The organism is Streptomyces sp. NPDC046203, from assembly GCF_040646255.1.
Classification (GTDB): domain Bacteria; phylum Actinomycetota; class Actinomycetes; order Streptomycetales; family Streptomycetaceae; genus Streptomyces.
Genome location: NZ_JBEYZX010000017.1, coordinates 1 through 56931, shown reverse-complemented (window position 1 = coordinate 56931; position 56931 = coordinate 1). Strand labels below are relative to the sequence as shown.

Sequence of the window (56931 nt, the reverse complement as noted above, 5' to 3'; positions counted from 1 at the left end):
TCGGTGTGCAGCCGCCAGCGCTCGCTGCCGTCGTGGGCGTCGAGCGCGTAGAGCGTGGGGCCGTCGGAGGCGTGGATACGGCCCTGGGCCACCGCCATCGACCAGGCGACGTCCCGGGTCTTGAACTGGCGCCGGCCGCTGGCCGTGTCGAGCGCGTGGACCTCGAAGGAGGTGACGTAGAGCAGGTCGCCGTCGACGACGGGGGTCCCCCACACGTCGTTGGACATGCGGAAACGCCAGGGCCGCCAGGGGGCGGGGCCCTGCGGCGCGGCCGTGGCCCCGGGCGCGGGCGCGGCGCTCGCACCCGGTCCCGTACCGAGTCCCGCACCCGGTCCCGTACCGGGCAGGGGGCGGGCGCCGGGCGGCGGGCCCGGTTCGGCACCGGGGCCGGGGCCGGTGCCGATGCCTGCGCCGCCGCCGGGAGCGGCGCCGTGCGTGGTGCCGCCCGGCGGGCGGATCCAGCCGGTGGCGGTGCCCGCGGCGGCGCCGGGGCCGAGGGAGAGCGCGGCGCGGGTGTCGGCCACCCGGGGGCCGGGGCCGATCGGGACGGCGGCGCCCGCGAGCCGTACCGGACCGGGGTCGGCCACGGCGGCGGCGGAAGCGGAAGCGGACACGGGGGCCGATACGGGCGCGGGACCAGGCCCCGGTACGACCGGCGGCGCGGCCACGGCGGCGGACACGGGCCCCGCCCCGGACATCTGGGCGGGAGCGGGAACGGGAGCGGGGTGCGCGGGGCCGGCGTGGCGGCCACCCGCCGGGCGGTCGGCCGTACGCGGATCGCCGCCGTCCCACGCGGCCGGCGGTCGCGGCGGGCGCGGCGGCATCGGCGGGGCGGCGGGACGCTGCGGGGGATTCGGCCGGCCACCCCGGCGGGCCTCGATCAGCTCGGTGGCGGACGCGGGCAGCCAGGCCGCCGCCGTACCGCTGTCGTCGCCGGCCGCGCCGGAGTCGAACAGGTGCGGGGCCAGCATCGCCTGGAGGTCGGCCGGGCTGGGCCGCTGGCCGACCTCCATCCGCATGCACGCGTCGATGAGCGGCCGCAGCTCCTCCGGCAGACCCTCCAGGTCCGGGCCCTCGCGCAGCAGCATGAACACCGTCTCGACCGGGTTGGCGCCGTGGAAGGGGGCGTGTCCGGTGGCGGCGAAGACGAGCATCGAACCGAGCGAGAAGACATCGCTGGCGCCGGTGACCCCGCGCGAGTCGCGGGCCTGCTCGGGAGACATGTAGGCGGGGGTGCCGACGGCGACGTTGGTCATGGTCAGACGCGTGTTGGAGACGCCGGACGCGATACCGAAGTCGATCACCCGCGGGCCGTCCTCGACGACGAGGACGTTCGACGGCTTGAGGTCGCGGTGGACGAGACCGGCGCCGTGGATCGACTGCAGGGCCTCGGCGACGCCGGCCGCGAGCCAGCGCACCGCCTGAGCCGGCAGCGGCCCGCACTCGTTCACTATCTCTTCGAGGGAGGGAGCGGGGACGTACGCGGTGGCGAGCCACGGCACCGCGGCGCGCGGATCGGCGTCGACGACGGCGGCCGTGTAGAAGCCGGAGACCGCCCGCGCGGCCTCGACCTCGCGGGTGAAGCGGACCCGGAACAGCTGGTCCTCGGCGAGTTCCGTCCGCACGGTCTTGATCGCCACGCGCCGCCCGGACGCCGAGCGCGCGAGATAGACGAGGCCCATGCCGCCCGCGCCGAGCCGGCCCAGCACCTCGAAGGGCCCGATCCTCCTCGGGTCGTGCTGCGTCAGCTGCTCCACTTGCCTGCCACCTCCCCGTCGGGCCATGACAGTACGGCCCGTGGACCCTGATTGTTCCTGCCCGGGGCGGTGGTTGCGAATCCGGGGGCGGAACGGGGGTGTCCCCGGGATGTCCCTGGGATGTTCCCCGGTTGTCCCCCCGGGCCGTGTCCGAAAGTTTCCGTCCGTGGCGGGGGCGGTACGGGGGCGGTACGGAGCCGTGACGGGACCGCCTCGGGACCGCCTCGGGACCGTCTCGGGACCGTCTCGGGATCGGCGTCGGGGGCGCCGAACCCCCGGCGGACCGCGCGCCCCACGCCCCCACGCCCCACCCACTACGAGGGGGCGCGGCGGGGCGCGGCGGGCGCCGCCCTCAGGCCATCGTGGGAGCGAACCGGTGCATCTCGTCCTCGCCGGGCTGGACCACGCCGTAGCTGTTCTCCGGCACCTCGACCCACGCTTCGGGCAGATCACCGACGGGCTCGGAGACCACGAGGCGGGTGTCGTCGGAGATCTCCTTCAGGAAGGCGTTGTCGGGGTGGAGCTTGCGCAGGGCGTCCGGCTGGGCGCTGTAGAACAGCGAACGCGAGGCCTGCGCGGTGGAGTAGCGGAAGGCCCAGACGCGGGTGCCGTCGGTGAGGGCGATCGTCATCTGGAGCGGGAACTCCACCCCGTGCTCACGGCCGATCCGCTCCACGGCGCCCGCCATCGCCGCGATGGCGGCGGGCGGGTCCCGGTCGAGGCCGTAGGTGAGGGCCAGATAGAACATCACCTCGGAGTCCGTCGTGCCCTCCATGTCGGAGTAGAGCGCGGGGTCGACCAGCATGGTGAGGTCGCGGCGCATGAGCGGGAACCCGGCGATGGCACCGTTGTGCATGAACATCCAGCGGCCGTGCCGGAACGGGTGGCAGTTCGACTGCTGGACGGCCGACCCCGTCGACGCCCGGATGTGGGCGAAGAACAGCGGGGAGCGGACATGGTCCGACAGCTCCCGGAGATTGCGGTTGTTCCACGCCGGGCCGACGTCCCTGAGCAGCGCCGGGACACTGCTCTCCGGCGAGTACCAGCCGACGCCGAACCCGTCGCCGTTGGTGGTCTCCACGCCGAGTTTGGAGTGCAGGCTCTGGTCGATCAGGGAGTGGGACGGTTTGTACAGGATGTCTTCGAGCAGTACCGGCGTTCCCCAGTACGCGAGCCACCGACACATGGGCGATCACCTGGTTCCCTGCCGGACCCTCGGGTGTCGCACGCACTCGTACGCGCCGTCCGGCCTCTCCCATGGTCGCCGCCCTCCCGGCGGCGCGCCACACCAGCGCCGGACCAGCGCCGTGTAGCCGTCGTACCGCCGCCGTACCCGCACCGGACCGACCGGTCCCCGACTGGTCACCGCCCCGTCGGCCCCCCTGAAGCAGCCGTGCCGGCTGTCAGAGCGTGCCGGCTGTCAGCACCGGCCGGAGGACGGTGTCCCGCGCTCGCGCGACGACCGGGTGAGGATCGCGAAGCGCGCGCCCTGGTCGTCGTCGAGGACGGCGGTACGGCCGTGGGGGGTGTCGCGCGGCGCGAGGACGATACGGCCGCCGAGGCGCGCGGCCGTATCGCAGGTCTTGTCGCAGTCGCGGGCGGCGAAGTGGACCAGGAGGTGCCCCGGGAACGCGGCGGGTACGGCGGCGGGCATCACCGCCCGGCCGCCGAAGGCGGTGGCCGTGTCGGGGCTGCGGGTGCCGGGCGGGGACCACAGCCGGTAGTCGGCCGCCGCCGGCCCGGGCTCGCTCTGGTGGTGGCCGAGCCAGCCGAAGACGGCGGCGTAGAAGGTGTCGACCGCGTCGGGGGCCCGGGTGTGGACCTCCACCCAGCAGAAGGAGCCGGGTTCGCCGGTGACGGCGAACCCGTTCTCGTCGCCCGCCTGCCGTACGCCGAAGACGGCGCCGCCGGGGTCGGCGGCGAGGGCGCGGACGCCGAACGGGCCGACGGGGTACGGCTCCATCACCATCCGCCCGCCGGCGTCCTTGATGCGGGCGGCGACGGTACCGGCGTCGCTCGCGGCCAGGTAGAGGGTCCAGGTGGTGGGCATCCGGCCGTCCCGCTTCGGGATGATCCCGGCGACGCGCCGTCCGTCGAGCAGGGCCTCACGGCGGTCGTCGTCGAAACTCCAGCCGAAGAGCCCGCCGTAGAAGCGTCTGCCGGCCTCCAGGTCGGGCAGCTGTGCCTCCACCCAGCTCGGGGTCCCCTGTGCGTGTGCGCCCATGGCCTCAGAATGGGTGGCTGCGCACAGGCTCCGCCCGCGCTCCCTCACACCGAAAACCGAACATACGCGCCCATAGTGAGTGCGGAGACCTTGTCCCCCTTGAGTTGTCCACCGAACTTGTCCACAGGCTGTTGATAAGACTATTGGGGTGGCGCGCCGGTGGTACGGGCGCGCGGCGAGGTACGGCACCGCGACGAGACCGCGACGAGACCGCGACGGAACAATGCCGAACCGGCGGCGAACCGGCGGCGCGGCGCGGGGTCGCAGCCACGGGGTGACAACCGCCCGGGAACGGTACCCGGAGCGGTTCGGCACACGGACAGGGGGCGCGGCCAGAGGCGCGGGCGCGAGAAGCGACGGTACGCGGGAGCCGGAGCGGCCCGGACCAGGCTCGGACCGGGCTCGGACCGGGCTCGGACCGGGCTCGGAAGGGGCTCGGAAGGGGGCGCTGACCGGTCCTGGACAGGCTCCGACGGCGGCCCCGAGGGCAGGGGTGCCCCCCATTTGCAGTCGGCCGAATCGCGCGCGGATCACCCGTCGGTAAGCTGACGGCATGACAGGACAAGTGCGCACCGTCGACGGCCGCGTGGCCGGACGACGCGGTCAGGCTACGCGGCAGAAACTGCTCGACTGCCTCGGCGAGATGCTCAGCTCCTCGCCCTACCGGGACGTCAAGGTCATCGACGTGGCCCGCAAGGCGGGAACCTCACCCGCGACGTTCTATCAGTACTTCCCCGATGTCGAGGGCGCTGTCCTCGAAATCGCGGAAGAAATGGCCAAGGAAGGCGCAGGATTGACCGAACTGGTCTCCGGCCGCTCCTGGGTCGGCAAGGCCGGCTGGCAGACCGCCGAGGATCTCGTCGACGGGTTCCTGGACTTCTGGCGCAAGAACGACGCGATCCTGCGGGTGGTGGACCTCGGGGCCGCGGAGGGCGACAAGCGGTTCTACAAGATCCGCATGAAGATCCTGAACTCGGTCACCAACTCCCTCACGGACGCGGTGAAGGAGCTCCAGGCCAAGGGCAAGGTCGACAAGGACGTCAGCCCCGCGGCGATGGCGGGCTCGCTGGTGGCGATGCTGGCGGCGGTCGCCGGCCACCAGAAGGGCTTCACGTCCTGGGGCGTGAAGCAGGCCGAACTCAAGCCGAACCTGGCCCTGTTGGTGCACCTGGGAATCACGGGCAAGAAGCCGACGAGGTAACCCGCCCCTGTCCCGGGGAGCGCCCCGCTCCCTTCACCCGTCCTGTCGCGCCGGCGGCGGTACGGCCCCCTGCCTTCCGCACGGGGCCGGACCGCCGCCGGCGTTCGTTATGCCCTGACGACTCCACTCCCCTGCGTGTCACGCCCCCGCCGGCGGGGGTCCCGATGCAGGCGAGGGCGCCTGCACCGATACCGGTGTCCGGGTCAGCCGGAACAACCGGATCTCCCGCTCGATCCGGGCCTGGTACGTGGCGTACGGCGGCCAGAACACCAGCGCCGCCCGCCATGCCTCGGCCCGCTCCTCCCCCGTCAGCAGCCGCGCCCGTACGGTGACGTTCTCCCCGTGCCAGCTGACTTCGGCGTCCGGGTGCGCGAGGAGGTTGCCCGTCCAGGCCGGATGACCCGGCCGGCCGAAGTTGGAGCCCACCAGGAGCCAGGTCCCGGCCGGTTCCGGTACGCAGGCGAGCGGGGTCACCCTCGGCAGACCGCTTCTCGCGCCCCGGGCGGTCAGCACGACCCCCGGCAGCATCCGCGCGCTCAGCAGCACCTTTCCCCTGGTCAGCCGGTGTACGGCCCGATCCAGGGCGGGTATGACGTGCGGCGCCGTCCGGGCGAAGAGGCGAGTGGAGGAGACCTTCCGCATCACCTGCACACCGAACGGTGTCCCGCTCATCGCGCACCCCCGGCCAGTCCGTCCCGCTCGGCGGCGCGGGCGCGCAGCCGGGAGGCGGGGCCGAAGAGCAGTTCGTCGGCGGTGGCCCGCTTGAAGTAGAGGTGGGCGTCGTGTTCCCAGGTGACGCCGATGCCTCCGTGCAGTTGGACCGTCTCGGCCGCCGCCGCGCGCTGCGCGTCCAGGGCCTGCGCGAGGGCGAGCCCGGCGGCCACGGCCCCTTCCGGCCCGCCGCCGCCCCCGCCGCCCCCGTCGGCCCCGCCCTCACCCCTCCCGTCCGCCACCGCGGCGGCGTATCCCGTCAGGGAGCGGGCCGACTCGATCGCGACGAGCACATCGGCGAGCCGGTGTTTGACCGCCTGGAAGGAGCCGATGGGGCGGCCGAACTGCTCGCGGGTGGTGACGTGTTCGACGGTACGGTCGAGCGCGCCGCGCGCGGCCCCCACCGCCTCGGCGGCCAGGGCGACGGCGGCGGTACGGCCGACAGCGTCCAACGCCCCCGGCAGCCCGACCCCGTCATCGCTCTCGCCCAGCAACTCGGCCGGAACCTGCCGGAATTGGAGGGTGGCCTGGGTACGGGTCAGGTCCAGGGTCGTCTCCCGTCGCCGGACAAGCCCCGACGCTCGGGACGACTCCTCCTCCTCCGGCCGCACCAGGAAGAGAAGGGTGCGGCCGCGCGGGAAGCCTCCGGTGTGCGCGGCGACGAGGAGCAGCCCGGCACTGTGCCCGTCGAGAACGTGCCCGGCCTCCCCGTACAGCGACCAGTGGGTGCCGTCCGGACGGGTGGCCTGGATGCCGCCGGAACGGCCGTCGCCCGACCAGGGCAGGGAGGTGTTGTCGCCGGTGAGCCCGAGGGCGAACGGCAGCGGACCACCGACCCCGGGCCCGGCTCCGGTCCCGCCCCCACCGCCACCCCCTGGAAGCACGAGCGCGCAGGTCAGAGCGCCCGCGGCTATTCGGGGCAGCAGCTCGGCGCGCTGCCGCTCGCTGCCGAGGGCGGCGATCAGCGGGGCGGCGAGGACGGCCGTGGCGAGGAACGGCGAGGGGGTCAGGGTGCGGCCGATCTCCTCGCAGACGAGGGCGAGTTCGGCGAGGCCGCAGCCGGCGCCGCCGTACCGCTCGGGCAGGGTGAGGCCGGGCAGTCCGAGGGTGCCGGCGAGGGCGGTCCACAGCCCGGCGTCGTACCCCTCGGCGGTGGCGACGGCGGCGCGGCTTCCGGCGGGCCCGGCCGGCCCGGCGCGCCGGGCGAGCAGATCGCGCAGTGTGCGGCGCATCTCCCGCCGTTCTTCGGTGGCGGTCGCGCCGACCGCGACGGCATCAACCTCGACCTCGACCTCGACGGCATGCATGGGTCCGGCCTCCATGGGCTTCCCCTCCGCGGGCTTCCCCGGTATCTGACGGGCCGTCATGCTAGGTGCGTCCTCGCGAGAAGCACAGACCCGATACCCCTGGCGATCCAAGAAAACTGATGTACCGTCAGATTCATGTCTCCCCTCTCCCGCACACGCGCTCACGGGGACCAGCACCGCCGCCGCGTCGCCGTCGTCGGCGTGGCCCTGGCCGACTGCGGCCGGGTCGACGGGCCCACCCCCTACGCCCTGCACGCCCAGGCCGCCCGCCGCGCCCTCGCGGACAGCGGGCTCGACCGCTCGGTGATCGACGGCCTCGCCTCCGCCGGGCTCGGCACCCTCGCCCCGGTCGAGGTCGCCGAGTATCTGGGCCTGCGCCCGCGCTGGACCGACTCCACCAGCGTCGGCGGCGCCACCTGGGAGGTCATGGCCGCGCACGCCGCCGACGCCATCGCCGCCGGCCATGCCGGCGCGGTTCTGCTCGTCTACGGTTCGACCGCCCGCGCCGACGTCCGGGCCCGCCGCCGCACCGGCAACCTCTCCTTCGGCGCGCGAGGCCCGCTCCAGTACGAAGTCCCGTACGGACACAGCCTGATCGCCAAGTACGCGATGGCCGCGCGCCGCCACATGCACGAGTACGGCACCACCCTCGACCAGCTCGCCGAGGTCGCCGTCCAGGCGCGGGCGAACGCCGCCCGCAACCCGGAGGCGATGTACCGCACCCCGCTCACCACCGACGACGTCCTCGGCGGCCCGATGATCGCCGACCCCTTCACCAAGCTGCACTGCTGCGTCCGCAGCGACGGCGGCTGCGCGGTCCTGCTGGCCGCCGAGGAGTACGTACCGGACACCGTGAAGGCGCCCGTGTGGATCCTCGGCACCGGCGCGTACGTCTCGCACGCCGCCATGTCGCAGTGGGAGGACTTCACCCTCTCCCCGGCCGCCGTCAGCGGCGCGCTCGCCTTCGAACGGGCCGGCGTCACCCCCGCCGACATCGAACTCGCCGAGATCTACGACGCGTTCACCTATATGACCCTGGTGACCCTGGAGGACCTCGGCTTCTGCGCGAAGGGCGAGGGCGGCGCGTACTTCGGCGACAAGGACCGGCTGCCGGTGAACACCGACGGCGGCGGACTGTCCGCCTGCCACCCCGGGATGCGCGGACTGTTCCTGCTCGTCGAGGCGGTCCGGCAGCTGCGCGGCGAGGCCCCCGGGCTCCAGGTACGGCGGCCCGACGGCTCGCTCCCCGAGCTGGCGGTGGCCTCCGGCACCGGGGGCTGGTTCTGCTCCTCGGGCACGGTGGTCCTCGGCCGCGGCTGACACCGTCAGGCACTACCCGCACCCGGCCGGCCTATCCGCGACGGACGGCCCCCGGCGCGGCAAACCACGCGCACGCATGATGGAGCCCATGGACGCCAAGGACCCCAAAGCCAACGACAGCGACAGCGACAGCAGCACCGCCGAGGGCAAGAGCAGCGGCAACGGCGACGGCGACGGCGACCGCAGGGACGCCGAACGCCGCTTCCACGAGGCCCTGCGGACCCTGCGGGTCTGGGACACCCTGCTGCCCGGCTTCGACCCGGCCGACGCGCCGGACGACCCGGTCGCGCTCTTCCACACCTGGTTCACCGGCGCGGTCGACGCCGGGGCCGTCGAACCGCACACCCTGTCCCTGGCCACCGTCGACCAGGACGGCCGCCCCGACATCCGTACGGTGATGCTGCACGGCGCCGACGCCCGCGGCTGGCACTTCGCCTCGCACGCCGGCAGCGCCAAGGGCCGCCAGCTCGCCGACCGCCCCGAAGCGGCCCTCGGCTTCTACTGGCCGGCGCAGGGCCGCCAGGTGCGGGTCCGGGGGCCGGTGACGACCGGGTCGCGCGAGGACGCGTACGCCGACCTGCACGCCCGTACCCCCGGCGCCCTCGCCTCCGCCCTCGTCGGCCACCAGAGCGAGATCCTCGGCTCCCTCGACACCCTCGCCTGGGCGAGCGCGGCGGCCTGGGACCGCGCCCTGCGCGAACCCGAGGCGCACGCGGAGAGCTGGACGCTGTACGTGGTCGAGCCGACCGAGGTGGAGTTCTTCCAGGGCGACGAGCGGCGCCGCCACGTCCGTCTCCGCTACCGCCGCGCGGACGGGGGCGATGAAGGGAACGGGGGCGGCTGGGTCCGCGAACTGCTCTGGCCCTGAGGCCGTACGCGGACCCCGCCCCGTACCCGTATCCGTACCCGGCCCCGGACCCGGACCGGACCCGGACCCGGACCCACCCGCACAACGCACCGTGCCCCGGACCGATCGAATCGGTCCGGGGCACGGTGCGTATGTGCGTATGTGCGTATGTGCGAGATGCGTGCGCGCGGGGCGCGTCAGGCGGCGACCGCGACCTTCGGCTCGGCCTCCGGCGCCACGCTCACCGTCTCGTCGATCGGGGAGCCCGACGCCGTCGCGTACGCGGTATGGTCCAGGATCTTCTCCCGGGCCGCGACGATCACCGGGATCAGCGCCTGACCGGCGACGTTCGTGGCGGTGCGCATCATGTCCAGGATCGGGTCGATCGCCATCAGCAGACCGACGCCCTCCAGCGGCAGGCCCAGGGCGGACAGGGTCAGCGTCAGCATGACCGTGGCGCCGGTGAGGCCGGCGGTGGCCGCCGAGCCGATGACCGAGACGAACGCGATGAGCAGGTAGTCCCGGATGCCGAGCTGGACGTCGAAGATCTGCGCGATGAAGATCGCGGAGAGCGCCGGGTAGATCGCGGCGCAGCCGTCCATCTTCGTCGTGGCGCCGAACGGCACGGCGAAGGACGCGTACTCCTTCGGGACGCCGAGGCGCTCGGTGACCTTCTGGGTGACCGGCATGGTGCCGACGGAGGAGCGGGAGACGAAGGCCAGCTGGATGGCGGGCCAGGCGCCCTTGAAGAACTGCAGCGGGTTCAGCTTGGCGACGGTCGCGAGCAGCAGCGGGTAGACGCCGAAGAGGACGAGCGCGCAGCCGATGTAGATGTCGGCGGTGAAGGTGGCGTACTTGCCGATCAGGTCCCAGCCGTAGTTCACGATGGCGCGGCCGATGAGGCCGGCGGTGCCGATCGGGGCCAGCCGGATGACCCACCACAGGGCCTTCTGGAGCAGCTCCAGGACCGACTCGGAGAGGGAGAGCAGCGGCTGCGCCTTCGGGCCGATCTTGAGCGCGGCGATACCGGCGACGGCGGCCATGAAGACGATCTGGAGGACGTTCAGCTCGGTGAACGGCGTGATGACGTCCGTCGGGATGATGCCGGTGAGGAAGTCGATCCAGCTGCCCTGGTGCTCGGGCAGCTTGCCGTCCTTCGGCGTGAGGCCGGTGCCCGAGCCCGGGTTGGTCAGCAGGCCGATCGCGAGACCGATGCCGACGGCGATCAGCGAGGTGATCATGAACCAGATCAGGGTCTGGGCGGCCAGCCGGGCCGCGTTGTTGACCTTGCGCAGGTTGCTGATCGAGACCAGGATCGCGAAGAAGACGAGCGGGGCGACGGCCAGCTTCAGGAGCTGGACGAAGATGCCGCCGACCTGGGCCAGGGTCTCCTTGAGCCAGCCGATGTCCTGGCTGCGGGCGAGCCAGCCGAGCAGGACACCGAGCGCGAGACCGGCGACGATCTGGGCCCAGAACGGGATCTTCGGTATGCGGGACTTCGCCACCGGCGCCGAAGAGGGCGCGGACGAGGACGCGGACACGGACACACTCCAGTGGTGCGTATCGGGGAAATACGGGGACGGGGGTGCGGCAGTCACACGCGCTCAGCGCGCGGGCCGCTGCATGATGACGCCGGGATCGAAGGACCGGGGACCGGTTCCGGGTCGGGGACCCGGGGGCGTGGTCGGCGGTCGAAGATCAGAGCACGCGGCAACAGACCGCGGACATACAGCGGCACAGGTCGACGTGCAGGCGCGCGACGAGCGGGTCGCTCGCGGCATCGGGGAGGCGCACTGCTGTCTTCATGCTCAGTACGTTAACACTTGAACTTTGAGATCCTCAAAGCCCTTCTTTGAGTACGAGCGGACTCACCCGCCCCTCGCGAAGGGTGCGGGGAGGGCGCGGAAGCGCGCGGAAGTCGCCGCCGAGCGACGGAAAACCCTAATAAAGCGCATCAAAACGCCCGCAAGGGCGGCGGAAAACGCAGAACACCCCGGACGGAAGCCCTTGGGGCCCGTCCGGGGTGTGACTGTGTGATTGTGAGGAAACTTACGCGCCTCTTACGCCGTTTCCAGCAGGCGCGGCGCGCGCCCGGCACGTACTTCCCAGGCGGCTAGGCGGCGTCCTCGGCGGAACGGTTCGACTCCAGGCGGGTCTTCGCCCGGTCGACCTTCCGCACGATCTCGACACTCATGTCGTCGCGCTGCTTGCGCAGCAGGATGAAGCTGAGCGGAGCGGAGACGACCACCGACAGCACGAGGACCCACAGCAGGTTGGAATCGCCGAGGCCGCGCGGCAGCACACGGGCGTAGACCAGGCCCCACAGCACGGCGAAGCTGCCGGCGAAGATGCCGAGGCGCATCAGGGTGTAGCGGAGCATGCGAGTTCCTCCCATACCGGACGAGCGTCCTTCCAGTGAAACACGCGCGGGCGCGAAGCCCGGGAGCGGGGCCCTTGAGCGGCCGATCCGTAAGGGATACGGTCCATCCATGACCCTTACCTTCACGCTCGACCCCGCCGTCGACCCCGCCCTGCGCGACGGCATCCTCGACCTCTGGGCGGACGTCTCCAACGCGGGTGGCGCCGTCGGCTTCGTCCCGCCCGTGACGCCGGAGGAGATCCGCCCGGCGCTGCTGCGGCAGATGCTGACGATGGAGGAGGGCCGCACCCGGCTGCTCGTGGGCCACGACGAGGACGGCCGGGTGGCCGCCACCGCCTTCCTCGCCTTCAACACGGACGACCTTCAGGCGCACTGGATCTGGCTGTACACGGTGATGGTGCACCCCGGCCACCAGGGCAAGGGGTACGGACGCGCACTGATGGACGCGGTCGAGCGGACGGCCCGGACCGCCGAGGGCTTCGAACGCGTCGAGGCGATCCGGCTGAGCTGCCGCGGCGGCCTCGGCCTGGAGGACTTCTATACGCGGGCCGGCTACAAGGAGGTCGGCCGCGTCCCGGGCGCCGTCCGGGTGGCCCCGGGTGACGACCGCGACGACATCATGATGCTGCTGCCGCTGGGCTGACCCGTACGGGGAGATCCGTACGGGGAAGTCCGTACGGGCGTGGGGCCGGCGCCGTACAGGAACCGGACCGGCACCGGACCGGCACCGGGTCGAGCCGGACCGCGCCACCCACCACGCGCAGCACGAGGGCGCCGCACCCGTGCCCCGTACGGATTCCCCCGTACGGGCACCGGCCCGGCGCCCTGTCACGTCGCGTCGTACCTCGTAGTCAGACCCGCATCGGCTGCGGCGACTCGCGGCGGCCCGCGTCCGGGCCCGGGTACTCGCGGATGATCTCGTAGCGCGTGTTCCGCTCCACCGGCCGGAAGCCGGCGTCCTGGATCAGCTCCAGGAGGTCGTCGCGGGTCAGCTTGTTCGGGGTGCCGTAGTTGTCGGCGTCGTGCGTGATCTTGTACTCGACGACCGAGCCGTCCATGTCGTCGGCGCCGTGCTGGAGCGCCAGCTGGGCGGTCTGGACGCCGTGCATCACCCAGAACACCTTGACGTGCGGAACGTTGTCGAACAGCAGCCGCGAGACGGCGAACGTCTTCAGGGCCTCGGCGCCGGTGGCCATGGTGGTGCGGGCCTGGAGCCGGTTGCGGATCTTGCCGTCCTTCATGTCCACGAAGTCGTGCTGGTAGCGCAGCGGGATGAAGACCTGGAAGCCGCCGGTCTCGTCCTGGAGCTCACGCAGCCGCAGCACGTGGTCGACGCGGTGGCGCGGCTCCTCGATGTGCCCGTAGAGCATCGTGGCCGGGGTCTTGAGCCCCTTCTCGTGCGCGAGCCGGTGGATCCGGGACCAGTCCTCCCAGTGGGTGGAGTGGTCCACGATGTGCTGCCGGACCTCCCAGTCGAAGATCTCGGCGCCGCCACCGGTCAGCGACTCCAGGCCGGCCTCGATCAGCTCGTCGAGGATCTCCGAGGCCGACAGGCCGGAGATGGTCTCGAAGTGGTGGATCTCGGTGGCGGTGAACGCCTTGAGGGAGACGTTCGGGAGCGCCTTCTTCAGCTCGGAGAGCGAGCGCGGGTAGTAGCGCCAGGGCAGGTTGGGGTGCAGCCCGTTGACGATGTGCAGCTCGGTGAGGTTCTCGCCCTCCATCGCCTTCGCGAGGCGCACGGCCTCTTCGATGCGCATGGTGTAGGCGTCCTTCTCGCCGGGCTTGCGCTGGAAGGAGCAGTAGGCGCAGGAGGCGGTGCAGACGTTGGTCATGTTCAGATGCCGGTTGACATTGAAGTGCACCACGTCGCCGTTCTTGCGGGTCCGGACCTCGTGGGCCAGTCCGCCGAGCCAGGCGAGGTCGTCCGACTCGTACAGGGCGATGCCGTCCTCACGGCTCAGCCGCTCTCCGGCGAGGACCTTCTGCTCCAGCTCACGCTTGAGCCCCGCGTCCATACGGCCGCCTCCCACTCTCTGCTACGTACTGCACGAACCCGCTCGTGCCGCTGCTACTCGTATCCATACCTGCTACCGCTGCCCGCACGAGGGCGCCCGAAGGGCTCCCCCACGGTACTCCCACCCCACCGGGCTCCCCGGCCCGGACCTCGTCGGTTCGGGTGGCGTGGCCCCGGATCCCGTCGGCTCGGACCGCTCGGACCGCTCAGACCGCTCAGACCTCTTCGGGCAGCTCGCCGACGCGGTTCTCCCACTTGGTGGAGAGCACGATGGTCGTACGGGTGCGGGAGACGCCCTTCGTGCCGGACAGCCGGCGGATCGTCTTCTCCAGTCCGTCGACGTCGCTGGCGCGGACCTTGAGCATGAAGGAGTCGTCGCCGGCGATGAACCAGCAGTCCTCGATCTCCGCCAGGTCCTTCAGCCGGCGGGCCACGTCCTCGTGGTCGGCGGCGTCGGACAGCGAGATGCCGATGAGCGCCGTGACGCCGAGGCCGAGGGAGGCCGCGTCGACGGTGGCGCGGTAGCCGGTGATGACACCGGCGGCTTCGAGACGGTTGATGCGGTCGGTGACGGAGGGGCCGGAGAGCCCGACGAGACGGCCCAGCTCGGCGTACGAGGCCCGGCCGTTCTCACGCAAAGCCTGGATGAGCTGCCTGTCCACGGCGTCCATAGGAAAAAACCTTCCATTGTCCAGCGATACCGCGAGTATAGGTGTAGAATCTAAGGCATACAGGGGGGACACCCTGTGAATTCATTAGTGGATCAACAACGAACTTTCAGGAGTGGTGATCACCGTGTACACGATCGAGATGGCCTACGCCCGCATGCGCGAGCTGCAGGACCTGGCCAACCGCTCGCGTGCCCACCAGCCGTCCCAGCGGAAGCGCGGCCCGAAGGCGAAGACTGCCGCGAAGAAGCGCTGATCAGAGCGCTGCCGACGACGTTTCTTACCCCGACGTCGGCTCCCGCGCTCACCCAAGCGTCGACCGCGGTGCTCACCGAAGCACCGCCGGACGCGCTGACCGGCCCGGTGGCCGGCCCCCCACGACGGGCCGGCCACCGGGCCGCGGTGTAGGCCCCTACGGGTTCGGCCCCCTCGGGGGAAGCCCCTACGGGTTCGGCCCTTGGGGGCTCGGCCCTTACGGGTTCGACCCCGAGGGGTTCGGTCCCCAGGGGTTCAGCCCTTACGGGTTCAGTCCTTACGGGAAGCGGCTCCACCCAGCTCTCCTTCCCACCGGCGGTACAGCGTGTGCGGCACGCCCGCCGCGTCGAGCACCCGCCCCGCGACGAAGTCCACCAGGTCCTGGATGTGTGTCGCGCCCGCGTAGAACGCCGGGGAGGCCGGCAGCACCACGGCGCCCGCCTCGTCCAGCGCCACCATGTGCTTCAGCGTCTGCCCGTTGAGCGGGGTCTCCCGTACGGCGACGACCAGCGGCCGCCGCTCCTTGAGCGTCACGCTCGCGACCCGCTGGAGCAGATCCTTCGACAGCCCGAGCGCGACCCCCGCCACCGAGGCGGTCGACGCCGGCACGATCAGCATCCCCTTCGCCGGGTACGACCCCGAGGACGGCCCGGCGGCCAGATCCCCGGCCGGCCAGTACCGCACATCGGCGAGCGCATCGCCGTAGGCGTCGAGATCGACATCGAAGGTGTGCGGCTTCCCGTCGGCGCCGCGCGCCAGCCACGCCGCCAGATCCTCGCGCCAGTGCGCGTCCCGGAAGGCGATGCCCGTCTCGTCGAGCAGGGTCAGCCGCGACGCCCGCGACACCACCAGGTCGACGCTCTCTCCCGCCGCGAGCAGCCCTCGCAGTACGGCGGCGGCGTACGGCGTCCCGGACGCTCCCGACACCCCCACGACCCACGGACGACGCTGCTGTTTGTTCACCGGCTCCACGCCGACGAGCCTATCCGGCCCTGATCGGGGCCGACGCGTCAGGCTTTCGGGGCGACGGGGAGGGGGACCGTGTCGATGTGGAGCTTGCCGAACCTCGTGTCGACGGGGACCGTGTCGCCGTACGGGAAGGTGTCCCGGCCGAGGTAGCCGTCGGGGCCCGGGTACCGCAGGGCCACACAGTGCCCCTGGTACGGATCGAAGACCAGATAGTCACGGATGCCGCGCCGGGCGTACGCCCGGTTCTTGACCTCGTAGTCGTTGCGGATACTGCTCGGCGAGACGACCTCGATCACCAGCTCGATCAGCTCCGGTGAGTAGGCGCTCAGATTCCGGTCCGCCGCCGCAGCCGGGATCACCGCCAGGTCGGGGCAGAACTCGTTGTCGTCGTCGAAGGGGACGACGACGTCGCTGATGAAGCCCCACTCGCCGGGCAGCTGCGTGTCCAGGGCCGCCCACAGCATCCAGACGGTGGTGTTGTCGTGCGGCCGGAGCGGGCACAGCACAAGGGATCCCTCGACGATCTCCGCCCGGTGGCCCGGGAACGCGTCCTCGTACCGGGCCAGCCGCGCGTACGGCCCGCCGGGCTCGACGTACGACCCGCCGGACTCCGTGCCCGGTCCGCCGGGCTCGACGTACCTCATGCCGGCCTCCCTGTCTCCGTCTCCGCGCGCGCGACGTACGGACGGAGACAGGCCGACGTAACTACACGCCCAACCCCCGCGCCACGAGATCGAGCAGCGCGCACACGAACAGGGCAATGCCGATGAAGCCGTTGACCGTGAAGAACGCCCGGTTCAGCCGGGACAGGTCGTGCGGCCGTACGATCGCGTGCTCGTAGCAGAACGCGGCCGCCACGATCAGCAGACCGCCCCAGAAGAACGCGCCCGCGTCCGTGACCAGCGCGTACCAGACGAGCAGGGCCGTGGTGACGACGGCGGTGACCCGCGCGCCCCACAGCGCCGCCGGGATGCCGAAGCGGGCCGGGACGGACTTCACGCCGTGCGCGCGATCCGCCTGGACGTCCTGACAGGCGAAGATCAGGTCGAAGCCGCCGATCCAGACGCCGACCGCGACACCGAGGATCGCCGCGTCCCAGGACCACTCCCCCGTCACCGCGAGCCATGCGCCGACCGGGCCGATGGACTGGGCGAGGCCGAGGATGGCGTGCGGGAAGTTCGTGAACCGCTTGCCGTACGGATAGATCACCATCGGCACGACCGCGAGCGGCGCGAGCGCGAGGCAGAGCGGGTTGAGCAGCGCCGCCGAGCCGAGGAACACGGCGAGGGCGACGCCGGCGCCGGTCCACGCCGAGCGCACGGACACCGCGCCGGTCACCAGCTCGCGGTTGGCGGTGCGCGGGTTACGCGCGTCAATCTCGCGGTCGATGATCCGGTTGCAGGCCATGGCGAAGGTCCGCAGACCCACCATGCAGACGGTGACCAGGAGCAGCGTCCACCAGTGGACCGACTGGTCCAGCTGGTACATGGCGGTGAGCGCGGCGATGTACGCGAAGGGCAGCGCGAAGACCGAGTGCTCGATCATCACGAGGCGCAGGAAGGCCTTGGTGCGTCCGGGCCGGGCGCCCGGGACGGCGGCGGTGGTCACAGCCCGTACTCCTTCCAGCGGCGGTCGACCAGGGCCGCCGTCGCCGGGTCGGACTCGACCATGTCGGGCCAGCCGCCGTCGCGGGTGTAGCCCTCCTCGGGGAGCTTCTTCGTGGCGTCGATGCCCGCCTTGCCGCCCCAGAACTGCTGGTAGGAGGCGTGGTCGAGATGGTCGACCGGGCCTTCGACGACGGTGAGGTCGCGGGCGTAGTCGGTGTTGCCGAGGGCGCGCCAGGACACCTCGTGGAGGTCGTGGACGTCGCAGTCCTTGTCGACCACGATGATCAGCTTGGTCAGCGACATCATGTGCGCGCCCCAGATGGCGTGCATGACCTTCTGCGCGTGCTTCGGATACTTCTTGTCGATCGAGACGATCGCGCAGTTGTGGAAGCCGCCCGACTCCGGCAGGTGGTAGTCGACGATGTCCGGCACGATGATCTTGAGGAGGGGCAGGAAGAAACGTTCCGTGGCCCGTCCCAGCGGTCCGTCCTCGGTCGGCGGGCGGCCGACGACGATCGACTGGAGCAGCGGACGCTTCCGCATCGTCACGCAGTCGATCTTCAGTGCGGGGAACGGTTCCTGCGGGGTGTAGAAGCCCGTGTGGTCGCCGAAGGGGCCCTCCGGCAGCATCTCGCCCGGCTCCAGCCAGCCCTCGATCACGACCTCGGCCTGCGCCGGGACCTGGAGCGGGACGGTCTTGCAGTCGACCATCTCGATCCGCTTGCCCTGCACGAAGCCGGCGAACAGGTACTCGTCGATGTCGCCGGGCAGCGGCGCGGTCGAGGCGTACGTGACGGCCGGCGGGCAGCCGAAGGCGATGGCGACCGGCAGCCGCTCGCCGCGCTCCGCCGCGACGGCGTAGTGGTTGCGGCTGTCCTTGTGGATCTGCCAGTGCATGCCGATGGTGCGCTTGTCGTGGCGCTGGAGGCGGTAGAGGCCGAGGTTGCGCACGCCGGTCTCGGGGTGCTTGGTGTGGGTGAGGCCCAGGTTGAAGAAGGAGCCGCCGTCCTTGGGCCAGGTGAACAGCGCGGGCAGCTGGTCGAGGTCGACGTCGTCGCCGGTGAGGACGACCTCCTGCACGGGGGCGTTCTCGGCCTTCACCTTCTTCGGCGGCACGTGGACCATCGAGCCCAGCTTGCCGAAGGCCTCGCGGACGCCGACGAAACCGTGCGGCAGCTCCGGCTTGAGCAGGCCGCCGATCTTCTCGCTGATCTCCTCGTACGACTTCAGCCCGAGGGCCTTCAGGAGGCGGCGGTCGGTGCCGAAAACGTTCATCGCCAGGGGCATCGCCGAGCCCTTGACGTTCTCGAAGAGGAGGGCCGGGCCGCCCGCCTTGTTCACGCGGTCGACGATCTCCCCGACCTCCAGGTACGGGTCGACTTCGGCCTTGATGCGCTTGAGGTCGCCTTCGCGCTCGAGCGCCCTGAGCAGCGAGCGGAGATCGTCGTAAGCCATAGGGGCAAGTATCCGCCACCGGCTAGGCTGGGCCCTTCACCGGGGCCGCGAAGCGCGTCCCGCTCACCCTTCCCAGGCGCTTCCAAGGGGCTGTTCCACATGCTCAGGGCACTGATCTTCCTTCTGCCGCTGGCGCTGCTGATCTACGCCTTCATCGACTGCCTGAACACCCCCGAGGACGAGGTCCAGCACCTGCCCAAGGTGGTCTGGATCCTCATCATCCTGCTCTTCGCGATCGTGGGGCCGGTCGGCTGGATCGCCGCCGGCAAGAAGCGCGCCGCAGCCCGTGCGGGCGGTGCCCTGGCCGGCGGCGCGTGGAACAACCGCGACCAGCGACGGCAGGAGTGGGTCGCCCCCGACGACAACCCCGAGTTCCTGGCCTCGCTGCGCGAGGAGAACAACAAGAAGGACGAGTCGCTCCTGAAGGACTGGGAGGCCGACCTGCGGCGTCGCGAGGAGGAACTGCGGCAGCGGGAGCGGGACGGGCAGGCGGAGTCGGGCGGCGCGGATGAGTCGGGTGGCCGGAGCGGCGCGGGCGGCCGGGATGGGCTGGGCGAGTCGGGCGGCGCGGATGAGTCGGGTGGCCGGGGCGGCGCGGGTGGCCGGGGCGGGCTGGGCGAGCAGCGGCGGCGGGACGAGGACGGCGAGAGGGCCTGAGGCGGGGGCGGGGGCATGCCCACCGCCGAGTACGCGCGACACGTGCGTGCCTCGCCGTGACCACCACCCGCCACTGACCCGTTCCACCCCGCGATTCCCTCGATAAAGCCCCGCCCCATTCCAACTCCCCCTCTATATCCTTGACTTGAGATGTGACGGGACGCATCTGGTGGGATCCGGGGGATGGTGAATGGACAGGGACCTGTACGGCCGGGAGGCGGTGTTCCACCGCACCGGGCTCGCCGCGCGACTGGTCGGGCTCGACGGGGAACGGCTGTCCGGGGTGCGGTACGAGCACGGGGACGATCCGCCGGTCGTCGTGTTCACCGGCGGGCGCGGGATGGGCAAGACCGCGCTGCTCAAGCAGCTGCGCAACGCGTACAAAGGCGCCACCCCGCTCGCCCTGATCGACTGCGCGCGCATCGAGCCGCCCGCCGACCACGGCCGGGGCTGGACGGAACTCACCGGCGCGCTCGCCGAGTTGGCGGTGCAGCTGGCGCCGAAGGTGACGGGGGCGAAGGCGGTGGAGTTCCCGCGGCTCTCGCTCGGGCTCGTCGCCGTCGCGTCGATCAGCTGGACGCAGGAGGACGAGGAGCGCGCGCAGCGCGATCTCCAGCGCCTTGGACCGGTGTTGTCGACGGTCGACGCGGCCAAGGGTGCCGCCACGAACTGGGTCGCCAAGGTGCTCACCAAGCTCGCCGCGACCTTCGCCGAGAGCGCCGTCCCGCTCGCCGGGCTGCTCGCGGAGGCGACCGTGGAGACCGTCCTGGAGGAGGTCTTCGGGCGGGTCCAGAAGAAGTCGGACAGCTGGTACGGGAGTTACCGCAACGCGGGCGGGCGCGGGAAGGCCGGTCTCCAGCAGCTCGCCATCGACTTCGACCAGGGCGGCCGGCGCCGCCAGGAGGCCGAGGACTTCCTCGTCGGCGCGCTGATCGAGGATCTGGGCCAGGCCTACCGGGGGTTCACCCGGGCCGGCACCCGGCGCGGCCGCCCCGTCCTGCTCCTCGACAACGCCCACGGCGAGCTCGGCCGCCGGCTGCTCGAACCGATCCTGCGGGCCCGCGACGACGGGCGCCGCGACAAGGTCGTCGTGTTCGCCGCCTCCCGGGTCCACGAGCACGAGGGCATGCGGCACGCCCACCGGACGCGGCTGCCCGAGACCGCGCACCGGGCGCCCGCGCCGCGCGGCGGCGACATCACCTCCGGCATCCTCGCGGTCGCCCTCACCCCGCTCTCCCCGGCCCAGGCGCAGGCCGCCTTCGACCGGCTCGACCCGTCCGGGCTCACCCCGCCCGACCTGGCCCGGGGCGTGCACCGGCTCACCGGCGGCCGGCCGCTGGGCGTGACGCTGCTCGGTCAGGCCGCCGCCGAGACGCCCCGCGCCGAGCGGGGCTTGCTCACCCCGGGCGCCCTGCTCGACCTGAGCGTGGAGCTGCGCGAGGACGCGCACCCGGTGCCGGTGGCCCCGGCGCTGCTCCGGGCGCTGCTGCCGCAGCCGCGCCTGGAGCCGTTCACCGTGCTGGCCGCCGCGCACGACGAGGAGTCCGCGCGGCTGCTCGCCCGCACCCGGCTGCACACCGAGTCCCGGGACGGGGACATGGCGCTGCGGGTACGCGACGAACTGCGCGCCGAGGACTGGCCGGAGGGCCCCGAGCACTTCGTCGCCGACCCGCTGCTGCGCGCGCTGCTCCTGCACCGGCTGCGTTTCGGCGACGGCGACCATCCCCGGCACTCCGCCTGGCGGGCCGTCCACGAGACCCTGCACCGGCACTACGACCGCGCCGAGCAGCGTCCGTACCGGCTGTTCCACGAACTGGCCCTCGGCCGGGTCGACGACGCGGTCACCCATCTGCGTGTCACGTTCCCCGAGCCCGATGTGATCGGCTGGCTCGGCCGGCTCCGGTTCATCGCCTCGGCCCCGTACCCGCACACCGCCGCCCGCCCGTCCGGCCCCGACCCGCGCCGGGCCGTCGCCCTCGGCCGCGAAGCGACGGACGCCGGAAGCTCCCGGGACGGCGGTCGCTCCCGGGACGGCGCCGGCTCCCGCGACGGACGCGACGGACCCGACTCCCGGGACCCCCGAGACCCGCGCGACCCCCGGGACCCCCGCGACCCCCGGGACCCGCACACCACCCCGGATCCCTCGGCCGGTCCGCCGCTGCCCGCCGGGCTCGACGCCGAGGCGGTCTCCCTGCACCTGTCCCTGCGCCGGCTGCTGCACGCCCTGTGGCTGCTCACCGATCCCCTCGCCCTGCCCGACGGCGAGGTGACCGAGAAGATGGCCCACGAGCTGCGCCAGCTTTCCGGCCGTCATCTGACGGGCAACAGTCCGCTGTGGGACGCGGCCACGCACTGGCCGAGAGACATTCACGCCTGGCGCCGGCCGTCGCTGCCGCCGGGCCGCGAGGACGGAGTCTGAGGCGATGGCCAGCCGACTGCGCAACCGCTATCTCTTCACCACGCGGCAGAAACTCCTCGCCGCGCTGGTCGCCCTGGTCCTGGTCGGCGTACCGCTCGGCTGGGGCATCAAGAAATGGACCACCCCGGAGGACCGTTCCTGCGCGCCGGGCGTCGAGCGCCCGCAGGGGTCGGACGAATGCGTCGGCGTCAACGGCTCCGGCTTCGCCTTCGGCGTGCCCGAGCTCGCCGAGATCACCGGGCTCATCGGCCACGAGAACGGCGTGCTCAAGCAGGGCGGGTACGTCACCGTCGCCATCCTGCTGCCGTTCACCTCCACCGACCCCGGCATGCGGGCCAAGGTCCTGCACGAACTCCAGGGCTCCTACGCCCGCCAGTACTGGGAGAACAACAAGGCCAACGGCCGCACCCCGAAGATCCGGCTGGTCCTCGCCAACACCGGCAACGAGAACGTCCACTGGGAGCATGTCGTCCAGCAGCTGAAGGGCATGACGGGCGCCCCCGACCGGCTGCGCGCGGTCAGCGGTGTCGCCACCTCCTCCCCCGAGATCCGCAGCTCCGTCGCCGCCCTCACCAAGGCGAAGATCGCCGTCGTCGGCACCACCATCACCGCCGACGACATCGCCAACGGCCCGGACCACAACGACTTCCCCGGCCTCGCCCGGGTCTCCCCCACCAACAAAGACGAGGCCAGGGCGCTGCCCCTCGGCAAGGTCGACGCCGGCCGGACGCTGATCGTCCAGGACACCCGTACCGACGACCACTACACCAACACCCTCAAGGCGGCCTTCGCCACCGCCCTCAAGGGCCGCACCCCCTACGAACCGGCGGTGTTCACCTCGCCCCCGGACTCCACCGCCGAGGGCACCACCTCCAACATCTTCAACAAGATCGCCTCCCGGGTCTGCGAGACGCAGTCCGAGACGGTCCTGTTCGCCGGCCGCCACACCCAGCTGCGCCAGTTCATCAACGAGCTCGGCGGACGCGGCTGCGCCGCGCGTTCCTCCGTCACCGTCCTCACCGGCGACGAGGGCTCCTACCTGGGCTCGGACCCCAAGCTCGACCGCAAGGCCCTCACCGCCCGGCTCACCGTCCGCTACGCCGCGCTCGCGCACCCCGACGCCTGGCGGGCCGCGACCAACCCGAAGCTGCCGAAGACGGGCGGCTCGGAGGCCGACTACGACACCTTCCTGGAGGCCGTCTCGCACGCCTCCAAGAAGCCGGTGCCGCTGGGCGACGGGCAGGCGATCATCGCGTACGACGCGATGGCGACGGCCGTGCACGCCATCCGCGAGGCCGCCCAGGGCAAGCCGTACCCGGAGCCGTCCGACGTCGGCCAGCAGTGGCCGCAGGTCACCGGCGAGCTGCAGCGGGTGAACGGGGCGAGCGGCTGGATCTGCCTGGACAACTACGGCAACCCGTTCAACAAGGCGGTGCCGATCGTGTCGCTGACCCCCGAGGGCACCCAGCGGTTCGAGTCCATCGCCTGGCCGGAGGGCAAGGCACCGACGCCGAACTGTCTGAAGCCGAACCCGAAGTAGTCGCGCGGGGAGCGGGGCGGGCCTCGGGGCTCCCCCGCTTCCCCGGCCCTACGGCTCCCATACGGGCCACAGGGCCTCGTCCCGGGCGTACGCCTCGCGCAGCTCGCGCCGGCGTACGCCCGGCTCACGTACCCCTGCTTCACGTACCCCTGCTTCCCGTACGCCCGCCACACGAGCCCCGGCACCGCTCCCGGCGGCTCGGCCCCCGGCAGCTCGGCCCCCGGCAGCTCGGCCCCCGGCAGCTCGGCCCCCGGCAGGATCGTCGTCCAGCGCCTCGGCCAGCCGTTCCAGGTGCGCGTGCCAGTCGGCGAGCCGGTCGATCCGGTCCTCGGAGGTGCCGCGCACCTCCGCCGTGAAACGCAGGACGGCCGACCCGGCCGCGTCCGTCCGGCCCGGTTCCAGATGGAACCGGATCCGGCCGTGCGGCGGATCGGCCGTGTCGGCGGCGATGGCGGCGGTACGGGCGGTGGGACCGGCGCGGGCCGCCCTGCCCGGGTGTGGGTGTGGGTGTGGCGGATCGAGCGTGTACTCGGCCACGTACTCCGGGTCCCAGGCGGTCACCCGGCCGTCCACGTACTCGGCCCCGTCCGGCCCGCGCAGCGTGACGCGCCCGCCGAGCCGGGGCTCCAGCGAATCCGTCGCACCGAGCCACCGGGCCAGGCCCTCGGGCGAGGCGACGGCGTGCCAGACGTGCCCCATCGGGTGCGGGAGGTCGACCACGTACCGCAGCAGATGGCGGTCGATGTCGTGGGTCTCGCTCCTGCCCCGGGGTATCTCGGTCATATCTCCAGCGTGGCCCCGGCGGGCGGAGTCCGCCCGCCGGGGCCACGACCGGAAAAAACCCAGGTCAGACGCCCGCGTACGAGTGCAGGCTGTTGACGAAGATGTTCACGCCGTAGAAGTTGAACAGGTAGCAGGCGAAGGCGACGAGCGCGATGTACGCCGCCTTGCGGCCCTTCCAGCCCGCCGTGGCGCGCGCGTGCAGGTACGCGGCGTAGGCGACCCAGGTGATGAAGGACCAGACCTCCTTGGCGTCCCAGCCCCAGTAGCGGCCCCACGCCTCGCCGGCCCAGATCGCGCCCGCGATGATCGTGAAGGTCCACAGCGGGAAGAACGCGGCGATGACCCGGTAGGCGAACTTGTCGAGCGTCGCGGCGGCCGGCAGCCGCTCCAGGACGGAGCGGGCGAAGCCGCTCGGGTCGCCGCCGTTGGCCAGCTTGTTCTCGTACGAGTCGCGGAACAGGTACAGCACGGTGGCGACGGCGCCGAGGTAGAAGACCGAGCCGCAGACGATCGCGGTGGAGACGTGGATCCACAGCCAGTACGAGTGCAGCGCCGGGACGAGCTGGTCGCTGTCGGTGTACAGCACGGTGGTGGCGAGGCCGAGGACCAGCAGGACGGTCGTGACCAGCGGCAGACCGATCCAGCGGACGTTCTTCTTCGCGGCGAGGAAGACGAGGTACGCGACGACCGCCACCGTGGAGAGGGTGATCGAGAACTCGTACATGTTGCCCCAGGGGGCCCGCTGCACGGAGAGCGCGCGCGTGAGCACGCCGCCGGCCTCCAGGAGGGCGGCGAGGGCGGTCAGCGAGACCGCGATACGGCCGTACAGATCGCCCTTGACGGTGCCGCCGGCCGCGCCGGGGCCGTCCGGGACGTCGCGGGAGCCGGACGCGGAGCGGGTGACGACCTTCGGCCGGTCGAGCACGGCGGTGCCGCCGCCGGCCGTCTTGACCTGGACGGTCACGGCCGGGGCCGCGGCGCCCTCGGCACCGGCGCCGGATCCGGCGCCGGTGAGCGCGGCGGCGGTACGGCCGACCTTGCTGCGGCTGCCGAACACCCACTCGGCGATATGGGCCATGAAGGCCAGTGTGTAGACGGCCATCGAGGAGTAGACGAGATAGTTGCTCGTCTGCGCCAGGCTCTCGTTGGTCGCGGCGGCGAGGATCACTTGTCGGCCTCTCCAGCTTGGGCAGGTTCTGCTGCGGCTTCGGCAGTGGTGGGTGAGGGGTCCGGGACGGCGGTCTCCGGATCGGGGGAATCCGGGACAGCGGTCTTCGGGACGGCGGTCTTCGGGACGGCGGAATCCGAGAAGGTGTCCGAAGGAGCCTCCGGAGCGGCCGGTGCCTGCGCGTGGAGCGTCGCGGCCAGTTCGGCCAGCTCCTCGGGCAGCCGGGCCGACTCGCTGCGGCCGAGGCCGGCCATCTCGACGACGGTGACGCCGTCCGCGCCCCGTACGGCCCTGACCCAGATCCGGCGGCGCTGGATGAACAGCGATCCGGCGAGGCCGGCGATCGCGGCGATCGCGCCCGTGAGGGCGAGACCGTTGCCCGGCTGCTCGGAGATCTGGAAGCTCGCCCACTCCCGGATCTCCTTCTCGAAGGTGACCGAGCCGGCGCCGTTCGGGAGCTTCATCGTCTCGCCCGGCAGCAGGCGCTGGGCCTTGCCGGTGCCGCCCGCGACCGAGAACTGCTTCATCTTGGACGTGTCCAGCTGGTACACGTTCTGCGGCAGACCGGAGTCCACGCGCAGGTCGCCGTGGTAGCCGGTGAGCGCCATGACGGGGAAGTCCGCGGCGGGGAACTGGGACATCATCGTGCCCTTGCCGGCGCCCGCGAAGGTCGGCACGAAGAAGGCCTGGAAGCCCAGCTGCTCCTTCTTGCCGTTCTTGTCGCGGTAGCCGTCCATCACCTTGATCGCACCGGTCGAGGTGATGTTGTTGTCGATCGGCAGCAGCGGCACGGGCTCGCTCATGACGACCTTGCCTCGGCCGTCGCGGACGGTGACCACGGGCGCGTAGCCGTGGGAGATCAGATAGACCTTGGAGCCGGCGACCTTCAGCGGCTGGTTGACCCGGATGACGCCCTTCTTGTCGGGGCTGCCGGGCTCGGAGTACGTGACGGCGGCCTCGAAGGTGCGCGGGGTGCCGCGCTGCGGGCCGTTCTTCTCGTACGTACCGGTGAACTTGTCCAGCTTGAAGCTGAACGGCTGGAGGTCCTCCAGTCCGAACCACGAACCCGACTTGAAGTCGTCGTACGAGGTGATCGTGTTGGAGAAGCCGTCGCCCTCGACGATCAGCCGGCCGCCCTCGGACTTGAGCAGCTGGCCCCAGGCGAAGGCGACCAGCATGACGATGAGGGAGACGTGGAAGATCAGGTTGCCGGCCTCGCGCAGATAGCCCTTCTCGGCGGCGACGGCGTCGCCGGCGGTGTGGGCGCGGAAGCGGCGGCCCTTGAGCAGCTTCAGGGCGGCCTCGCGGACCTGCTCCGGCTCGGCCTCGCTGCGCCAGGTGGTGTACGCGGGCAGCCGGGTGAGGCGCTTCGGGGCGCCCGGCGGGCGGCCGCGCAGCTGGCCGACGAACTGCCAGGTGCGGGGCACGATGCAGCCGATGAGCGAGACGAACAGCAGGATGTAGATCGCGGAGAACCACACCGAGCTGTAGACGTCGAAGAGCTGGAGCTTCTCGTAGATCGGCGTCAGCGTCTCGTGGGCGTCCTTGAAGGCCTGCACCTTCATCTCGTTCGCGCTGTTCTGCGGGATGAGGGAGCCGGGGATGGCGCCCAGGGAGAGCAGGAACAGCAGGATCAGGGCGACCCGCATGGACGTCAGCTGCCGCCAGAACCAGCGGATCCAGCCGATGACGCCGAGGCGGGGGCCGCCGAGCAGGGCCTCGGCGCTCTCCTCGCGGGGGGCGGTGGACAGCTGGGCGCCGGCCGCGCCGAGGTCCTGCTCGGTGGTGCCCGGCGTGCCGGTGGGGTCGGTGGTATCCGTCGTGTCGGTCGTGCTCATCTCGGCTCTCAGATCCCCACCGTGAAACCAGTGGACCAGCTCTGCATCGTGGAGACCATGCTGTCCCACGCTCCTGTGAGGAGCAGGACACCGGTCACGATCATCATGCCGCCACCGATCCGCATCACCCACGCGTAGTGCTTCTTCACCCAGGTGAACGCGCCGAGTGCCTTGCGGAAGGCGACGGCGGTGAGGATGAAGGGGATGCCGAGACCGAGGCAGTACGCGAAGGTCAGGAGCGCTCCGCGGCCGGCGCTGGCCTGCTGGGCGGAGAGCAGTTGCACGGCGCCGAGCGTCGGGCCGATGCACGGGGTCCAGCCGATGCCGAAGAGCGCGCCCAGCACGGGCGCGCCGACGAGCCCGGTCGAGGGCCGCTTGTGGAAGCGGAACTCGCGCTGGGTGAGCCACGGCATGAGGCCCATGAAGAAGACGCCCATGAGGATCATGAGCACGCCGAGGATGTTCGACAGGATCCCGCTGTACTTCTGGAGGGTCCAGCCGAAGAAGCCGAACAGCGCGCCGCCGGAGACGAACACGGCGGAGAAGCCGAGGACGAAGAGGGCGGCACCCGTGGTCATCCGGCCGCGCCGGGCGTCGCCGAGGTCGGTGCCGGTGACCCCGGTCACGTAGCTCAGATAGCCGGGGACGAGCGGCAGGACGCACGGCGAGAAGAAGGAGATCAGTCCGCCGAGGACGGCGACCGGCAGCGCGAGCAGCAGCGCGCCGTTCAGGACCGTCTGATTGGGATCCACGTCGAATTCCCCGTCACTTCTCGGCGAGGAGCGGGTCGATCATGGAACGGAGCTTGGTCTCGTCGAGACCCATCAGCGAGCGCGCCGCGATCTTCCCCTCCTTGTCGAGGATGATCGTGGTGGGAATGCCCTGGGGATTCAGGGTGCCCTTGGGGAACCCTTCGAGAATGATCTTTCCGTAGGGGTCGAAGAGGCTCGGATACGGAATGCCGAACTCCTCGTCGAAGGCGATGCCCTTGGAGGTGGCGCCGTCCCGGGTGTTGATCCCGACGAACTCGACGTCGGCGCCCTTGCTCTTCAGCTCCTTCGCCGCCTTGGCGAAGTGCGGTGCCTCGCCCCGGCAGGGCGCACACCACGAGCCCCAGACGTTGAGGACGACGACCTTGCCCTTGAGATCGGCGACGTCGAGCTGCTTGCCTTCGAGGGTCTTGCCCGCGAGCTTGCCGGTCGCGGTGCGCTCGCCCTTGGCGACGGTGGAAATACCGCCCGAGCTGGTCACGAAGTTGGTACCACCGCCGCCTCCGGACTTCCCGTTGGAGTCGGAGCTGCACGCGGTCAGCGCCAGTGCGGCGGCCAGGAAAACGGCTGCCGTCAGGGCGCGACGAGGGGCACGGCTAAGGCTCATGTGAAAAGTTTCGCATGGGCGATTCGCGGATCTTGGGCGCCCCCCTACGTGCCCGTAAAGCCCCTTGTCAAGGCGGGCTAAGTCTGCTTCCCGGATTTTCGGGGTTCGGCGGGATTCCGCAGCGGCCGTCGGGGGCCGGCGGGGCGCGCCAGGGGGATGGCAGTGGGACGGCAGGGGCGCCGCCGGAGGACGTCGGAAGCGCCCCCGCGAAATCCCGGGGAAGGACCGGGGTTCCCCCGTGGATCCCCTCAGGGAACCCTCACGGGGTTCACAGGGGATCCACAGGAGAGGGCCAGAGGTCGCTCAGGGATCGGTCGGGGGTCGCCCAGGGAGATCCCCAGTCCCCAGGAAGGTTTCTCCGGGAATGCCTCAGGAGGTGGTGCCGGCCCCGTCACCCGCACCCGTACCGCTGCCGCCCGTCGCCCCGGTTCCGGTCCCGGTTTCAGGCCGGAGGAAGGTGTTCCATCCGCCGGCCGGGGACTGGCCGACCTCCAGGGTCCGCAGCTTGGCGAGGATCTTCGGGTCCTGGACGTCCAGCCAGTCCGTGAACTGCTTGAAGGAGACGAGCCGGACGTCCTTCTTCCCGGCCATGCCCTTCAGGGCCTCCTCGACGGCGTCCATGTAGATGCCGCCGTTCCACTGCTCGAAGTGGTTGCCGATGAAGAAGGGGGCACGGTTCGACTCGTACGCGCGATGGAAACCGGCCAGGTACGCCTCGGCGGCCTGCTTGCGCCAGCCGGGGTAGTTCGCGGGCACACCCTGGGTGGAGTTCTTGGACTGGTTGGCGAGCATGTTGTAGTCCATCGACAGGACCTCGAAGCTGTGGCCGGGGAAGGGCACGGCCTGGAGCGGGAGGTCCCAGATGCCGCCGCGCTTGACCGGCCACATCTGCCGGCCGCCGGGCGAGCTGGCGTCGTAGCGCCAGCCGAGCCGCTTGGCCGTGGGCAGCAGATTGTCCTGGCCGAGCAGGCAGGGGGTGCGGCCGCCGACGAGTTCCTTGGTGTAGTCGAAGGGCAGCGGGTCGAGGTCGTCCCAGCCGCTGTTGGTCTTCCACTTCGTCACGAAGCCGATGGCCTGGTCGATCTCGTTCTGCCACTGGGCCGGGGTCCAGTGGGCGACGGAGCCGGAGCCGGCGCAGAAGTGGCCGTTGAAGTGGGTGCCGATCTCGTGGCCGTCGAGCCACGCCTGGCGGACGTACTTCAGCGTCTGCTTGATGTGGTCGTCGGTGAGGTAGCCGATGTCGGAGGCGCCGACGCCGTTGTTCGGCGGACGGTAGAGGTTCTTCTTCGACTCGGGCAGGAGGTAGAGCCCGGAGAGGAAGAAGGTCATCGCCGCGTCGTGCTGCTTGGCGAGCTCCAGGAAGCGGGGGAAGAGGCCGTTGCCGACCTCGCCGGCGCCGTCCCAGGAGAAGATCACGAACTGGGGCGGGGTCTGACCGGGTTCGAGCGGCACCGGGGCCCCCGGCTGGTGCGGCTGCTTTCCGGTGTCGGCGGTGGAACCGTCGCCGATGGGACGGGCGTCCCTCTCCGTGGGCGAGGCGGGGGAACCGGGACCGCGGCTCGCGTCGCCACCCCGGCCCGGACCGGAGTTCCCCGCTCCGCCCTGGCTTCCCGCCCCGCATCCCGCGACACCGAGGGCGGCGGCCGCGCCGACTCCCGCTCCGAGGAGCCTCCGTCGACTGACCCCGTTGACTCCGCTGACCCCGCGCATGGCATCCCCATTCCCGTTGACGCCCGACGAAAAGCCGAACGTCATACGAACCGACAATCAGTGAGATGCCGGAAGGAAGCGGGAGGTTCCGGGAATACGAACAGAAATTCCAAGGCGACCGGGAATCGACACATTCCCGGTCGCCTTTGTGATGGTTGAGGAGATCCTGTGAACCCCTCACCACGCACGGATGAATCCGTACAAACTACGCCAAATGCGTCACAGCACGCTCATGCCCGACGGGCCGCGCCGGGCCGCGAGGAGCCGCGCGGGGCCGCTCGGGTGTCCCCGGCCTCAGGCCACGACAGCAGAGGATGTACGGGCTTCGCCTACGCGCCGAACGCCTTCGCCTTGCCCGGCACCGGCTTGGCCCCGGCCCGCAGGTGCGCCGGCACCAGGTCGAGCGCCGGCTCGCTGTAGCCCACCGAGACGATCTTGTCGCCCTGATAGGTGAAAGACGTCAACGAGGCGAGCGTGCACTGCCGGCGGCGCGGGTCGTGCCACAGCCGGCGCTTCTCCACGAAGCTGCGGACGATCCAGATCGGCAGCTGGTGGCTCACGCAGACCGCCTCGTGCCCGCGCGCCGCGTCCTTCGCCGCGTCGAGCGCGCCCATCATGCGCACGACCTGCTCGACGTACGGCTCGCCCCAGGACGGCCGGAACGGGTTGGTCAGGTGCTTCCAGTTGGCGGGCTTGCGCAGCGCGCCGTCGCCGACGCCGAAGGTCTTGCCCTCGAAGACGTTCGCCGCCTCGATCAGCCGCTCGTCGGTGGCCAGGTCCAGGCCGTGCGTCTTGGCGATCGGCGTCGCCGTCTCCTGCGCGCGCTCCAGCGGCGAGGCCACGACATGGGTGATGTCCCGGCCGGCCAGGTGCTCGGCGACCCGGTCGGCCATCTGCCGGCCCAGCTCGGAGAGGTGGTAGCCGGGGCGGCGGCCGTACAGCACGCCCTCCGGGTTGTGCACCTCGCCGTGCCGCATCAGATGGACGACGGTGATGTCGTCGCTCTTCGCGGGCTTGCCGTTCTTGCCGTTCAGAGCGTTCGTGGCGTTCGTGGCGTCGCTCATGCCTGCGCCTCCGCACCGTCGGTGGCCTCGGCGGCGGCACGGGCGGCGGCCGGCAGGGCGGCGGCGATCCGCTCGATGGCCCGCTCGTCGTGGGCGGTGGACACGAACCAGGACTCGAAGGCCGACGGCGGCAGGTAGACGCCGTCCGCGAGCATCGAGTGGAAGAACGCGTTGAAGCGGAACGCCTCCTGCTTCTTCGCGTCGTCGTAGTTCCGCACCTCGTCCGAGGTGAAGAACACCGAGAACATGTTGGACGCGGTCTGCACCCGGTGCGCCACGCCCTCCTTGGCGAGCGCGCCGGTGACCAGACCGCGGATCTCCGCCGAGACGGCGTCGACCTTGGCGTACGCGGCGTCGTCGAGCAGCCGCAGCTGCGCGAGGCCGGCGGCGGTCGCGATCGGGTTACCGGAGAGGGTGCCCGCCTGGTAGACCGGACCCGCCGGGGCGAGGTGGCCCATGACGTCGGCACGGCCGCCGAAGGCCGCGGCCGGGAAGCCGCCGCCCATGACCTTGCCGAAGGTCATCAGGTCGGGGCGGACGCCGTCGACGCCGTACCAGCCGGCCCGGCTCGTCCGGAAACCGGTCATGACCTCGTCGGAGATGTACAGCGCGCCGTTCTCGCGGCACAGGTCCGCGAGCCCCTGGTTGAAGCCGGGCAGCGGCGGGACGACACCCATGTTGCCGGGCGACGCCTCGGTGATCACACAGGCGATCTCGCCCTGGTGCGCGGCGAACGCGGCCCGGACCGCCTCCAGGTCGTTGTACGGCAGCACGATCGTGTCGCCGGCCTGCGCACCGGTCACACCGGGCGTGTCGGGCAGGCCGAAGGTGGCCACACCGGAACCGGCGGCGGCGAGCAGCGCGTCCACGTGACCGTGGTAGCAGCCGGCGAACTTGACGACCTTGGCGCGGCCGGTGAACCCGCGGGCCAGCCGGATCGCCGACATGGTGGCCTCGGTACCGGACGAGACCAGACGTACCTGCTCGACCGGCTCGACACGGGCCACGATCTCCTCGGCGAGCGCGACCTCGCCCTCACCCGGCGTACCGAAGGAGGTGCCGCGGGCCACGGCCGCCTGCACGTCCGCGAGCACCTCGGGGTGCGCGTGGCCGAGAATCATCGGACCCCACGAGCAGACCAGGTCGACGTACTCGCGACCGTCCGCGTCGGTGAGGTACGGACCGCTGCCGGACACCATGAACCGGGGCGTACCGCCCACGGCCCGGAAGGCCCGCACCGGAGAGTTCACGCCGCCGGGCGTCACGACGGAGGCGCGGTCGAAAAGCGTCTGTGAGACTGGGGCTTCGTATGAATACGGCACTAGAGTTCCTGACCTGCGATTCGAAAGGCGGGTACGGCGGGGTGTGAGCGCCCTGTGAATGACGCCGGGGCGCGCGTCCTCCCCGTCTGCAAAACTGGGGCCTCAAAGGGATGGCTCACACAAACCATGGTGTCAGAGGCCACGGCGATCTTGCGGACAGGTGTTTCACCGCAGGAGCGCGGGGGAGGTCAGTCACTGACACGATGATCGGGCCGCGCCGCGGAAACGTGCGGCCTGGAACAGCAGTCGGGTGGAGATATGCATCGCGGTGGCGGACCGGGCGAGGGGACTGACGACCTGGGTCCCGATCCTGTCCGGCGGGGGAGGCACCGGCGCCGGCGGACGGAAGAGCCGAGGGCGAACGAGCCGAGGACGGGTGACTCACGGTCCGGCGACTCGTGGTCCGGTGATCCACGAAACGGTGATTCCCGGGCCGGCGACGCGCGGTCGGGGGACTCACGGACGGGTGACACACGGCCCGGCGACAGCCGGGCGGGCGGTGACGCGCGGGCGAACGAGCCCCGTTCCGCCGACCCTTGGGTGAGCGACCCGTGGCCCGGTGACTCCGTCACCTCCGGGGAGACCTCGCGGAGCGGTGGCGGTAGCGGTAGCAGCGGCGGCGCCGGTACGTCGTCGCCCGGGTCGACTGGATCCACAGGCTCGACGGGCTCGGCAGGATCCGCCGGGGAGAAGGGATCGGATTCGGCCAATCCCGACGACTCCCGACTCAGCCGCGCCCGCGCCCGCCGCGCCCGAGCCGCCCGTGAGGCGCGGGAGGCGCGCGAGGCCCGGGACGCGCAGCGGGCGCACGACATCCATGGGGCCCGTGAGACCCATGAGGCGCACGAGACGCGCCGGACGCGTGAGACGTACGAGCTGCCCGAGCCGTACGACATGCACGAGCCGGGCCCGCTCGGCGGGCCGCTGGCCGGAACCGGCAGAAGCGGGCTGGGCGTGACCTACAAGTACTTCGGCGCGCCCGACGGCGCGACCGCCGCCCGCGTCCCGATCTCGATGCGCCCCGAGGAACTGGGCGGCGACGAGCTCGGCATGGGCGGCATGTTCACCCGGATCAAGCCGGAGACGATAGCGGCGATGGTCCTCACCGGCATCCAGGGCATGCCCCTGCACAAGGTGCCGCCCCTGGAACTCGTCGTACTGCACCCGGACTACGCGGTGGTGCGGCTCCCGACGACGGCCGTCGACCCGCTGCGCGACATCGGCGAGGAATCGGTCGGCGCCGCCGCCTTCATCTGGTCCACCGTCCCCGACCGGGGCGGCCCGCAGGACGCCTTCAACGTCTACCGGCTCCTCCACGAGTGGCAGGACTTCTCCCACCGCCTGCACGAGGCGGGGCACCAGCCGTACTGCCTGGTCTGGCCGTAGCCGCACGGGTCCGGGCGGGTCCGGGCGGGTCCGGGCGGGTCCGGGCGGGTCCGGCGGCGGGCAGCGGGGTCAGCCCCTCTCCGGCCCTCCCGGCTCTCCCGGACCTCCCGGCTCTCCTGTTCCCCCCGGCCCCCGCTCGTGCTCCTCGGCCGCCGCCTTCGCCCGCTCCGCGGCCAGTTCGCGCGCCGAGGCGAGGCGGTACGGAACGTCGATGACGACGACGTTCTTCATGAACAGCAGCCGCGCCTTGAGCCGGAGCGCGGTCTGGTTGTGCAGCGGCTGTTCCCACCAGTGGCCGACCACGTACTCGGGGATGACGACGGTGACCACCGAGTCCGCGCCGCGCTCCGGCGCGTCGCGGATGTGCCGCAGCACCGGCTGGACGATCGAGCGGTACGGGGTGCTCAGCACCCGCAGCGGTACGTCGACGCCGTGCGCCTCCCAGCCGGCCCGCAGCAGTTCCGCCTCGGCCGGGTCCTCGGCGACGGTGACGGCGGTGAGGGACGCGGGCTTGAGCGTTTTGGCATAGGACAGGGCGCGCAGGCTCGGCGCGTTGACGAACGACACCAGGACCAGGACGTGGTTCTCGGCGAAGGGGCGCGGGTGGGCGCCGGGTTCGACGGCCACCTCGGCGGCGACGGTGTCGTAGTGCCGGCGCACGCTCTTCATGCCGGCGAAGAGCAGCGGCATGGCGATGACGACGATCCACGCGCCGTGCGTGAACTTGCTGATGAGGACGATCACCAGGACGACCGAGGTGAGGCAGGCGCCGAAGCCGTTGATGGCGAGCCGGCGCTTGATCCGGAGGCGTTCGCGCGGGGTGGGGCGGGCGACCGGGTTCGCGAGGGCGCGCCGCCAGTGCGTGACCATGCCGGACTGGGACAGCGTGAAGGAGACGAAGACGCCGATGATGTAGAGCTGGATCAGCCGGGTGAGGTTGGCGTTGAAGGCGACGATGAGCGCGATGGCCGTCAGGGCCAGCAGCAGGACGCCGTTGGAGTGGACGAGCCGGTCGCCCCGGTGGACGAGCTGGCGCGGCGCGAAGCCGTCGCGGGCCAGGACGGAGGCGAGCATCGGGAAGCCGTTGAAGGCGGTGTTGGCCGCCAGGACGAGGACGCTCGCGGTGACGGCCTGGAGCGCGTAGAAGAGGATGTGCCAGTCGCCGAAGGTGGCGCGGCCGATCTGGGCGAGCGCGGTCGCGGTCGGCGTGCCGGGCGGGAGTCCCAGCCGGGTGGGGTCCTCAGCGATGTGCACCTCGTAGACCATGGCGAGCGTCGTGATGCCGAAGAACATGGTCGCGGAGAAGAAGCCCATGATCGCGAGGGTCGTGGCGGCGTTGCGGCTCTTGGGCTTGCGGAAGGCGGGCACGCCGTTGCTGATCGCCTCGACACCGGTGAGCGCCGTACAGCCGGACGCGAAGGCGCGCAGACCGAGCAGGACGAGCGCGAGACCGGAGTACACCGACACCTGCTCGACGGGCAGCCCGGCGGACTCGGCGCGCAGCGTGGCACCGGTCGCCATCCGGACCGCCGCGACCACGAACATCAGGTAGATCACGCCGACGAAGGCGTACGTGGGGACCGCGAACCAGCGGCCCGACTCGCGCACCCCGCGCAGATTCATCCAGGCCAGCAGGGCGACAGCGGCCACGGACAGGATCGTCGCGTGACGGCTCAGCGCGGGCGCGGCGGAGGTGAGGGCGGCGACCCCGGAGACGACGGAGACCGACACTGTCATCACATAGTCGATGAGCAGGGCGCTGGCGGCGGTGAGGGCTGCGGTGGTGCCGAGGTTCTCGGACGAGACGATGTAGGCACCGCCGCCGCCCGGGTACGCGTAGCAGGTCTGCCGGTACGAGGCGACGACCACGACCAGCAGCACGACGATGCCGACCGCCGCCCACCAGGCCAGATGCAGCACCGCCAGGCCGCCGAGGGCGAGGATCAGCAGGATCTCCTCGGTGGCGTAGGCGACGGAGGAGAGCGGGTCGCTGCAGAAGATCGGCAGGGCGAGCCGTTTGGGCAGCAGGGTCTCGGCCAGCCGCGCGCTGTCCAACGGACGCCCTACCAGCAGGCGTTTCGCCACGTTTCCAGCTCTCATAAGTGCTGAAGTTAGGACGAATCGGATGTGATGCGTGGCCGCCGCGCCCGCCGGCGCCCCCGCACGAGTCCGCATGAGTCCGTCCGCACAAGGAGCACGAGAAGCACACGGGGCACGAGGGGCCGCGCCCGCGCCGGTCGTACCGGACCGGCGGCCGGCACCCCGGCCCCGGACGAGGAAGGATGCGATGTGGTGACGACTGCGAGCACGAACAGTACGAGCGGCACGAGCGGCACGAGCGGCACGAGCGGCAAAGGTGGCAGCGGCGGTGTCGGCAGTGCCGGCGGCGGCTCCGCGCGCCAGGCCGGGCCGGGCGGCACGGGACGACCGTTGCAGATCGGTGAGGTCGCGACCCTGGCGGAACTGCCCCTGCGGACCATCCGGCAGTACGAGGACTGCGGCCTCGTCGTCCCGTCCACGGCCTCCGAGGGCGGCTTCCCGCTCTACACGGACGCCGATGTCGCCCGGCTGATGGTGATCCGCCGGATGAAACCGCTCGGCTTCACCCTCGACGAGACCCGCGACCTGCTCGGCGCCGTGGACCGGCTGGCCGCCGACGTCCCCGACACCCCGGGCGAACTCGACCCGCCCACGCGCGGGGCGCTCGTCGCCCTGGTCCGCGGCTACGAGCAGGCCGCCACCGAACGCGTCGCGGAACTGCACACCCAGCTCGCCCGCGCGGAGGAGTTCGCGGCCTCGCTGCGGGCCCGCCTGCCGTAGGGGCGGGGCCGCGGCCGGCCCGGTTCGATCGGCCCCGGTGCGGTCAGCCCCGGTTCGACCGGCCCCGGTGCGGTCGGCTCCGGTCCGGTCGGCTCCGGTCCGGTCGGCTCCGGTCCGGTCGGCTCCGGTCCGGCCGACCCCGGCTTGATCGGATCCGCTTGATCGAACCCGCCGGCTCGCCAAGCATGGGGCGCATGAACGCCCCCGTTCCACGCCGCGACACCCGGGGCATCGTGGACGCCGCCGCGCTCCTCGCCCGCGTCCGCTTCCGCCGCCACGCCCCGGCGCCCGCGCTCCGCCCGTATCTGGACCACTACTGGCTGATCGACTGGGATCTGACGGAGCCGTACGTGTCCCGGGTCGTCCCGCACCCCTCCGTCAACGTCGTCTTCGAACGGCAGGGGGACACCGGCACCTTCGGGGTGGTCTCGGGCGTCGCGGACGCCCTGTACACGCGCGAACTCGCCGGTACGGGGCGGGTCTGCGGCGTGAAGTTCCGGCCGGGCGGCTTCCGCCCGTTCACGCCCGGCCGCCCGGTCTCGCACTGGACGGGGCGCCTCGCGCCGCTCGACGAGGCGTTTCCCGGCGCCCACGCGCGCGAGGCGGCCGGAATCCTGGCGCCGGACGACGACCACGCGCGCGTGGCAGCGCTCGACGCCTTCCTGCTGGCCCGCGGCCCGGCCCCCGACCCGGCGGCCGCACAGGCGAGGGACCTGGTGGAGCTGGTCCGGACGGACCGTACGATCCGGCGGGTGTCCGCCCTCGCCCGTACCGCCGGGCTGTCCTCGCGCTCGCTCCAGCGGCTGTTCGCGTCCACGGTGGGCGCCGGCCCGAAGTGGGTGATCCTGCGCTACCGCGTCCACGAGGCCCTGGAACACGCCGAGCCCGGCGCCCCCGGCGGCCCCGACGGCCCCGACGACCCGGCCGGCGCTCCCCCGGACTGGGCCCGGCTGGCGGCCGACCTGGGCTACAGCGACCAGGCCCATCTCGTACGGGACTTCACGGCGACGGTCGGGGTGCCGCCGACCGCGTACCCCGGCTGAGCCCCGAGAGATGCCCGAGGGAGGCCCGAGGGACGAAGACCCCGGGGGAATGTCGGACCCCTGTTCTAGGGTGCGGCCATGTCCATGATCCCCACCGCCCTCAGGCTCACCCCTTGGTCGGACGACGACACCGGCCTGCTCACGCTGATGAACTCACCGGAACTGACCGCTCACTTGGGCGGCCCGGAGAGCGAACAGCAGCTCGCGGCCCGCCAGGAGCGCTACGTGAAGCTGAGCGCCGACACCACGCGACCGGGCGCCATGTTCCGGATCACCCTGCTGCCGGAGGAGATCACGGCCGGCGCCATCGGGTTCTGGGAGACCTCGGTGGACGGCGAGCCCACGTACGAGACGGGCTGGACGGTGCTGGACGGCTTCCAGGGCCGGGGCGTCGCGACGTCGGCCACGCGCGCGTTGGTGGAACAGGCCCGGGCCGAAGGCCGGTTCCGCCGTCTGCACGCCTTCCCCTCCGTCGAGAACGCGCCGTCGAACGCGGTCTGCCGCAAGGCCGGCTTCACCCTGCGCGGCGAGACGGCCTTCGAGTACCCGCCGGGCCGTCACATGCGCTGCAACGACTGGAGCCTCGACCTCTGACCCGTCCGCCGGCCGGTCCGGCGACCTGCTCGCCGGTGGAGTTACTGCCCCAGCGGCTTGAGCGCGCGGCTGAAGTGGAAGGCGACGATGTCGAGCCGCTCGCGGAGGTAGAAGCGGTGGGCGCCGGTGCGGTGCGTGCCGGAGTCCAGGTCGAGTTCGTGGCAGCCGGCCTCGCGGGCGCGGGTCTCCAGGTACGCGATCAGCGCGTGGCCGACGCCCGTGGAACGGGAGGTCTCCCGGGTCACCAGGTCGTCCACGTACAGCTTCTTCAGCGAGCTGGTATTGGCGATGATCCGCCATCCGGCGACGCCCGCGCACGTACCGTCCTCGCCGTACACGGCGGTGAAGCGCAGCCCCTGGGGGTGACCCTCGGCGTAGACGTCGTACAGCAGCCCGGCCGTGAGATGCGGCCGCAGCTCGCGCAGCACCGGCAGGACTTCGCTCTCCAGACGCGGGTCACCGGGCTCGATGTCGATGATCTTCATGCGGGGACCGTACCGCTCGGGGACGGGGCGGCGGCAGGGGTACGGGGACGGGAGGACGGGGGTACGGGGCAGGCGCAGAGGTGGGACGAGCCCGGGCCCGTACGCCCCCGCCAGGGCCGCCACCAGGCCCCCACCAGGCCCGATGCCCGGTCCGATGCCCGGCCCGATGCCCGGCCCGATGCCCGGTCCCCCGCCCGAATTCCCTGGCCGCGCGGGGGTACGCGGTGTCATCCTGTCCCCGTGAACGGACCGGAGATCCACATCGGCTTCGCCCCCGCCCTGCGCCTGTTCGTCCCGGCGGACCGCCGCGCGGGACACACCGCCGTGACCACCGACGGAGTCTCGTCGCTCGGGCATGTGGTGGAGTCCCTCGGCGTGCCGCTCACCGAGGCCGGACGGCTGCTCGTGAACGGCAGGCCGGTGGAGCGTTCACACGTCCCGGCGGCCGGCGAGACGGTCGACGTGGAGGGTGTCGAACGCCCGCAGCAGGTGCCCGGCGCCCCGCTGCGCTTCCTGCTCGACGTCCACCTCGGCACGCTTGCCCGGCGGCTGCGGCTGCTCGGCGTCGACGCCGCGTACGAGAGCGAGGACATCGGCGACCCGGCCCTCGCCGCGCTCTCCGCGAAGGAGCGGCGCGTGATGCTGTCCCGGGACCGCGGGCTGCTGCGCCGCCGTGAGCTGTGGGCCGGCGCGTACATCTACAGCGACCAGCCGGACGACCAGCTGCGCGACGTCCTCGAACGCTTCGCGCCCCCGCTCGCGCCCTGGACCCGCTGCACGGCGTGCAACGGGCCGCTGACCGAAGCCGACAAGGACGCGGTGCGCGACCGGCTGGAACACGGCACGGAGAAGACGTACGACGTGTTCGCGCGGTGCGTCGAGTGCGGCCGGGTGTACTGGCGCGGGGCGCACCACGCCCGGCTGGAGGCGATCGTCACGGACGCGGTCCGCGAGTTCGGCGGCGCGGGAGCGACGGGCGCGACAGGCGCGCACTGAGCGGGTACGACCCGCGGGGCCCTTTCACCGCCCAGGACCCTTTCACCGCCTGGGGCCCTTCCGCCGACCAGGCACTTTCCGTCGACGGGGCACTTTCTCCCGTCAGGACGTTTCCTGCCGGCCGAGGCCCCTCGCCCGGACCGGGTTCCTCCGTGCCCGCCTCGTGGGGCCCGCCTCGCAAGCGGCCCCCACGGCATCGCGTAGGCCCTACGGCACCACGTGGGCGAGCCCCTACGGTGCCTCGGCGGTCAGATAGCGCTGGATCGTCGGCCCCAGCCAGGCGACCACCTCCGCGCGGGACATCTCGGCGGCGGGCGCGAAGCCCAGCACGTAGCGGGCGAGCGCCATCCCAAGGATCTGCGAGGCGACGAGGGCGGCCCGGTGCGGCGCCTCGGCCGGGTCGGGGCAGGTCTCGCGGGCTATCGAGACGAGCTGCTCGGTGAAGATCTCGCGCATGCGCTCGTTGCCGGCGGCGTTGGTGACGCCGGCCCGCAGCAGCCCGGTGAGCACCTCGTCGCGTTCCCAGCGGTCCAGGAAGTGCTCGACGAGCGCGGTGCCGACATTGCCGGCTGGCAGCCCGACCAGCGCGGCGACCTCCAGCTCGATCGTGGTGGCCGCCGCGAAGAGTCCCGCTTTGTTGCCGTAGTAGCGCATGACCATCGACGGGTCGATCCCCGCGTCGCGGGCGATGGCCCGGATGGTCGCGCGCTCGTAGCCGTCGGCGGCGAAGCGCTCGCGGGCGGCCTCGACGATCGCGGAACGGGTGGCGTCTGAACGGCGTACGGCGGTCATGCCCACGACTGTAGGCCAACAAGCGTTGACAATCCAGCGAGACCGGGCGTAGCGTTGCCAACAAGCGTTGACCCACAGCCGTTGGCCAACGAGCGTAGGCAACTTTGGAGGCAGTGATGAGCACCACGAGCCCCACCGTCACCACCCAGGCCCCCCGGACCGCCCAGGCCACCCACGCGCCCGCCGCCGACGGCAGCGGATTCGACACCGACGTCCTCGTCGTCGGCGCGGGACCCACCGGACTGCTCCTCGCGGGCGACCTCGCCGTCTCCGGTCTGCGGGTCACCCTCGTCGAGCGCCGCACCACGGGCATCAGCAACATGACCCGCGCCTTCGCCGTCCACGCCCGTTCCCTCGAACAGCTCGACGCCCGCGGCCTCGCCGACCGGCTCGTCGCCACCGGCAGCCGGCTCGATCGCATGGAGATGTTCGGCAAGGTCTCCCTCGACCTCTCCCAGTTGCGCAGCCGCTTCCCGTTCGTGCTCGTCACCCCCCAGTACGAGGTCGAGCGCGCCCTCGAAGAGCGCGCCCGGTCCGCCGGCGTGGACATCCGGATCGGGACGGAGCTGCGCGGTCTGCGCCAGGACGCCGACTCCGTCACCGCCGAACTCGCCGCACACGCCTCCACCGGCACCGGCACCGCCGCCCCCGCCGTCGAAGACAGCACCGAAAACAGCACCGAGGACGGCACCGAACCCTCCGCCATCCCCCGGACCCACACCCTGCGCGCCCGCTACCTGGTCGGTACCGACGGCGTCCACAGCGCCGTGCGACGGGCGATAGACATGCCCTTCCCGGGCACCTCGGTGCTCCGCTCCCTCGCCCTCGCGGACGTCCGCCTCGCCGACACACCCCCGCAGACGCTGCGCCTCGCCACCGACGGCGACGCCTTCGCCGTGGTCATGCCGTTCGGCGACGGCTGGTACCGGGTGATGGGCTGGGACCGCGCCCACCAGGTCCCCGACAGCGAACCGGTGGAGCTGGACGAACTCCGCACGCTCGCCCGCCGCGCCTTCGGCACCGACTACGGCATGCACGACGCCCGCTGGCTCTCCCGCTTCCACAGCGACGAGCGCCAGGCCCCCTCCTACCGCGTCGGCCGTGTCTTCCTCGCCGGAGACGCCGCCCATGTCCACACCCCGGCCGGCGGCCAGGGCATGAACACCGGCCTCCAGGACGCCGCCAACCTCTCCTGGAAACTCGCCGCGGTCCTGCACGGCGAGGCACCCGACCCCGATGCCCTGCTCGACACCTACCAGGCCGAACGGCACCCGGTCGGCACCCAGGTCCTGCGCAGCAGCGGCGCCCTCATCCGGCTCGCCATCGCCCACACCCCGCTCCAGCGCGCCACCCGCGCCCTCACCACGCACGCGCTCGGCAGCCTCCGGCCCGTCGCCACCCGCACCATCGGCCAGGTCAGCGGGATCGGTATCGGCTACGACCGGGACACCCGCCGGGTCCCCGACCTGAAGCTCCGCGAAGGCCGGCTGTACGAGCTGCTGCGCGACGGCCGCTTCGTCCTGGTCGCCCCCGAGGGCACCGCCCCCACCCCGCCGCCCTCGATCCCCGCCGCCCCGGGCCGGCTCATACGGGCCACCTGGTCCAACCCGGCCCGCCGCGACGCGCTCCTGGTCCGCCCCGACGGCTACACCGCCCCGCTCCACTAGGACCGGCCCCGGCGGGGAGGCGAGGGACGGAACGGGCCCACCCGTCCCTCACCCACCGGGCGACACCCCACCGTCGCCGAAGCCCTCCCCTCCCCTCCCCTCCCCTCCCCTCCCCTCCCTCCCCTCCCCTCCCTCCCCTCCCTTCCGATTACCGCCCCGCCCCGTGCCCCATGGCACCCTTCACCCCATGCTGATCGCCCGTTCCGCCCTGCTCTTCGTCCTCGCCGCCCTCTTCGAGATCGGCGGCGCCTGGCTCGTCTGGCAGGGCGTACGGGAGCACCGCGGCTGGATCTGGATCGGCGCCGGCGTCCTCGCCCTCGGCGTCTACGGCTTCGTCGCCACCCTCCAGCCCGACGCCGAGTTCGGCCGCATCCTCGCCGCCTACGGCGGCGTCTTCGTCGCCGGCTCGATCGCCTGGGGGATGGTCGCCGACGGCTACCGCCCCGACCGCTGGGACATCGCCGGCGCGCTCATCTGCCTCGCCGGCATGGCGGTCATCATGTACGCCCCCCGCGGCAACTGACCCACCCCGTCCTATCCTGGCCCGGCCGCCAACCGAGGCCACCGACCACCCGCGCCAGGAGCACGCCATGACCGCCGCCAAGCCCATCGCCGTCGTCACCGGAGCCAGCAGCGGCATCGGCGCGGCCACCGCCCGACAGCTCGCCGCCGCCGGTTACCGCGTCGTCCTCACCGCCCGGCGCAAGGACCGCATCGAAGCCCTCGCGGCCGAGATCAACGACGCCGGCCACCAGGCCACCGCCTACCCCCTCGACGTCACGGACCGCGCCGCCGTCGACGAGTTCGCCACGGCCTTCCGCACCCTCGCCGTCCTCGTCAACAACGCCGGCGGCGCCCTCGGCGCCGACCCCGTCGCCACCGGCGACCCCGCCGACTGGCGCCGCATGTACGAGGTCAACGTCCTCGGCACCCTCCACATGACCCAGGCACTGCTCCCCGCCCTCACCGCGAGCGGCGACGGCACGATCGTGGTCGTCTCCTCCACCGCCGGCCACGGCACCTACGAGGGCGGCGGTGGCTACGTCGCCGCCAAGCACGGCTCCCACGTCCTCGCCGAGACCCTCCGTCTGGAGATCGTCGGCACCCCGGTCCGCGTCATAGAGATCGCCCCCGGCATGGTCAAGACCGAGGAGTTCGCCACCACCCGCTTCCGCGGCGACACCGACAAGGCCGCCAAGGTCTACGCGGGCGTGGCCGAGCCGCTCACCGCGGACGACGTCGCCGACACCGTCGCCTGGGCCTGTACCCGCCCCCCGCACGTCAACATCGACCTCCTCGTCGTCCGCCCCCGCGCCCAGGCCTCCAACACCAAGGTCCACCGCGAGCTCTGACCGGCATGCCGAAGGGGCCGGCGCACACGCACCGGCCCCTCCCTCGTCCGTGCGGGGTCAGCCCTTCACGTTGACGACCTGCTTGAGCTTCGCGACCACCTCGACCAGGTCCCGCTGCTGCTCCACGACCTGCTCGATCGGCTTGTAGGCGCCGGGGATCTCGTCCACGACGCCGGAGTCCTTCCGGCACTCCACACCCCGGGTCTGCTCCTCCAGATCCCGCGTGGAGAACCTCCGCTTCGCCGCGCTGCGGCTCATCCGGCGGCCCGCACCGTGCGAGGCCGAGTTGAAGGAAGCCGCGTTGCCGAGCCCCTTCACGATGTACGACCCCGTACCCATCGATCCCGGGATGATCCCGTACTCCCCGGAGCCGGCCCGGATCGCGCCCTTGCGGGTGACCAGCAGGTCCATGCCCTCGTACCGCTCCTCCGCCACATAGTTGTGGTGGCAGGAGATCACCGGATCGAAGGCGACCTTGGCCTTGCGGAACTCGCGCCGGAGAACCTCCTGGAACAGCGCCATCATGATGGCCCGGTTGTACTTGGCGTACTCCTGCGCCCAGAAGAGGTCGTTCCGGTACGCCGCCATCTGCGGGGTGTCGGCGACGAACACCGCGAGGTCGCGGTCGACCAGCCCCTGGTTGTGGGGCAGCTTCTGCGCCTCCCCGATGTGGTACTCGGCCAGCTCCTTGCCGATGTTCCGGGATCCCGAGTGCAGCATGAGCCAGACGGAACCCGACTCATCCAGACAAAGCTCAATAAAATGATTACCTGATCCTAGGGTTCCGACTTGCTTTTCCGCCCGCTCCCGACGGTATTTGACCGAGTCGGCCACCCCGTCGAAGCGCGACCACAGGTCGTCCCAGCCCGCCGTCGGGAACGCGTACAGCCGGGACGGGTCGATCATCTCGCGGTGCAGGCCGCGGCCGACCGGGATGGCCTGTTCGATCCTGGAGCGGAGGCGGGAGAGATCGCCGGGGAGGTCGTTCGCGGTCAGCGAGGTCCTGACGGCGGACATGCCGCAGCCGATGTCGACACCGACCGCCGCCGGGCAGACCGCGCCGTGCATGGCGATCACCGAGCCGACCGTTGCTCCCTTGCCGTAGTGCACGTCCGGCATCACGGCCAGGCCCTTGATCCACGGCAGCGTCGCCGTGTTCTGGAGCTGGCGCATCGCGCCTTCCTCGACGGAGGCGGGATCGGTCCACAACCGTATGGGCACCTTCGCGCCCGGTACCTCTATATACGACATACTTCCCCACTTCCCCCGATAAGCCTCATCACGCAAAAACCGGCGCCAAAGCCCGTAACGGCGACCGCGGACCGGCATCAACGGCCATGCGTGCGATACACATTGTGTTCACCGCGCCCCACAGGGCGGCAAACAGTTTTCGGGGGATTCCTCCGGCAGAAGGGAGCCTGGGATCGTGCAGCGCAAGGCGTACGTACCCGGCCGGTCCGGGTCCGCGGCAGTCTCCGCGGCCACCCTCCTCGCCCTCGGCCTCGGGATCGCCCTGACCGGGTGTTCCTCCGGTTCCGCGGGGGGCGCCGACGCCATCGACTCCAAGGCGGGCCCCGCCGCCTCCGCCTCCGTCGCCCCGCCCGGCCGCTACCGCACGCTCTTCGCCCCGTGCGGCGCGGTCCCGCCGGCCACCCTCAAGGACCTGCTGCCCGGCGCCGCCGCGCTGCCCGACGCCGAGCGCGACCGGGCCTACCGCGGCACGGCCGCCGCCACCTTCGACACCGACCGCCGTGTGGGGTGCAGCTGGAAGTCGACCGGCCCCGACGCCACGCACCGGCTGAGCCTGGACATCGAGCGGGTCGTCTCCTACGACACGACGGTCAGCGACGACGACCGGGCCCAGCAGGTGTACGAGCGCAAGCAGACCGCCGCCGGGATCGCCCCGCCGGCGAGCACCACCCCCACCACACCGGCTTCCCCGCCGCCCGGCAAGCCCACGGACAAGCCCACCGGAAAGTCCACGGACAAATCCGCGGACAAGTCCGGCGACAAGGCCGGTGACAAGCCCGCCGACAAGGCATCCGAGACGGTCTCCCCCACCGCCGGCCATACCGCCACCCACACCGCCGCCGACGCGCAGGGCACGGACGCCACGACCGGCGGACAGAACCCGGTCCTGGCGCTCGCCGGCGGGCAGCCGGGCCTCGCGCCCTACGGCCCCGAGGCCCCGACCCCGACCGCCGGCTCCTCCTCCGGGGGCGACAACGGCGGCACGTCCGGGACGACGGAAGCCCCCGGTCTCGAACCCCGCACCCTCGACGGCCTCGGCGACGTGGCGTACCTCGACGACACCCTGCTGACCGCCGGCCCGTCGGGCGAGCGGCGGCTGGTGAGCGTGGTCTTCCGCACATCGAACGTCATCGTGACCGTCGCGTACGAGGAGGAGACCGCCGCCTCCGGCAAGGCCCTGGACCGCGAGGAACTGCAGGACAAAGCCCGGAATCTGGCCGGACTCCTGGCCGAGCGCCTGGAGGAGTGACCGTCCGCGCCCGGTCCGCACCAGGCCCGTGACCGCCCGGGGGACCACGTAACGTGTCGGCGTACCGCGGCCGCCCGGCCGCCGGCCGCCCAAGCGACTGCCCAAGCGACTGAAGGAACCATGCCCCGATCAGCTCCGCGCCTGTCCCGTGTCCTCGCCTGCGCCGCCGTCCCGGTGATGCTCGTCGCCGCCGGATGCTCCTCCGGCTCCGACTCCGGCAAGGACAAGGCTCCCGGTTCGCCGGACAAGGCCGCCTCCTCGGCCCCCGCCGAGGCTCCGCCGGCGACGCCGACGAAGAAGGCGGTCGAGCCCGCGAAGTTCGCGAAGCTGCCGGAGGTCTGCAAGGCGGTCTCGTCGAAGACGATCGACGAGCTGGTGCCGAAGGCGAAGACCAAGAAGGGCACGGCGGCGGCCTCCAGCGATCTGGACAGCCGTGGCGGCTGCTCCTGGAACGGCCTGGAGGACAAGGGCACCAAGGGGTCGAACTACCGCTGGCTCGACGTCTCCTTCTACCGCTACGAGTCGGACGCGACGCTCGGCAGCGGCCAGGAGCGCGCCGCGGCGAACTACACGAAGGAACTCGGCAAGGCCCAGCAGACGGAGGGCGCCAAGGGCGCGAAGACCTCCGAGGCGTCCGGTGTCGGCGAGAAGGCCGAGACGGTGACGTACCAGCTGCACAAGACGGACGAGGACTTCCAGTACGCGTCGGTCGTGGCGCGGACGGGCAATGTCGTGGTCCTGGTGACGTACAACGGCGCCGGGTACGCGGGGTCGAAGACGCCGTCGGAGAAGTGGATCACGGAGGGCGCGGTGAAGACCGCGAAGGAAGCCGTGACGGCGATCGAGGCGGCCAACAAGTAGCCTTATATGCCTTTTCGTGCGGGGCCTGTCCCTCCCCCGAGGGCCGGGCCCCGTACACGTGTGCCAGTCTGTGGCGGCGAGTTGTCGATCGACGGGAGGGATCGCGGGTGGCCGCGATGCAGCTGACACGCACACACCGGGTACTCATCGGCTTGGTGGTCGCGGGCGCGTTGATCATCGCCGGCATCGGTTTCGCCGGGTCGTACGCGGCGGTGCGCGAGCTCGCCATCGCCAAGGGGTTCGGCACCTTCTCGTACTTCTTCCCGATCGGCATCGACGCGGGCATCTGTGTGCTGCTCGCCCTGGATCTGCTGCTGACGTGGCTGCGGATCCCGTTCCCGCTGCTGCGGCAGACCGCCTGGGTGCTGACGGCGGCGACCATCGCGTTCAACGGCGCGGCGGCCTGGCCCGACCCGCTGGGCGTGGGCATGCACGCGGTCATCCCGGTGCTGTTCGTCGTCGCCGTCGAGGCGGCGCGGCACGCGGTGGGCCGGATCGCGGACATCACCGCCGACAAGCACATGGACGGCGTACGGCTGACCCGGTGGCTGCTGTCCCCGGTGCCGACGTTCCGGCTGTGGCGGCGGATGAAGCTGTGGGAGCTGCGCTCGTACGACGAGGTCATCAAGCTGGAGCAGGACCGGCTGGTCTACCAGGCGCGGTTGCAGGCCCGGTTCGGCCGGGCGTGGCGGCGGAAGGCGCCGGTGGAGGCGCTGATGCCGCTGCGGCTCGCGAAGTACGGCGTTCCGCTGGCGGAGACGGCGGCCGCGGGTCTGGCGGCGGCCGGGATGGAGCCGGTGCTGATGCCGGCGGTTCCGATGCCGCAGGTGGCACCGGTGGCGCCGGAGCTGTCCGGGGCTCGTGAACTGACCACTGCCACGGCCCCTGCCCCGGCCCCGGCCCCCATTCCGGTCGCGGCCCCCGTCCCGGTGGCTCCGGTGGCGGCCGTGGCCGCCGCCGCTCCGGCCGCCGGTGCGGCCCCCGCACCGGCCGTGACTCCCGAGGCTGCGGTGGCCCCCGAGGCCGCCGGTACTCCCGCGCACCTCGCGGCTCCCGTGGCCGCCGCGGCCCCGACGGCTCCGGCGGCGCCCGCACCTCCCGCCCAGCCGACGCCCACGCCCACGCCCACGCCCCAGCCCGCACCCGTCCCGGCGGCGGCGCAGGGAGCGGCAGCGGCCCCGGCACCACAGCAGGCCGACGCCGCCCCCGCGCCGGCGCAGATGCCGGTTCCGGTGGGGGTTCCCGTGGAGGCGGGCCCGGTGCCCGTGGCTTTCCAGACCCAGGAGCAGATCCGGTTCCCGGAGCCGGTCCAGGGACAGGTCCAGGCCCAGGGCCCGGGGGCGGGTCCGGAGGGCAGCCCGTGGTTCCCGCACGGCATGATGCAGAAGCCGTACCAGGGCGGGTACGACCCCACGGCGGACGCCACTCAGGCACAGGCGCAGGCCCAGGCCCCGGTCGCGCAGCAGCAGCCGAATGGGGCCCCGCACGGCCCCCAGGCTCCTCAGGCCCCGGAGGCCGCCCCCGGCGCGCACGAGCTGGAGCCCGAGCCGGAGCAGCAGGCGGCCGAGCAGTTCAGCGAGGCGGTCTACAAGACCATGCGGCTGTTCGCCGAGGAGAACAACGCGTTCCCGGGCGACGAGATGCTCGTCGAGCTCCTCACGGAGCGGTACGGCCCGCAGGACCCGCGCCGGCTCGCGCTGCTCGGCCGGATGACGCCCCGGCTGCGTGAGCGCATCGAGCGCGAGCTCGACGAGATGCACATCCCGTAGCCCCGTAGCCGCCCGCCCCGACCCCACCCCGCTCGGGTGACCGAACACCGGGCAACGAACACCGAGCACCGCACACCGGCCGGACACGTCCGGCACATGCCTGAGGGCCGCCACCCCGTACGACGGGATGGCGGCCCTCAGGCGTTCACGGTCAGACGTTCACAGTCAGGCGTTCACGGTCAGGCACCGAGCAGCATGCGCACCCGGTCCGCGCCCACCGCGAGCAGCAGGGTGGGCAGACGGGGGCCGGTCTCGCGGCTCACGAGGAGCTTGTAGAGCAGCGCGAAGAACGAGCGCTGGGCGACCTTCAGCTCCGGGGTCGGCTTGGCCTCGGGTTCGAGACCGGCCATCACCTTCGGGACGCCGTAGACCAGGGTGGTCAGGCCGTCGAGGGACCAGTGGGTGTCCAGGCCCTCAAGGAGCAGACGCAGCGACTCGCGGCCCTCGTCGTCGAGGGAGCCGAGCAGCTCGGTGTCGGGCTCGTCGCGGACGATGGTGCGCTGGTCGGCCGGGACCTGGGTGGTGATCCAGTTCTCGGCGCGGTCAAGGCGCGGGCGGACCTCGTCGAGGGTGACGACGGGGTTGGCCGGGTCGAGCTCGCCGAGGATCCGCAGGGTCTGCTCGTCGTGGCCGGCGGTGATGTCGGCGACCGAGGCGAGGGTGCGGTACGGCAGCGGGCGCGCGGTGCGCGGCAGCTCGCGCTCGGCGGTGCGGGCCGCGCGCGCGTACGCGGCGGCGTCGGCCGGGAGCACGGTGCCGTCCTCGACCTTGGCGACGAGCTTGTCCCACTCGTCGTAGAGACGCTGGATCTCCTGGTCGAAGGCGATCTTGAAGGACTGGTTGGGGCGGCGGCGGGCGTACAGCCAGCGCAGGAGCTGCGGCTCCATGATCTTCAGGGCGTCCTCGGGGGTGGGGACGCCGCCGCGCGAGGAGGACATCTTGGCCATGCCGCTGATGCCGACGAACGCGTACATGGGGCCGATCGGCTGGGTGCCGTCGAAGATGCGGACGATCTGGCCGCCGACCTGGAAGGAGGAGCCGGGCGAGGAGTGGTCGACGCCGGAGGGCTCGAAGATGACGCCCTCGTAGGCCCAGCGCATGGGCCAGTCGACCTTCCAGACCAGCTTGCCTCGGTTGAACTCGCTCAGCTTGACGGTCTCGGAGAAGCCGCAGGCGGAGCAGGTGTAGGCGAGCTCGGTGGTGTCGTCGTCGTAGGCGGTGACGGTGGTGAGGTCCTTCTCGCACTGCCCGCAGTAGGGCTTGTACGGGAAGTAGCCGGTGCCGGCGCCGGAGCCGTCGTCCTCACCGGCGGCGCCGGAGCCCTCGGCGGCCTCCAGCTCGGCCTCGTCGACGGGCTTCTGCGACTGCTTCTTCGGGGCCTTCTTCGTCCGGTACTGGTCGAGGATGGCGTCGATGTCGCCGCGGTGCCGCATGGCGTGCAGGATCTGCTCGCGGTAGGTGCCGGCGGTGTACTGCTCGGTCTGGCTGATCGCGTCGTACTCGACGCCCAGCTCGGCGAGCGACTCGACCATGGCGGCCTTGAAGTGCTCGGCCCAGTTGGGGTGGGCCGACCCGGCGGGGGCCGGGACGGAGGTCAGCGGCTTGCCGATGTGCTCGGCCCAGGACGCGTCGACGCCCGCGACGCCGTTCGGCACCTTGCGGTAGCGGTCGTAGTCGTCCCAGGAGATGAGGTGGCGGACCTCGTACCCGCGGCGGCGGACCTCGTCGGCGACCAGGTGCGGGGTCATGACCTCGCGGAGGTTGCCGAGGTGGATCGGGCCGGACGGGGAGAGGCCGGAGGCGACGACGACGGGTTTGCCAGGCGCACGTCGCTCCGATTCGGCGATGACCTCGTCGGCGAAACGGGAGACCCAGTCGGTCTCGGTGCTGCTCTGAGCCACGGTCGGTTCGTCCTTCTTCCTTGGTTTCCCTCAGTGCCTTGCGGGCCTTACGGGCCTCGCGGGCCTACCTGAGCCATTCTCCCAGACGGATCGGCGCGCCCGGAGGTTGTCCACAGGCCGGAATGGCGAGGGGTTCTTCGCCCGTGGTTGTCCACAGGCGGGGAAAACACCTTGCCCACCCGTGGGACACTTGACAAGCGATATCGCCCCTCACCTCCGACACAGGAACGGAAGCTCATGGCCTCGGTCCCTTCCCTCGCTTCGACCGTGCAGCAGCGCCTCGCGGAAGGTCTTTCGGCAGCCCTGCCGGAGTCCGGGTCCGCCGACCCGCTGCTCCGACGAAGCGACCGGGCCGACTACCAGGCCAACGGCATCCTGGCGCTCGCCAAGCGGCTCAAGGGCAACCCGCGTGAGCTGGCGACCCAGGTCGTCGCCGCGATCCCGGAGAACGACGTCCTGAAGGAGATCGAGGTCTCCGGCCCCGGCTTCCTCAACATCACCGTCTCGGACTCGGCGATCATCGAGACGCTGGCGGCGCGTGCCGCGGACGACCGGCTCGGCGTGCCGTTCAACCCGTCGGCCGGTACGACGGTGATCGACTACGCGCAGCCGAACGTGGCCAAGGAGATGCACGTCGGCCACCTCCGCTCCGCCGTGATCGGCGCCGCGATGGTCGAGATCCTGGAGTTCACCGGCGAGAAGGTGGTCCGCCGCCACCACATCGGCGACTGGGGCACCCAGTTCGGCATGCTCATCCAGTACCTGATCGAGCACCCGCACGAGCTGGACCACAAGGCCGAGGGCACGGACGCGGAGGTCTCCGGCGAGGAGGCCATGTCCAACCTCAACCGGCTGTACAAGGCGTCGCGCGCGCTGTTCGACTCCGACGAGGAGTTCAAGACGCGGGCCCGGGCCCGGGTCGTGGACCTCCAGGCGGGCGACGAGCAGACGCTGGCGCTCTGGCAGCGGTTCGTCGACGAGTCGAAGATCTACTTCTACTCGGTCTTCGAGAAGCTGGACATGGACATCCGCGACCCCGACATCGTCGGCGAGTCGGGCTACAACGACATGCTCCAGGAGACCTGCCGGATCCTGGAGGAGTCGGGCGTGGCGGTCCGCTCGGAGGGCGCGCTCTGCGTGTTCTTCGACGACGTCAAGGGCCCGGACGGCAACCCGGTCCCGCTGATCGTGCAGAAGTCCGACGGCGGCTTCGGCTACGCGGCGACGGACCTGTCCGCGATCCGCGACCGGGTGCAGGGCCTGAAGGCGTCGACGCTGCTCTACGTGGTGGACGCGCGTCAGTCGCTGCACTTCAAGATGGTCTTCGAGACGGCGCGCCGGGCGGGCTGGCTGAACGACGAGGTCAAGGCCGTCCAGCTGGCGTTCGGCACGGTCCTCGGCAAGGACGGCAAGCCGTTCAAGACCCGTGAGGGCGAGACGGTGCGTCTGGTGGACCTCCTCGACGAGGCGATCGACCGGGCGACGGCGGTCGTCGAGGAGAAGAAGGAGAAGGCCGGCCTGTCCGACGCGGAGGTCGCGGAGAACGGCCGTTACGTCGGTGTCGGCGCGGTCAAGTACGCGGACCTGTCGACGTCGGCGGTGCGCGACTACAAGTTCGACCTCGACCAGATGGTGTCGCTGAACGGCGACACCTCGGTCTACCTCCAGTACGCGTACGCCCGGATCCGCTCCATCCTGCGCAAGGCGGGCGACGCCAAGCCGGTGGCGCACCCGGAGCTGGAGCTGGCCCCGGCCGAGCGGGCGATGGGTCTGCACCTGGACCAGTTCGGCGCGACGCTCGCCGAGACCGCCGAGGAGTACGCGCCGCACAAGCTGGCCGCGTACCTCTTCCAGCTGGCCACGCAGCTCACCTCCTTCTACGACCAGTGCCCGGTGCTGAAGGCCGACACGGAGGAGCAGAAGGAGAACCGCCTCTTCCTGATCGAGCTGACCGCCCGGACGCTCCACCAGGGCATGGCCCTGCTGGGCATCCGGACCCCCGAGCGCCTCTGACGCCCGGTCGCGGTAGCCGCGTGTGAGTAGTGATGGCCATGCCCGCCCGGGCATGGCCATCGGCCGTTCTGCGCTGCTCTCGGGCCGCTCTCGGGTCGTTCTCAGTCCTGTTTGAACCAGGTCCCGTTGTCGGCCCGGTAGCCGTAGGTCGGGCGGCCCTTCATGGCGCTGGTGCGGAACGGTTTCCCGCCGTCGTCGACGCGCATGGTCCCCTGCCGGGCGCCGTCGCTCCATTTCAGCTCCAGGTACCAGGTCACGTCGTGCCCCTCGGTGTGCACGTCCAGATTGAGGACCTGCGGGTCCCCGGTGGCGACCTGGTACGGGAAGTTCTTGGCGGGCACGATGCGGTCCCCGTCGCGTCCGGCGACCGGTTTGGCATACGGGCGGGGCGCGTCGAGGTCGATGTCGAAGGTCTGCGGGGTGATGGCGCCGCCGCAGCCGTCGCCCATCGAGTACGCGGTCCGGTCCAGCGGCTCGCCGCGTTCCATGACCCGTACGTGCAGGGCGCTGAGGACGACGGCTTCCTGGGTGCCGCCGGTGACGGTGATCTGGAGCTGCATATGCCCGCCGTCGACCCCGTCGAGCGCCCGGGCCCAGCCTCGGGTGTCCTGCGGGGCGGGCGGCGGCGGGACGTGTTCGGGGTCCTGGTCGAGCAGGTAGTACTGGCCGCAGGGCTCGGCCCAGTTGTACGAGCTGATGCCGGCGCTCAGCGGGGCGGGCGGCCCGGCGGGCGCGTCGTCGCCCGAGCCGCCCGTGTCGGGGGCGGGGCTCGCCAGCACCCGGACGAGGGGTACGGCCAGGGCGACGGCGACCACGGCCGCCGTGGCCCCGAGGACGGCCCGCCACCGCAGCCGCCGTCCACCGGCCTCGCAGGACGCGGGAGCGGCCTCGGCGACCGGTGGCACGGCCGGCTCGGGCGCGGCCGGCTCGGGCGCGACCGGCTCTGGCGCGACCGGCGGCACCACCGGCTCAGCGACCACGACCACCTCGGCCCCGGCCCCGGCGCCCGCTCCAGCCCCAGCCCCAGCCCCAGCGCCCTCTCCCCGCGCCTCCCGCTCGTCCCGGCCCCGCTGCGGCGCCCGCCCCGGCGCCCGACCCCCGCCCCGATCCCCGTCTCGCCCCGGCTCCCGCTCCGGCACAGCGGCGGAAGCGGGCTGACTCGTCCTTCGTGCCTCGTCCGCGACGATCCAGGCGCGGTGCAGCTCGACCAGTTCGTCACGGGAGGCGCCGCACAGCCGCCCGAGCCGTTCGACCGGGGCGAACCCGGTCGGCACGGCGTCCCCGTTGCAGTAGCGGTGCAGGGTCGACGTACTGACGTGCAGACGCTTGGCCAGCGCCCCGTAACTGAGCCCCGACCGTTCCTTCAGCCCCCGCATTCGCCCCGCGAATCCGTCCGCCGTGCTCATCCATGCCCCCGTACCCCGTGTCGGCGTCCCAGGAACGCGTTCCAGGGGATGGTCATTTCCCCAGGTCACCGTGGGTGAGAGCGTTCCACCGTCCCTCATTGTCCCGTGCCCGTTGCCTGGGGATCACTCCGACGCGCAGGCTCGGAGTCATGCGGAACAGCCGCTTCACCGACGCTGTGGCGGTCGCGGTCCTGATCGCCTGCGCAGCGGTCGTCCTCGCTCTGCTCGACCAGCACTGACGCATCACCGACGCACCACCGGCGCACCACGACACCATCACGGGGAATTCACATCATGCGTACTCTCGCCCGCCGTCTCGCCCTGCCCGCGGCCGCCCTCTCGGCGGCGTTCGCCCTCACCGCCTGCCAGTCGGGCGACCCCAAGCCCGCCCCGGCCGGCGACGCCTCCGCCGCCCCCGTCAAGGAGGCACCGGCCCAGGGGGCCAAGGCCACCCCGGCACCCGCCGACAGCTCCGCACCCACCAAGGGAAGCGCCGCGGGGCCGCAGGAAGCCGCGCCCGCCGCCCAGCCGACGGCCGCGCACCACACCGAGGCCGCACAGCCCGCGCAGCAGGCGAAGCCCGCACCGCACGCACAGCCCGCGAACACGGCCTCCCGCCCGACCACCTGCACGGCGGCGACGGCCAAGGTCGTGGCGAGCAAGGTGAGCCGCCCGATCAACCACCTGGCGCTCACGGTCACCAACACCGGCAGCCGCCCCTGCGACGCGCTCGGCGCGCCGTTCGTCGGCTTCGACTTCAGTCAGTCGCCGATCCGGATCCTGGAGGACAGCAAGCCGCAGGCCGTCGTCACCCTCGCCCCCGGCGAGTCGGCATATGCCTCACTGATCCTGACCGGGGAGCCCGGCCCGGACACCCACGGCAGCACCGTGAAGAAGATCAGCGTCTACCTCACCCACGACAGCGGCGTGACGCTGACCGCGCCGAAGGGGACGTACGCCGACGACGGCGCCGCCGTGTCGTACTGGCAGCGCGAACTGTCCGACGCCCTGACGTACTGACGTACTGACCCGACCTACCGACCTGCCGACGTACCGAGGTCAACGGTCCAGCGGTCAGCGATCACCGGTCGGCGATCACCGGTCACCGGTCGGCGGTCACCGCGGGATCGGGTGGGAATGCCGCCCCGAGACCTCGTCGATCTCGACATGGGCCTTCTGCAGCAGCTGCGACGCGAGATCCATGAGCGCCCGGGCCCCGGCGATCTCCTCGCCCACCCGCAGCTGATCGGGGTCGGAAGGGTGCCGGTTGGCGGTGCCGTGGGCGCGGACCTCGGTGCCGTCACCGAGCCGTACCAGTCCCACCGCCCGCGTCCGGTCGCCGTCCTCCCGGAACTCCATCTCGACGTGCCAGCCGACCAGCGTCTGTGTCTGCGTCGTCATGAGGACCACCTCCAGAGAGGTACCCGGGGGATCCGCCGGATCCCGGGTACCTCTCCAGGGTGCATCCGTCCCCGCGCACTCCGCGCGCCGGGAGCGGGTCGCGGGCGTCAGAACCCGCGGGACAGCTTCTGCGCGACCTCGGTCGCCCAGTAGGTGAGGATCATCTGGGCGCCGGCCCGGCGGATGCCGGTCAGGGACTCCATGATCGCCTTGTCGCGGTCGATCCAGCCCTTCTCCGCCGCCGCCTCGATCATCGAGTACTCACCGCTGATCTGGTACGCGGCGACCGGCACGTCCACCGAGTCGGCGACCTTGGCGAGGACGTCGAGGTACGGTCCGGCCGGCTTGACCATGACCATGTCGGCGCCCTCCTCCAGGTCGAGCGCCAGCTCCCGCATGGACTCGCGCACATTGGCGGGGTCCTGCTGGTAGGTCTTGCGGTCGCCGGTCAGCGAGGAGCCGACGGCCTCGCGGAAGGGACCGTAGAAGGCGGAGGAGTACTTCACGGTGTACGCGAGGATCGACACGTCCTCCTTGCCGATCGTGTCCAGGGCGTCCCGGATCACGCCGACCTGGCCGTCCATCATCCCGGACGGGCCGACGACGTGGGCGCCGGCGTCGGCCTGCACTTGGGCCATCTCGGCGTACCGCTCCAGGGTGGCGTCGTTGTCGACCCGGCCGTGCTCGTCCAGGACGCCGCAGTGGCCGTGGTCGGTGAACTCGTCCAGGCACAGGTCCGACATGACGATGAGGTCGTCGCCGACCTCGGCCCGGACGTCCCGGAGGGCGACCTGGAGGATGCCGTCGGGGTCGGTGCCGGCCGTGCCGTACGCGTCCTTCTTCTCGTCCTCCGGCACGCCGAACAGCATGATTCCGGAGACTCCGGCCGCGACCGCCTCGGCGGCGGCCTTGCGCAGGCTGTCCCGCGTGTGCTGCACGACGCCGGGCATCGCGCCGATCGGCACGGGCTCGCTCACGCCCTCGCGCACGAAGGCGGGCAGGATCAGATCGGCGGGGTGCAGCCGCGTCTCGGCCACCATCCGCCGCATGGCGGGAGTCGTCCGCAGCCGCCTCGGCCGGGCCCCCGGGAAGCTTCCATACGCATTCATGCCCTTGAGGCTACGCCCGTGGGCCCGGTGCGTTTACCGACGAGTTGTAGGCATACGCCCCGTCCCCGGCCCGGGGAATCCCGCGCCCCCGCGGAGCTCGCCGCCCATGACACGGCGAAGGGCGCGGCGCCGTTCCCGGCCACCGCGCTCACCACGCCTCACACCGGTGGGGGGGGGGGCCCCCCCCCCCCCCCCCCCCCCCACCCAGTAAAAAAAAAAAAACCCCCCCCCCCCCCCCCCCCC

The 56931-nt window shown here is 71.9% G+C and carries 49 protein-coding genes and 1 pseudogene (1 of these 50 only partly in view); 21 read left to right on the top strand and 29 right to left on the bottom strand.

Going from position 1 to position 56931, the window contains the following annotated elements; all coding sequences use genetic code 11:
• From ABZ990_RS15820 to ABZ990_RS15810, 3 genes are all read right to left on the bottom strand, one after another.
• On the bottom strand, positions 1-1757 hold the 5' portion of the coding sequence (locus ABZ990_RS15820) for a PQQ-binding-like beta-propeller repeat protein (RefSeq protein WP_361231130.1). It extends 877 nt beyond the left edge of the window; the window shows 1757 of its 2634 coding nt (coding positions 1-1757); it begins with the start codon at positions 1755-1757; its stop codon lies off the left edge, out of view.
• A 352-nt stretch (positions 1758-2109) separates the two neighbouring features.
• Positions 2110-2943 carry a class II glutamine amidotransferase gene (locus ABZ990_RS15815; protein ID WP_361231128.1) on the bottom strand — a complete coding sequence of 278 codons (834 nt, stop codon included), beginning with the start codon at positions 2941-2943 and terminating at the stop codon, positions 2110-2112.
• A gap of 234 nt (positions 2944-3177) precedes the next feature.
• Positions 3178-3981, bottom strand: coding sequence for a VOC family protein (locus ABZ990_RS15810; protein ID WP_361231126.1), 804 nt, complete (start codon positions 3979-3981; stop codon positions 3178-3180).
• Between the two features lie 553 nt (positions 3982-4534).
• On the opposite strand from ABZ990_RS15810, the gene ABZ990_RS15805 reads away from it, so the two are divergent.
• Positions 4535-5182 carry a TetR family transcriptional regulator gene (locus tag ABZ990_RS15805; RefSeq protein WP_361231124.1) on the top strand — a complete coding sequence of 216 codons (648 nt, stop codon included), beginning with the start codon at positions 4535-4537 and terminating at the stop codon, positions 5180-5182.
• 138 nt (positions 5183-5320) lie between these two features.
• On the opposite strand, the gene ABZ990_RS15800 is transcribed toward ABZ990_RS15805, so the two are convergent.
• Positions 5321-5854, bottom strand: a complete 534-nt coding sequence (locus tag ABZ990_RS15800; RefSeq protein WP_361231122.1) for a nitroreductase family deazaflavin-dependent oxidoreductase — start codon at positions 5852-5854, stop codon at positions 5321-5323.
• A complete protein-coding gene (locus ABZ990_RS15795) occupies positions 5851-7200 on the bottom strand; it encodes an acyl-CoA dehydrogenase family protein (protein ID WP_361231120.1) in 1350 nt (449 codons plus the stop codon). The genes ABZ990_RS15800 and ABZ990_RS15795 overlap by 4 nt, the downstream gene beginning before the upstream one ends.
• Positions 7201-7335: 135 nt before the next feature.
• On the opposite strand from ABZ990_RS15795, the gene ABZ990_RS15790 reads away from it, so the two are divergent.
• Both ABZ990_RS15790 and ABZ990_RS15785 read left to right on the top strand, forming a co-directional pair.
• Positions 7336-8520, top strand: coding sequence for an acetyl-CoA acetyltransferase (locus ABZ990_RS15790; RefSeq protein ID WP_361231118.1), 1185 nt, complete (start codon positions 7336-7338; stop codon positions 8518-8520).
• A gap of 88 nt (positions 8521-8608) precedes the next feature.
• Complete coding sequence (locus ABZ990_RS15785; protein ID WP_361231116.1) at positions 8609-9388, top strand: pyridoxal 5'-phosphate synthase; 780 nt, start codon at positions 8609-8611, stop codon at positions 9386-9388.
• A gap of 176 nt (positions 9389-9564) precedes the next feature.
• Here the strand turns inward: ABZ990_RS15785 and ABZ990_RS15780 are convergent, their stop codons facing one another.
• On the bottom strand, positions 9565-10908 hold the full coding sequence (locus ABZ990_RS15780; RefSeq protein ID WP_361231114.1) for a dicarboxylate/amino acid:cation symporter: 1344 nt from the start codon (positions 10906-10908) through the stop codon (positions 9565-9567).
• Positions 10909-11480: 572 nt separating this feature from the next.
• On the bottom strand, positions 11481-11747 hold the full coding sequence (locus tag ABZ990_RS15775; protein WP_361231112.1) for a DUF4229 domain-containing protein: 267 nt from the start codon (positions 11745-11747) through the stop codon (positions 11481-11483).
• Between the two features lie 109 nt (positions 11748-11856).
• Between ABZ990_RS15775 and ABZ990_RS15770 the strand changes: the two genes are divergently transcribed.
• Positions 11857-12390 carry a GNAT family N-acetyltransferase gene (locus ABZ990_RS15770; protein ID WP_361231110.1) on the top strand — a complete coding sequence of 178 codons (534 nt, stop codon included), beginning with the start codon at positions 11857-11859 and terminating at the stop codon, positions 12388-12390.
• A 208-nt stretch (positions 12391-12598) separates the two neighbouring features.
• Here ABZ990_RS15770 and mqnE read toward each other — a convergent pair whose 3' ends face one another.
• Both mqnE and ABZ990_RS15760 read right to left on the bottom strand, forming a co-directional pair.
• Positions 12599-13762, bottom strand: coding sequence for an aminofutalosine synthase MqnE (gene mqnE, locus ABZ990_RS15765; protein WP_361231108.1), 1164 nt, complete (start codon positions 13760-13762; stop codon positions 12599-12601).
• Positions 13763-13976: 214 nt separating this feature from the next.
• Positions 13977-14432, bottom strand: coding sequence for an Lrp/AsnC family transcriptional regulator (locus ABZ990_RS15760; protein ID WP_359884046.1), 456 nt, complete (start codon positions 14430-14432; stop codon positions 13977-13979).
• A 112-nt stretch (positions 14433-14544) separates the two neighbouring features.
• Here ABZ990_RS15760 and ABZ990_RS15755 point away from each other — a divergent pair, with 112 nt between their 5' ends.
• Positions 14545-14685 (top strand): hypothetical protein, encoded by a 141-nt coding sequence (locus ABZ990_RS15755; protein ID WP_361231106.1) that lies wholly within the window; start codon positions 14545-14547, stop codon positions 14683-14685.
• Between the two features lie 269 nt (positions 14686-14954).
• Here ABZ990_RS15755 and ABZ990_RS15750 read toward each other — a convergent pair whose 3' ends face one another.
• The 4 genes from ABZ990_RS15750 to ABZ990_RS15735 all read right to left on the bottom strand — a co-directional run bounded on the left by ABZ990_RS15750 (position 14955) and on the right by ABZ990_RS15735 (position 18715).
• Positions 14955-15647, bottom strand: a complete 693-nt coding sequence (locus ABZ990_RS15750; protein WP_361231229.1) for a UbiX family flavin prenyltransferase — start codon at positions 15645-15647, stop codon at positions 14955-14957.
• 47 nt (positions 15648-15694) lie between these two features.
• Positions 15695-16297, bottom strand: coding sequence for a Uma2 family endonuclease (locus ABZ990_RS15745; RefSeq protein ID WP_361231104.1), 603 nt, complete (start codon positions 16295-16297; stop codon positions 15695-15697).
• Between the two features lie 61 nt (positions 16298-16358).
• On the bottom strand, positions 16359-17261 hold the full coding sequence (mqnP, locus tag ABZ990_RS15740; protein WP_361231102.1) for a menaquinone biosynthesis prenyltransferase MqnP: 903 nt from the start codon (positions 17259-17261) through the stop codon (positions 16359-16361).
• Positions 17258-18715 carry a menaquinone biosynthesis decarboxylase gene (locus ABZ990_RS15735; RefSeq protein ID WP_361231100.1) on the bottom strand — a complete coding sequence of 486 codons (1458 nt, stop codon included), beginning with the start codon at positions 18713-18715 and terminating at the stop codon, positions 17258-17260. Before ABZ990_RS15735 ends, mqnP begins: the two co-directional genes overlap by 4 nt.
• 99 nt (positions 18716-18814) lie before the next feature.
• Between ABZ990_RS15735 and ABZ990_RS15730 the strand changes: the two are divergent.
• The 3 genes and pseudogenes from ABZ990_RS15730 to ABZ990_RS15720 form a co-directional block, all read left to right on the top strand.
• Positions 18815-19192: pseudogene (locus tag ABZ990_RS15730) on the top strand (PLD nuclease N-terminal domain-containing protein); the annotation flags it as partial.
• A gap of 370 nt (positions 19193-19562) precedes the next feature.
• Positions 19563-21791 carry a hypothetical protein gene (locus ABZ990_RS15725; RefSeq protein WP_361231098.1) on the top strand — a complete coding sequence of 743 codons (2229 nt, stop codon included), beginning with the start codon at positions 19563-19565 and terminating at the stop codon, positions 21789-21791.
• Positions 21792-21795: 4 nt separating this feature from the next.
• Positions 21796-23331 carry a hypothetical protein gene (locus ABZ990_RS15720; protein ID WP_361231096.1) on the top strand — a complete coding sequence of 512 codons (1536 nt, stop codon included), beginning with the start codon at positions 21796-21798 and terminating at the stop codon, positions 23329-23331.
• A 48-nt stretch (positions 23332-23379) separates the two neighbouring features.
• Here ABZ990_RS15720 and ABZ990_RS15715 read toward each other — a convergent pair whose 3' ends face one another.
• The 8 genes from ABZ990_RS15715 to hemL all read right to left on the bottom strand — a co-directional run bounded on the left by ABZ990_RS15715 (position 23380) and on the right by hemL (position 32593).
• Positions 23380-24114: an SRPBCC domain-containing protein gene (locus ABZ990_RS15715; RefSeq protein ID WP_361231094.1), complete on the bottom strand. Its 735-nt coding sequence runs from the start codon at positions 24112-24114 to the stop codon at positions 23380-23382.
• Between the two features lie 64 nt (positions 24115-24178).
• Positions 24179-25282 carry a c-type cytochrome biogenesis protein CcsB gene (gene ccsB, locus ABZ990_RS15710; protein ID WP_361231092.1) on the bottom strand — a complete coding sequence of 368 codons (1104 nt, stop codon included), beginning with the start codon at positions 25280-25282 and terminating at the stop codon, positions 24179-24181.
• Positions 25279-27120 (bottom strand): cytochrome c biogenesis protein ResB, encoded by a 1842-nt coding sequence (locus tag ABZ990_RS15705; protein WP_361231090.1) that lies wholly within the window; start codon positions 27118-27120, stop codon positions 25279-25281. The genes ccsB and ABZ990_RS15705 overlap by 4 nt, the downstream gene beginning before the upstream one ends.
• A gap of 8 nt (positions 27121-27128) precedes the next feature.
• The gene (locus ABZ990_RS15700; RefSeq protein WP_361231088.1) at positions 27129-27872 is read right to left on the bottom strand and encodes a cytochrome c biogenesis protein CcdA; all 744 of its coding nucleotides are present in this window, start codon (positions 27870-27872) and stop codon (positions 27129-27131) included.
• 13 nt (positions 27873-27885) lie between these two features.
• The gene (locus tag ABZ990_RS15695) at positions 27886-28497 is read right to left on the bottom strand and encodes a TlpA disulfide reductase family protein (RefSeq protein WP_361231086.1); all 612 of its coding nucleotides are present in this window, start codon (positions 28495-28497) and stop codon (positions 27886-27888) included.
• 369 nt (positions 28498-28866) lie between these two features.
• Positions 28867-30207, bottom strand: a complete 1341-nt coding sequence (locus tag ABZ990_RS15690; RefSeq protein ID WP_361231084.1) for a hypothetical protein — start codon at positions 30205-30207, stop codon at positions 28867-28869.
• Positions 30208-30536: 329 nt separating this feature from the next.
• Positions 30537-31184 carry a histidine phosphatase family protein gene (locus ABZ990_RS15685; protein WP_361231228.1) on the bottom strand — a complete coding sequence of 216 codons (648 nt, stop codon included), beginning with the start codon at positions 31182-31184 and terminating at the stop codon, positions 30537-30539.
• Positions 31185-31267: 83 nt separating this feature from the next.
• Positions 31268-32593, bottom strand: coding sequence for a glutamate-1-semialdehyde 2,1-aminomutase (hemL, locus tag ABZ990_RS15680; RefSeq protein WP_361231082.1), 1326 nt, complete (start codon positions 32591-32593; stop codon positions 31268-31270).
• A gap of 540 nt (positions 32594-33133) precedes the next feature.
• On the opposite strand from hemL, the gene ABZ990_RS15675 reads away from it, so the two are divergent.
• Positions 33134-33979, top strand: a complete 846-nt coding sequence (locus tag ABZ990_RS15675) for a hypothetical protein (protein WP_361231080.1) — start codon at positions 33134-33136, stop codon at positions 33977-33979.
• A gap of 69 nt (positions 33980-34048) precedes the next feature.
• On the opposite strand, the gene ABZ990_RS15670 is transcribed toward ABZ990_RS15675, so the two are convergent.
• On the bottom strand, positions 34049-36079 hold the full coding sequence (locus ABZ990_RS15670) for an APC family permease (protein ID WP_361231078.1): 2031 nt from the start codon (positions 36077-36079) through the stop codon (positions 34049-34051).
• 330 nt (positions 36080-36409) lie between these two features.
• Here ABZ990_RS15670 and ABZ990_RS15665 point away from each other — a divergent pair, with 330 nt between their 5' ends.
• From ABZ990_RS15665 to ABZ990_RS15655, 3 genes are all read left to right on the top strand, one after another.
• On the top strand, positions 36410-36799 hold the full coding sequence (locus tag ABZ990_RS15665) for a MerR family transcriptional regulator (RefSeq protein ID WP_361231227.1): 390 nt from the start codon (positions 36410-36412) through the stop codon (positions 36797-36799).
• Between the two features lie 194 nt (positions 36800-36993).
• A complete protein-coding gene (locus ABZ990_RS15660) occupies positions 36994-37842 on the top strand; it encodes a helix-turn-helix domain-containing protein (RefSeq protein WP_361231076.1) in 849 nt (282 codons plus the stop codon).
• 78 nt (positions 37843-37920) lie between these two features.
• A complete protein-coding gene (locus ABZ990_RS15655; RefSeq protein ID WP_361231074.1) occupies positions 37921-38436 on the top strand; it encodes a GNAT family N-acetyltransferase in 516 nt (171 codons plus the stop codon).
• Between the two features lie 41 nt (positions 38437-38477).
• Here the strand turns inward: ABZ990_RS15655 and ABZ990_RS15650 are convergent, their stop codons facing one another.
• Positions 38478-38921 carry a GNAT family N-acetyltransferase gene (locus tag ABZ990_RS15650; protein WP_361231072.1) on the bottom strand — a complete coding sequence of 148 codons (444 nt, stop codon included), beginning with the start codon at positions 38919-38921 and terminating at the stop codon, positions 38478-38480.
• A gap of 240 nt (positions 38922-39161) precedes the next feature.
• Between ABZ990_RS15650 and ABZ990_RS15645 the strand changes: the two genes are divergently transcribed.
• Positions 39162-39917 carry a Mut7-C RNAse domain-containing protein gene (locus tag ABZ990_RS15645; protein WP_361231070.1) on the top strand — a complete coding sequence of 252 codons (756 nt, stop codon included), beginning with the start codon at positions 39162-39164 and terminating at the stop codon, positions 39915-39917.
• 231 nt (positions 39918-40148) lie between these two features.
• Here the strand turns inward: ABZ990_RS15645 and ABZ990_RS15640 are convergent, their stop codons facing one another.
• A complete protein-coding gene (locus ABZ990_RS15640) occupies positions 40149-40709 on the bottom strand; it encodes a TetR family transcriptional regulator (protein WP_361231068.1) in 561 nt (186 codons plus the stop codon).
• 116 nt (positions 40710-40825) lie between these two features.
• On the opposite strand from ABZ990_RS15640, the gene ABZ990_RS15635 reads away from it, so the two are divergent.
• The 3 genes from ABZ990_RS15635 (at position 40826) to ABZ990_RS15625 (ending at position 43728) form a co-directional block, all read left to right on the top strand.
• On the top strand, positions 40826-42376 hold the full coding sequence (locus tag ABZ990_RS15635; protein ID WP_361231066.1) for an FAD-dependent monooxygenase: 1551 nt from the start codon (positions 40826-40828) through the stop codon (positions 42374-42376).
• A 187-nt stretch (positions 42377-42563) separates the two neighbouring features.
• Entirely contained in the window at positions 42564-42899 is a 336-nt protein-coding gene (locus ABZ990_RS15630) for a YnfA family protein (protein ID WP_361231064.1), read from the top strand.
• 67 nt (positions 42900-42966) lie between these two features.
• On the top strand, positions 42967-43728 hold the full coding sequence (locus ABZ990_RS15625; RefSeq protein ID WP_361231063.1) for an SDR family oxidoreductase: 762 nt from the start codon (positions 42967-42969) through the stop codon (positions 43726-43728).
• A gap of 57 nt (positions 43729-43785) precedes the next feature.
• Here the strand turns inward: ABZ990_RS15625 and ABZ990_RS15620 are convergent, their stop codons facing one another.
• Complete coding sequence (locus ABZ990_RS15620; protein WP_361231061.1) at positions 43786-44979, bottom strand: RtcB family protein; 1194 nt, start codon at positions 44977-44979, stop codon at positions 43786-43788.
• A gap of 175 nt (positions 44980-45154) precedes the next feature.
• Between ABZ990_RS15620 and ABZ990_RS15615 the strand changes: the two genes are divergently transcribed.
• The 3 genes from ABZ990_RS15615 to ABZ990_RS15605 all read left to right on the top strand — a co-directional run bounded on the left by ABZ990_RS15615 (position 45155) and on the right by ABZ990_RS15605 (position 48858).
• The gene (locus ABZ990_RS15615; RefSeq protein WP_361231059.1) at positions 45155-46228 is read left to right on the top strand and encodes a DUF3558 domain-containing protein; all 1074 of its coding nucleotides are present in this window, start codon (positions 45155-45157) and stop codon (positions 46226-46228) included.
• A 120-nt stretch (positions 46229-46348) separates the two neighbouring features.
• The gene (locus ABZ990_RS15610; RefSeq protein ID WP_361231057.1) at positions 46349-47089 is read left to right on the top strand and encodes a DUF3558 domain-containing protein; all 741 of its coding nucleotides are present in this window, start codon (positions 46349-46351) and stop codon (positions 47087-47089) included.
• A 107-nt stretch (positions 47090-47196) separates the two neighbouring features.
• Positions 47197-48858 (top strand): DUF2637 domain-containing protein, encoded by a 1662-nt coding sequence (locus ABZ990_RS15605; RefSeq protein WP_361231055.1) that lies wholly within the window; start codon positions 47197-47199, stop codon positions 48856-48858.
• Between the two features lie 179 nt (positions 48859-49037).
• Here ABZ990_RS15605 and lysS read toward each other — a convergent pair whose 3' ends face one another.
• Positions 49038-50759 (bottom strand): lysine--tRNA ligase, encoded by a 1722-nt coding sequence (gene lysS, locus ABZ990_RS15600; protein WP_361231053.1) that lies wholly within the window; start codon positions 50757-50759, stop codon positions 49038-49040.
• 237 nt (positions 50760-50996) lie between these two features.
• Between lysS and argS the strand changes: the two genes are divergently transcribed.
• Positions 50997-52772: an arginine--tRNA ligase gene (gene argS, locus ABZ990_RS15595; RefSeq protein ID WP_361231051.1), complete on the top strand. Its 1776-nt coding sequence runs from the start codon at positions 50997-50999 to the stop codon at positions 52770-52772.
• Between the two features lie 101 nt (positions 52773-52873).
• On the opposite strand, the gene ABZ990_RS15590 is transcribed toward argS, so the two are convergent.
• Positions 52874-54178 carry a helix-turn-helix transcriptional regulator gene (locus tag ABZ990_RS15590; protein WP_361231049.1) on the bottom strand — a complete coding sequence of 435 codons (1305 nt, stop codon included), beginning with the start codon at positions 54176-54178 and terminating at the stop codon, positions 52874-52876.
• Between the two features lie 294 nt (positions 54179-54472).
• On the opposite strand from ABZ990_RS15590, the gene ABZ990_RS15585 reads away from it, so the two are divergent.
• Positions 54473-55198, top strand: coding sequence for a DUF4232 domain-containing protein (locus ABZ990_RS15585; RefSeq protein ID WP_361231047.1), 726 nt, complete (start codon positions 54473-54475; stop codon positions 55196-55198).
• A 96-nt stretch (positions 55199-55294) separates the two neighbouring features.
• Here the strand turns inward: ABZ990_RS15585 and ABZ990_RS15580 are convergent, their stop codons facing one another.
• A complete protein-coding gene (locus tag ABZ990_RS15580) occupies positions 55295-55579 on the bottom strand; it encodes a DUF1876 domain-containing protein (RefSeq protein ID WP_361231045.1) in 285 nt (94 codons plus the stop codon).
• 107 nt (positions 55580-55686) lie between these two features.
• Positions 55687-56688: a porphobilinogen synthase gene (gene hemB / locus ABZ990_RS15575; RefSeq protein WP_361231043.1), complete on the bottom strand. Its 1002-nt coding sequence runs from the start codon at positions 56686-56688 to the stop codon at positions 55687-55689.
• Positions 56689-56931 lie beyond the last annotated feature (243 nt).

Bases quoted from the DNA above. Each gene is read 5' to 3' on its own strand.
- ABZ990_RS15790 (WP_361231118.1), top strand. From the start codon at position 7,336: ATGTCTCCCCTCTCCCGCACACGCGCTCACGGGGACCAGCACCGCCGC.
- ABZ990_RS15655 (WP_361231074.1), top strand. From the start codon at position 37,921: ATGTCCATGATCCCCACCGCCCTCAGGCTCACCCCTTGGTCGGACGAC.
- ABZ990_RS15800 (WP_361231122.1), bottom strand. From the start codon at position 5,854: ATGAGCGGGACACCGTTCGGTGTGCAGGTGATGCGGAAGGTCTCCTCC.
- ABZ990_RS15725 (WP_361231098.1), top strand. From the start codon at position 19,563: ATGGACAGGGACCTGTACGGCCGGGAGGCGGTGTTCCACCGCACCGGG.
- ABZ990_RS15580 (WP_361231045.1), bottom strand. From the start codon at position 55,579: ATGACGACGCAGACACAGACGCTGGTCGGCTGGCACGTCGAGATGGAG.
- ABZ990_RS15635 (WP_361231066.1), top strand. From the start codon at position 40,826: ATGAGCACCACGAGCCCCACCGTCACCACCCAGGCCCCCCGGACCGCC.
- ABZ990_RS15775 (WP_361231112.1), bottom strand. From the start codon at position 11,747: ATGCTCCGCTACACCCTGATGCGCCTCGGCATCTTCGCCGGCAGCTTC.
- ABZ990_RS15685 (WP_361231228.1), bottom strand. From the start codon at position 31,184: ATGCGGCACGGCGAGGTGCACAACCCGGAGGGCGTGCTGTACGGCCGC.
- ABZ990_RS15810 (WP_361231126.1), bottom strand. From the start codon at position 3,981: ATGGGCGCACACGCACAGGGGACCCCGAGCTGGGTGGAGGCACAGCTG.
- ABZ990_RS15815 (WP_361231128.1), bottom strand. From the start codon at position 2,943: ATGTGTCGGTGGCTCGCGTACTGGGGAACGCCGGTACTGCTCGAAGAC.
- ABZ990_RS15695 (WP_361231086.1), bottom strand. From the start codon at position 28,497: ATGAGCCTTAGCCGTGCCCCTCGTCGCGCCCTGACGGCAGCCGTTTTC.
- ABZ990_RS15590 (WP_361231049.1), bottom strand. From the start codon at position 54,178: ATGAGCACGGCGGACGGATTCGCGGGGCGAATGCGGGGGCTGAAGGAA.
- ABZ990_RS15610 (WP_361231057.1), top strand. From the start codon at position 46,349: ATGCCCCGATCAGCTCCGCGCCTGTCCCGTGTCCTCGCCTGCGCCGCC.
- mqnE (WP_361231108.1), bottom strand. From the start codon at position 13,762: ATGGACGCGGGGCTCAAGCGTGAGCTGGAGCAGAAGGTCCTCGCCGGA.
- argS (WP_361231051.1), top strand. From the start codon at position 50,997: ATGGCCTCGGTCCCTTCCCTCGCTTCGACCGTGCAGCAGCGCCTCGCG.
- ABZ990_RS15640 (WP_361231068.1), bottom strand. From the start codon at position 40,709: ATGACCGCCGTACGCCGTTCAGACGCCACCCGTTCCGCGATCGTCGAG.
- ABZ990_RS15720 (WP_361231096.1), top strand. From the start codon at position 21,796: ATGGCCAGCCGACTGCGCAACCGCTATCTCTTCACCACGCGGCAGAAA.
- ABZ990_RS15625 (WP_361231063.1), top strand. From the start codon at position 42,967: ATGACCGCCGCCAAGCCCATCGCCGTCGTCACCGGAGCCAGCAGCGGC.
- ABZ990_RS15745 (WP_361231104.1), bottom strand. From the start codon at position 16,297: ATGAGGTACGTCGAGCCCGGCGGACCGGGCACGGAGTCCGGCGGGTCG.
- hemB (WP_361231043.1), bottom strand. From the start codon at position 56,688: ATGAATGCGTATGGAAGCTTCCCGGGGGCCCGGCCGAGGCGGCTGCGG.
- ABZ990_RS15630 (WP_361231064.1), top strand. From the start codon at position 42,564: ATGCTGATCGCCCGTTCCGCCCTGCTCTTCGTCCTCGCCGCCCTCTTC.
- ABZ990_RS15670 (WP_361231078.1), bottom strand. From the start codon at position 36,079: ATGAGAGCTGGAAACGTGGCGAAACGCCTGCTGGTAGGGCGTCCGTTG.
- ABZ990_RS15650 (WP_361231072.1), bottom strand. From the start codon at position 38,921: ATGAAGATCATCGACATCGAGCCCGGTGACCCGCGTCTGGAGAGCGAA.
- ABZ990_RS15585 (WP_361231047.1), top strand. From the start codon at position 54,473: ATGCGTACTCTCGCCCGCCGTCTCGCCCTGCCCGCGGCCGCCCTCTCG.
- ABZ990_RS15770 (WP_361231110.1), top strand. From the start codon at position 11,857: ATGACCCTTACCTTCACGCTCGACCCCGCCGTCGACCCCGCCCTGCGC.
- ABZ990_RS15705 (WP_361231090.1), bottom strand. From the start codon at position 27,120: ATGAGCACGACCGACACGACGGATACCACCGACCCCACCGGCACGCCG.
- ABZ990_RS15620 (WP_361231061.1), bottom strand. From the start codon at position 44,979: ATGTCGTATATAGAGGTACCGGGCGCGAAGGTGCCCATACGGTTGTGG.
- ABZ990_RS15795 (WP_361231120.1), bottom strand. From the start codon at position 7,200: ATGCATGCCGTCGAGGTCGAGGTCGAGGTTGATGCCGTCGCGGTCGGC.
- ABZ990_RS15805 (WP_361231124.1), top strand. From the start codon at position 4,535: ATGACAGGACAAGTGCGCACCGTCGACGGCCGCGTGGCCGGACGACGC.
- ABZ990_RS15660 (WP_361231076.1), top strand. From the start codon at position 36,994: ATGAACGCCCCCGTTCCACGCCGCGACACCCGGGGCATCGTGGACGCC.
- ABZ990_RS15760 (WP_359884046.1), bottom strand. From the start codon at position 14,432: ATGGACGCCGTGGACAGGCAGCTCATCCAGGCTTTGCGTGAGAACGGC.
- ABZ990_RS15690 (WP_361231084.1), bottom strand. From the start codon at position 30,207: ATGCGCGGGGTCAGCGGAGTCAACGGGGTCAGTCGACGGAGGCTCCTC.
- ABZ990_RS15785 (WP_361231116.1), top strand. From the start codon at position 8,609: ATGGACGCCAAGGACCCCAAAGCCAACGACAGCGACAGCGACAGCAGC.
- ABZ990_RS15715 (WP_361231094.1), bottom strand. From the start codon at position 24,114: ATGACCGAGATACCCCGGGGCAGGAGCGAGACCCACGACATCGACCGC.
- ABZ990_RS15735 (WP_361231100.1), bottom strand. From the start codon at position 18,715: ATGGCTTACGACGATCTCCGCTCGCTGCTCAGGGCGCTCGAGCGCGAA.